Here is a 55,452-nt window from a genome sequence, read left to right on the forward strand (position 1 = left end):
ATGATCGAGCGTCGCCGCCAATTCGAACACGCCGTAGCGGCTGACCCGGCCCCAACTCGGCTTCAGCCCCGTCAACCCTTGGGCAGCCGAGGGGAAGCGGATGGAGCCGCCGGTGTCCGATCCCAGCGAGCCGTAGCAAAGCCCCGCCGCCGTCGCGACGCCTGACCCGCTGGAGGAAGCGCCCGGCCAATAGGCCGCATTCCAGGGGTTCTTGGGCGGGGTGATGCTGGGGTGATGATCGGCATAGGCGCTTTCCGTCAGCTGCAGCTTGCCGAGAATAACGGCACCGGCTGCCTGCAAGCGGTCCACAACCGTTGCATCTTCATCCGGCTTGAAATCAGCATAGATGGTCATGCCGGCGGCGGTCGGCACGCCCTTCATCCAGCAGAGGTCCTTCACCGCGATCGGCGCACCATGCAGCGGCCCGCGGATCTTCCCCGCCGCAATCTCGGCGTCGGCCTGCGCGGCCTGGGCCAAGGCAATCTCAGGCAGCACAAGGGCATAGGCGCCAAGCTTGCCGTCCAGTGCCACGATCCGCTCCAGCATCGCTTCCGTCACCGCGACGGAGGTAATGTCCTGCGACTGGATACGTTTCGCGACTTCGGTCAAATCGAGATAGGCAAGATCGCCCTGCGCCATTGTCGGCCTCATTCCTGATTGTGCTGGTCTGGCCTTGCAGGAGCCGGGCCAATCATCGGCTTCTGTTAGAACCGATCCGGGCGATAGGCCGTGGGATCGGTCACAGGTTCGTGACCGGTCATCATGGCCGCCAGCATCCGGCCCGTGGTGGGGCCAAGGGTCAGTCCCTGGTGACCGTGGCCGAAACCGAACCAAAGCCCTGGCTGGCGCGGCGCTGGCCCGATGATAGGCAGCATGTCCGGCGTGCAGGGGCGCGCGCCCATCCAGATTTCAGAGTCGATCCGCTGACCCAGAGCCGGCATCAATTTATGCGCGAGCGGCTCGACCTTCGCCAATTGCACGGGCGTCGGCGGGCCGTCGCGGTCGGCGAATTCCGCCCCGGTCGTCAGGCGAATGCCCTGGTTCATCGGCACCAGCATATAGCCGTTCGCGGCATCCAAAACCGGGTGATTAAGGACGGCATTGCCATCGGGGCGATAATGCATGTGATAGCCGCGCTTGACGAAAACCGGCGGGTCATAGCCGAGCGGCTTGGTGACGATCGGCGACCAGGCACCCAGCGCGACCACGGCCTCCCTGGCACTGATTTTTGTCTCGTCACCCGTCACCGCCCAGCCCGCGCCAGCACGCGTCAATGTGCGCGCATCGCCATAGGCAAAGCGTCCGCCGAGCTTTTCGAACAATGCGAGATAGGCGCGTGTCAGCGCGACAGGCTCCAAGACCGCGACCGGGTCCGTCCATTGCACGCCACCGGCCAGACCCGAGCGCAGATGGGGCTCGGCCGCGCTCAAAGCCGCGCCATCCAGCGCGCGGAAGCCCACGCCGAATTCCCGGCGTGAATCCTCGGCGGTCTTCAAAAATCCTGCGAGCGACTGCGGGGTTTCGCAGGCAATGGTCCAGCCGCCGTCACGCAGCAGGCTCTCGGCCCCGGCTTCCGCCGCCAATTCCCGGTGATCATCGACGCAATGGGCGATCAACCGCGCGTAGTCGCGGGCAATGGCGCGGTAACGGCTGGGCTCGGAATGATGCCAATATTGCGCGAAGGGCCGCAGCAGGCGCGGCAGCATGCTCAGGTGATATCGCGCCTCAGTCTTGCTGTTGAAGGCGTAGCTGAGGAGTTCGCGAAAATCCCGCGGGAAGTGATGCGGGAAGACCGCTTCCCGCTGGATGATGCCGGCATTGCCGAAGGACGTGCCCTCACCCGCCGGCCGGCGATCGAACAGGATCGTCTGGCGACCCAGGCGTTGCAAATGCACCGCGATGGAAACGCCGACGATGCCGGCGCCCAGCACCACGACATCCGCTTGCATATCCGCTGCCATCACCACACCCGCCCTGCCTGATCCGTTTCAAGCGTTGCATGGGTGTAATCGCGGGATCAACCCTGGTTATTCTCCACGAACCAAGGGGCGAGCCGGGAATAGAGGGCGCGAAACTGCTTATAGCCATGAGCATAGACATCCGCATGACCCGGGTTGGGCGTGATGACCTCGCCATAGCGCACCAGCCGGCTGGCGCCGGACCAGTCATCCGTGGCACCCGCGCCGATGGCCGCGACCCAGGCGGCACCAAGGCAAGAGCCGGGATGGCCTTCCAGCCGCTGCACCGGCATCTGGATGATGTCGGCCACGATCTGCATCCAGACCGTGCTGCGGGATCCGCCATCGGAAACCAGCAGCCTGCGCACGGGATAGCCTAATTCGCGGAAAACTTCGAGGTGATGCAGGAAGGCATAGCCCACACCTTCCAGCGCCGCGCGCCACAGATGGCCGACGGTATGGTTGAGGCTGAGGCCTGAGATGGTGCCGCGTGCCAGCGGGTCCTGCACCGGGCTTTTCTCCCCCAGGAAATAGGGAAGAACAAAGACGCCTTCGCTACCCGGCGCGATCTCGGCCGCCAGACTGTCCAGAAAACCATGGGGGTTGCAATGGCCAGCGGCCGCGCCTGACGCGAAACCGTTGACGATCCAATTGAGCATGGAGCCGGTGGCCGCCATGCAGCCATTGGGCATGAAACGGCCGGGAATGACGTGGCGATCGAGAAAAATCCGACGATCGGGCACAGCGTCATCAACAGCGATCAGCACGTCACCCGCGCCACCGAATTTCAACAACACGTCGCCCTCAGCGATGACACCGGCGGCATAGGCGGAGGCGACGTGATCGGCTGTGCCGGCGACAACGGGCAGGCCTTCGGGCAATCCCGTCTCAGCCGCCGCTTCCGCCGATACATGACCGATGACAGCCTGGCTTTCGGCAATCGCCGGCAGCACCTCGGCCGCAATACCACCGAGGGCGACGAGATCAACTGCGATCTGGCCGTCCGCCAGATCGACGAAGCCGGCTTCCAGCGCCCAGTTATGTTCCAGGCGGCGCGCGCCCGTCAGCTTCCAATTGATGAAGTCATAGGAGCCGAACAGCGTCGCGATCCGCGCGAAAGCATCGGGCTCATGCTTTTCCAGCCAGCGCAGCTTCGTCGCGACGATCTGCTGCGTGACGCCATTGCCGGTACGGCGCAGGAAGGATGCGTTGTCGACCTCCGCTATCAGCGCGTCGACTTCCGCCGTCGCACGCCCGTCGCTTTGCTGAATGCTGCGGCGGATGATCTCGCCTTCCGCATCCAGCATGACCATGGCCGGCACCATGCCCGCGACGCCGATACCAACCAGCGACCCGGCGAGTGCGGGCTCCACCGCCAGCAACTCGCGGATGACCGCGCAGGTATTGCGCCACCACTGATCGGGATCCTCCTCCGCCCAGCCCGGGTGGAGCGACAGCAGCTCCACCGGACGCGAGACGACAGACACAATCCGTCCGGGCAGATCGATCAGAATGCCGATCGTGGACGTCGTGCCGATATCGATGCCGATGACAGCAGGCATGGGACGATAGCCTTCAAGCGCTATCCCATCAGGCAGGTTCGCCTGACGGGACGATTTGCGGTCGTTCTAAAAAGCTTCAGCCCAGCTTCAGCGGAGCGTTTCGACCTTGGCCATGAAGGCCTTCACGCGCGCGGGATCGACGGCATTCCAGGTATGGCCGTCAATCTTGAAATGCGTGCCGACGACGCATCCATCCGCCACACTGAAAATATCGGTGACATTGCCGCTATTGACGCCGGTATTGGCGAAGACCGGAACATCGGTGATGGCTTCCGTCACCGCGCTGAGTTCGGACTGATCGGTCGCCTGGCCGGTAATGGGGCCGGAGACGAGAATGGCATCAGCGAGCGCGGAGAAGACCGCGCTTTTCGCGCGCAGCGCCAGCGGGCGCGTGTCGAGCGAGGCCGCGAATTCGGCATTGATATTGAACAGCAGTTTCAGATCGCGGACATCCAGATTGCGCCGCGCCTTCAGCGCCTCATCACAGGCAGGAACCCAGAGGCCCATGTCGGAGGCATAGACGCCGGTGAAGATCTCACGCACGAATTTGGCACCCGTCGCGGCGGCCAGACCGACGCTCGCGACCGGATCCCACAGATAATTCACGCCGAAGGGGACTTCGATTTTGTGCTTGAGGGTCGAGATGACGGCGCTCATGGCAGCGACCGAACTGTTCGGCGCCTTCAGCGAATAGGGCCGGTCATTCTCATTGCCGAACATGACGGCATCGACGCCGCCCGCCTGCAGATGTTCCAGATCGGCGGCCGCGCCCTCGATCAGCTTGCGCATGCCGCCCTTCTCGTCATAGAGCGGCGTACCGGGCAGAGCCCCGATATGAACCATGCCGATGACGACTTTCTTTTTGCCGTCAAAGAAATCGAACATGGGTTTTTCTCCTTGGATTGTACGATGATGGCTGCGCGTGTGATCGCAGCCTTTGATTGTTTTAGGCGGCCTCGGCATCGGCCTGGGCCAGGATGATCTCAACCCCGGCCGCACGTGCCGCCGCGTCAATCTCCGGCGGCAGCGGCGCGTCGGTCACGATGCTATGGAGCGCATCGAAACCGCAGATGCGCACGAAGGAACGCTTGCCGAATTTGCTGCTGTCACACAGCGCCGTCACAATTTTGGACTGCTGCATGAAGATGGTCTTCGTCTCGGTATCCTCGGGCGAATAATCGTAGACGCCGTTTTCATCAATGCCGCAGATGCCAAGAAAAAACCGGTCCAACCAATGGCCCGATAACTGTTGCCGGGTGATACTGCCGCACATCGACCCTTCGCGCGGACGCAGGCGCCCGCCGAGGAGATAGACTTCAGGGATGATGGGTTGCGGCATGGCCAGGATTGTCTGCAAGCTATTGGTGACAATCTCCAAAGCCTGACGGTCTGCGAGTTCCGCGGCGAGATAGGCGGCCGTTGACCCCGCATCCAGGCCGATCGCCTGATAGGGCAGGATCAGACCCGCGGCGGCAGAGGCAATGCGCCGTTTCGCGTCGGGGTTGATCTGCGCCCGCGCGGCATAGGATGGCTCGGTCTGAATGACGGCGGCGGCCGACGCCAGCACCGGCACCGCGCCGCCGTGGGAGCGCTGCACAAGCCCGTCCCGCTCCAAGGCTTCCAGATCGCGCCGCACCGTCATGTCGGAAATGCCGATTTCCTTCGCGACCTCGGCGACCGAGACGAAGCCACGCTCGGCGATCAAGCGATGCAGCGCCAAGCGCCGGGCACCCGCGGGTGCGGCCGGCACCACAAGGTCCGATCCCTCGGGCAAGGGCTGTTCCAGGCTGGCTTTCTTCATCATGCTCAAACTCTAACCACGAGATTGCACGCACACAAGGCAAACGAACAAAAATCCACAAAATTGTGTTTGAAAATGTTTGACTGCCTCCAGGGTGCTGTTATGGTTTCGTCACATACCAGGCTTGAGGATGGCATCGGCTATGACCACAATCGTGAGTGACCTCGCGGGGAAAACCGCCCTCATCACCGGCGGCGCCACCGGCATCGGCCGCGCCATCGCCACGAGCCTTGCTGCCCACGGCATGCGGATTGCGATCGCCGATATCGACTTGGCTGCCGCAAAGGCGGCCGCTGAAACGATTGCGGCGGATGCGATTGCCCTTCAGATGGATGTGACGAAGCGGGAGAGTGTCGATGCAGCATTCGCAACCGCGGTGGAGGCGCTCGGCCAAATCGACCGGGTCGTCGCCAATGCCGGCGTCTCCAATATGAAAGCCGCGCTGGAACTGACGGACGCCGATTGGAACTTCAATTTCGACGTCAATGCGCGCGGCGTGTTTCTGACCAATCAGGCCGCCTGCAAGCATTTTCTGGATGCCGGCATCAAGGGCGCGATCTGCAATACGGCCTCCCTGGCCGCGAAAGTCGGCGCGCCGCTGCTGGCGCATTATTCCGCTAGCAAATTCGCCGTCGTCGGCTGGACGCAGTCCCTCGCGCGCGAAATGGCCAAGCATGGCATTCGCGTCAACGCGGTCTGCCCCGGCTTCGTGCGCACCGGCATGCAGTCCCGCGAAATCGTCTGGGAAGCCGAGCTGCGCGACATGACGCCGCAGGCCGTGTTTGACGAATATGTCTCGCTGACACCGCTCGGCCGTATCGAAGAGCCGGAAGACGTCGCCAAGGTCGTCACCTTTCTGCTGTCGGATGGCGCCGGCTTCATGACCGGCCAGGCCGTGAACGTGACCGGCGGCGTCTATATGACCTGACACCCGTTAGCCCCGCGGGCTGAGTTTCCACCCGCTCGGACTTTGTCTGCAACCTGTTGATCTCTGGAGAACATCATGGCGACGCGGCATTGGCTTATGGCCCTAGCGGCCGGTATTGGGATGGGTGGCGCACTCGGCGCCTCCCCCCGCGCATTGGCGGCGGATGACGGCGGCACGCTGACCATTTCCGACGCGCAGTTCCTGTGGACCTGCGGTTTCAGCCCCTATAATTCATCCTCGAACTTCCTGGCAGTCGGGCCGGTTTACGAAACCCTGATGTTCGTGAACACGCTGCAGAGTGCCAAGACGACGCCCTGGCTTGCGACCGATTATAGCTGGAGCGCGGATAAGAAGGTTCTAACCTTCACCATGCGCCATGGCGTGAAATTCACCGACGGCACGGATCTGACTCCGTCGGACGTCGTCTTCACCTTCAACATGCTCAAGAAATATCCGGCGCTCGACCTCAATACCATCTGGTCGCAGCTGACCAGCGTGGCGCAGAGCGGTGACGACAAGGTTGTCTTTACCTTCAAGATCCCGGCCGTGCCCTATTTCTACTATGTCGCCGATCAGGTCGGCATTGTGCCCGAACATATCTGGAGCAAGGTCAAGGACCCGACCACCTTCGTCGACGCGACGCCGATCGGCACCGGCCCCTACACGATCAGCCGCTGCACGCCGCAGGATGTCAGCTACACGCGCAATCCGAATTACTGGCAGCCCGGCCTGCCCAAGATCGCGCATATCGAATACCCGGCCTTCACCACCAACCCGCCCGCGAACCAGGTTCTGGCGACCGGACAGGCGCAGTGGGGCGGCCAGTTCATTCCGAATATCAAGACCGAATACATGTCCAAGGACAAAGACAATCACTACTGGTATCCGCCGGTCGTGAATGTCGCGATGTTCATCAACCAGACCAATCCGATCCTGAAGGATGTCGCGGTCCGTAAAGCGCTGGTCTATGCTTTGGACAAGAAACGCATCGCCATGATCGGCGAATATGGTTATGAGCCCCCGGCCAATCAGGCCGGCATCGTGACGCCGACTTTCGAAAGCTGGTTGGACAAGAAGCAGCTGGCAGAGGCCGGCTATACATACGACCCCAAGAAGGCGATCGCGATCCTGGAACAGGCCGGCTACAAGCGCGGCGATGACGGGATGTTCTCGACCGCCGACGGCAAGCCGCTGGCCTTCACCATCATCAACCAGAGCGCCTATACCGATTGGGTCGCGGCCCTGCAGGTGGCAGCGCAACAATTGAAGGCGGTCGGTATCAAGCTGACCATCTCCAACCTCGCCGGCACCGACTATAATGCGAAGCTGTTCAACGGGCAGTATGACCTCGCCTATGCCTATGAGGCCGGTGGCCCGACGCCCTATTACGAATTCCGCCAATGGCTGTACAGCCCGGGCTCCGCGCCCATCGGCCAGGCCGCAACGACGAACTGGGAACGCTATTCCAACAAGGATACCGATGCCCTGATCGACAATTATGCGGAATCGACCGACCCCGCCACGCAGCAGGCGATCGTCACCAAACTGCAGAAAGTGCTGCTGGATGACGTGCCGCTGATCCCCATTACCGAACAGGTCGATTGGGACCAGTATTCCACTAAGCAATTCGTGGGCTGGCCGACGCCGCAGGACCCCTATGCCCAGCCTTTGGCCGGTTATACCTTCCCGGACTGGGGCGTGATCGTGCTGCATCTGCACGAGAAGTAAGCGCTCGCCTCGCCCCGGTCGCAGAGCGTGCGGCCGGGGCGCCATGGCCGTTGACCAAACATCACGCGGCCTTCCGCTTATGAGATGTGACCGAGATGCGTTATATTCTGCGACGACTGGGCTTTTTCATCGTCACCCTATGGGCGGCGATGACGGTCAATTTCTTTCTGCCCCGGCTCATGCCCGGTAATCCGGCCATGGCGATGATGGCGCGTTTCCACGGCAGGCTTAGCGGACAAGCGCTGAACGCCATGGAAGCCGCCTTCGGCATCAATACCCATCAAAGCCTGATCGCGCAGTATTTCGCCTATCTGGGCAATAGCGTCACTGGCCAGTTTGGCCGGTCGCTCACCTTCTTCCCGCAGAGCGTCAGTCATGTCGTGCTCGAAGCCTTGCCCTGGACGCTGGGTCTGGTCGGCGTGACGACCATCATCGCTTTCATCCTGGGCACGCTGATCGGCATGATCGGCGCCTGGACGCGCGGCGGTTGGTTCGACAGCCTTCTGCCGCCGCTATTCATCATCCTGTCCGCCTTCCCCTATTTCTGGATCGGCCTTGTCGCCATCCTAATCTTTTCAATCTCCCTCGGCTGGCTGCCGACCGGCTTCGGCTATACCAATGGTCAGCCCATCACGCTCACCTGGCACTTCATCTGGGATGTGATCCAGCACGCCATCCTGCCCGCGACGACCATCGTCATCACCTCCATCGGCGGTTGGATTCTGACCATGCGCAACAATATGATCATGGTGCTGAACGAGGATTACGTGCGCATGGCCCGCGCCAAGGGCCTGTCGCCCAGCCGCATCATGTTCGACTATGCCGGCCGCAACGCCATCCTGCCCAATTTCAGCGGTTTCGGCATGTCGCTCGGCTTCGTCGTCAGCGGTGCCATTCTGGTCGAATATGTCTTCTCCTATCCCGGCGTCGGCTACATGATGTTGCAGGCGGTGCTGAACGAAGATTTTCCGCTGATGCAGACTTTGTTCCTGTTCATCACCCTGGCCGTTCTGATCGCCATTCTGATCGTGGATGCGGTGACGGTGCTGCTTGATCCGCGCACGCGGAGGACAGCATGAGCGCCGTGTTGCAGGAAGGGCCGGTCAAGCGCCGCCCGGCCGCTTTGCGGGCGCTCTCCGCCCTCGGCCGCGCCATCCTCTCCAACCGCAAGGCCATGCTCGGCGCGTTCCTGCTGCTGATTTGCATCATCATGGCCGCGATCCCGAACGTCATCGCGCCGGGCGATCCGAATGCGGAAAACTTCATGCCGGGCCAAGGCCCCACGGGCGATAACTGGTTGGGCACGACCTCCTACGGGCAGGACATTTTCGCCCAATTCGTCTGGGGCGCGCGCAATTCGATGATCATCGCGGTGGTCGCCGGTCTGCTATCGACCGTGCTGTCCGCCATCATCGGTGTCGCTGCCGGCTATCTGGGCGGCATGGCGGACGGGCTGCTGTCGATGATGACGGATGTTTTCCTCGTCATCCCGGCCTTCCCGCTGGTCATCGTGCTCGCCGCCTATTCCAAATCCGGCGGCAATGGCATGATCATCGCCGTGCTGGTGCTGACCGGCTGGTCCTACGGCGCGCGACAGTTGCGGGCGCAGGTGCTGTCGCTGCGACATCGGGAATTCCTCACCGCCGCGCGCCTGCGGGGCGAGCGCAGCTGGCGCATCATCACGCATGAAATACTGCCCAATATGATTTCGCTGCTCGTCGCGAACTTCCTCGGCGCCTCGGTCTACGCCATCCTGACCGCCGCCGGCCTGCAATTCATCGGCCTCGGCGATATCAATGCCAATAGCTGGGGCACCATGCTGTACTGGGCGCAAAATAACGAAGCGCTACAAGCGGGCATTCCGCTTTGGGCGATCATGCCAGGCCTTGGCATCGCCGTTCTTGGCGGCTCTTTCGCGCTGCTCAACTACGCCTTCGATGAAATCAGCAATCCGGTCCTGCGCGCGCCACGCCGGAAGAAGCGGGGCAAGCGGTCATGAGCGACGCGATCCTCGATGTCCGCGACGTAGTTGTTGAATACACAACATCCGGCGAACCCGCCCGTGCGGTCGATCATGTCAGCTTCACGCTCGACCGGGGCGAGTTCCTGGGCATCGTCGGCGAATCCGGCTGCGGCAAATCCACCCTGCTATTCGCGATCGCGCAGCTTCTCAGCCCGCCGGCGCAACTGGTCTCGGGCGAGGTCATCTTCAAAGGCCGCAATATGGTGGGCCTGCGTGAAGGGGAGCTGCGCAGCATCCGTTGGCGCGACTACTCCGTCGTCATGCAGAGTGCGATGAACGCGCTCAACCCTGTCAAAACAGTCAGCGCGCAGTTTGATGATACGATGCGCGCCCATGGCCAGACCAATGCCGCTGGCATTCGCACCCGATCCCGCGAGGTTATGGCGTTGGTCGGCATCGACGCCATCCATCTCAAAAGCTATCCGCATCAGCTGTCGGGCGGCATGCGCCAGCGCGTGATGATCGCCATGGCGCTGCTGCTTTCGCCCGATCTGGTGGTGATGGATGAGCCGACATCGGCACTGGATGTCGTCGCCCAGCGGTCGCTGATGGTACAAATCAAGGAATTGCAGCGGAAACTTGGCTTCGCGGTCATTTTCGTGACCCACGACATGTCGCTGGTCGGGCATTTCTCGGACCGCCTTGCCGTCATGTATGCCGGCAAGATCGTCGAGATTGGGCCGACGCGGCCGTTATTCGCGGCCCCGCAGCACCCTTATACGCGCGGGCTGCTGGACAGTTTCCCCTCGGTCTACGGGCCGAAAGTGGCGCTGAAGGGCATTCCGGGCTCACCGCCCGATCTGACCGATCTGCCCAGCGGCTGCCGTTTTCGTCCGCGCTGCGGCTCGGTCATGGCGCGCTGCGCCGAGGTCGAGCCCGCGCTTTATCCCAGCGGCGACACACGCGCGCGCTGCCTATTGTTCGAAGAGACGGTCTGAGGATCATGGCCATGACCGATCTGACAGCATCCGCCATCGCCGATCACGCGCCCTTGCTGCAGACAGTGGGGTTGACGCGGCATTTTCGCATCGGCGGGTTGTTCAGCAATGCCAAGCTGCATGCGGTCGATGATCTGAGCCTCACCATCCGGCCGCGCGAGATCGTGGCTGTGGTGGGGGAAAGCGGCAGCGGGAAAAGCACCATCGCCCGTCTGCTGGCAAAGGTTTATGAACCGACCGACGGCGATATCCTGTTTCGTGGACGGTCGCTGCATGACGTCAAGTCGCGGCGTGACGTGCTCGCCTATCGCGGGCAGGTGCCGATGGTCCTGCAGGACCCTTTCGCCTCCCTCAACCCGGTCCATACGATCGGCTATGCGCTTGACCGTGGCCTTGCCTTGCATCAGCCGACGCTGACAGCGACCGAACGTGAGGCCGAGGCCATTCGCGCGCTGGAAGCCGTGGGCCTGTCCCCGGCGCGGCAGGTATTGGCGAAATATCCGCATGAGATGAGCGGCGGTCAGCGCCAGCGTGTCGGCTTCGCCCAGGCGCTGTCCTACAAGCCGAAGCTGGTGCTGGCGGATGAGCCCGTCTCCATGCTCGACGTCTCCATCCGCATTGGCGTGCTGAACCTGATGGCGCGGCTCTGTGAGGAGGAAGGGATTTCCTTCCTGTATATCACGCATGATATCGCAAGCGCCCGTTACGTCGCACACCGCATCGTCGTCATGTATGCCGGCCGCGTGGCTGAGACCGGACCGACGGAGGAGGTGTTGCGCCGCCCTGTCCACCCCTATACGCGGCTGCTGCTATCGGCCGTGCCGGACCCGAAGGCGCCCATTACCATTACGGCCGCCGATACGGGGGAGCCGCCGCGCGTGGTCAATCCCGGTCCCGGCTGCCGCTTCCGTCAGCGCTGCCCGCTGGCGATTGCGATATGCGCCACCGTGACGCCGGATTTGACGGAGGCCGTGGTGCCCGGCCATATGGCGGCCTGCCACGTCACGGCGCCGGAGGCGGGCATGGTGGCCTGACGTCGGCCACCCACCCGGCCTTCGTTGCAACGTGGCACGGACCAGACGGACCCGCCCTGGCCTATCTGTTTGAATTCACGTCATGAAACTGCAATAGAACCATAAATTGTCTTCGATCCGGCCCTCGTGGCTGGCGCGGCCTTGCCTTATCCGGTGCTTGAACGCAAGCTGGATGGGGATCGGGAGGAAGTGGGCCAGTGGGGCTGAATTCGAAGCGTATTCTCGTGACGGGAGGAGCCGGGTTTTTGGGCTCGCATCTCTGCGAGCGTCTGGTCTCGGAAGGGCATGATGTTCTTTGCGTTGACAACTATTTTACCGGACGCCGCGGCAACATAGCCCATCTTATCGACAATCCGCATTTCGAATTGCTGCGTCACGATGTGACCTTCCCGCTTTATGTCGAGGTTGATGAAATCTACAATCTCGCCTGCCCTGCCTCCCCCGTTCATTACCAGTTCGATCCCGTGCAGACGACCAAGACATCGGTGATCGGCGCGGTCAATATGCTGGGGCTGGCAAAGCGCGTAAGGGCCAAGGTCCTGCAAGCCAGCACAAGCGAAGTCTACGGCGACCCGGAAGTACACCCGCAGCCGGAATCCTATCGTGGCAATGTCAATCCGCTTGGCCCCCGCGCGTGTTACGACGAAGGCAAGCGTGCGGCGGAAACGCTCTTTTTCGACTATCACCGGCAGCACAAAGTCCGCGTGAAGGTCGTACGTATCTTCAATACATACGGCCCGCGCATGCATCCCAACGATGGCCGCGTCGTGTCCAATTTCATCGTGCAGGCTTTGCGGGGCGAACCGATTACGCTCTACGGCGACGGGATGCAGACCCGGGCCTTCTGCTTCGTGACCGATATGATCGAAGGCTTCGTTCGCCTGATGGCGACGGACGAGTCCGTCACCGGTCCGATCAATATCGGGAACCCGCATGAGATGACCGTCAAGGAATTGGCGGAGCGCGTCATCCGGCTGACCGGCGCGCGGTCGGACCTCCGCTACCTGCCGCTGCCGCAGGATGATCCGACGCAGCGCTGCCCGGACATCACCCTGGCCAGGAAGGTGCTGAACTGGGAACCGACGGTGGCGATCGACGACGGGCTGGCGCAAACGATCGCCTATTTCCGCGGTATCATCGAGGAGTGAGCGGGCCCAGGAACCCGGACGGGTTTTCGACCCGGGTCAGGGGCTTGCCAGCGAACCGCCGGGTGACTGATATCCTGGCCAAGCCAATATCGTGAGAAAGTAGGACGATGCCCACCCTAGCGGAGACCTCCATCGCAACGGTCGCGGCGCGTATCGGCATCATCGAACAATCCGTGCCGTGGAACGCTTCCGTAAGCTCGATCCTCGGGCGGGGGTTCGAACGGCCGGACTATGCGAGCCTTTTCCACCAGCGCAAGGTCACCGCGACCGTCCGGCGTTATCGGTTGGAGGGAGTACATCTCGATACAGCCGCCATGACGCTCATCAAAGACGGAAAGAAAATCCAGGAAAGCAATTATCTGGTGCCCGCCGAATATTACGAGAATGCCTGCGTGATTGAGGACGGCATTGTCCGACTGGACACCGGCATCCACTATACGTTGGCACGGGCTTTCGATAATTACTATCACTGGCTCATTCAGACGATCCCCGGCTTGGACTGGACGCTGCGGAATTTGCCGGGGGCTGAGGTCACCCTCCTATCGGGAGATTTGAACAGATGGCAGCTCGAAATACTCACCCTGCTCGGCTATGATCGGCTGCCGCGCATCACCCTGAATCCAAGCCAGCACTATGCGATCCCGATTTTGGAGTTCAACGAATTCCAAAACGGCAGCACGGCTTTTTCGGTATCGCGATCAGCCCAGGATACGTTCAGACGGCTGGCTTTGGCCGCCCTCGACAGCGCGCCGGCCCAAGCCGATATCATCTATGTCGCGCGGACTGATTCCAAAAACCGGGCCGCAGAAAATGAGGCCGAAGTCATGAAGCTTCTGGAAGCGGAGGGCGTCCAGATCGTGATTCCGGGGCAGATGTCGGTCGCACAGCAAATCAATTTGTTTCATAAGGCAGATGCTGTCATCGGACCTCATGGCGCCGGCATGACGAATATCGTCTTCTGCAGACCTGGCACGATCTTTTATGAATTCATGCCGGCCCATTATCTCAACCCTTGCTTCACCCGCCTCGCGGAAGCCGCGCAACTGCACTATCTGGTCGATCTATTCGACAGTAGCGCCGATGCAAGCGGCGATGTCCATGCGCGAGGTTTTGTGCTCGATCCTGCTCTGATTCTCGCCCGTCTGCGCGACATCAGACGCCATCTCGCCTCGCGTCCTGCCCGCGCTGTTGCCGCGGGACAGCCGTCATCGCATTGACCCCGGAACCGGTCGCGCCCCCTGTCGAGGCCGGTTGGTGGCGGGCTGGCACTGAAACATTTTGATTCTTTACCGATTTGCCTCTTCCGTCTGACGGCAGCAGGCGTAAGACCTAACTTCGTCATCAGAAACGAGGACCGACATGTCGCTTCGCCAGTCCCTTCTTGCCGCATCCGGCGCGCTTATGCTCGGGTTCGGTGGCATGATCCTGCCTTCCGCGCATGCCGCGACCCCACAGCCGATCGTGGTCGGCAAAAGCATCACGGTCGTCGGCGTAGTGGAATCGGTCGATCCCATCACGCGGCAGATCCTTCTCAGCGGTCCGGATGGCCAGTTGAAGACCGTGACCGCCACGCAGGATATGCGCAACTTCGCCCAGATCCGTGCGGGTGATCGGCTTTATCTCACCTTTCGCAAAATCATCGCCGTGGCGCTGGTGCCCTCCGGCCAGCCGCTATCCCAGCCCGCCGGTCTGGTCGGCGGACACCGGGCGGCCCTCGGGCATATGCCTGGCAGTTCCGGCTTCGCGGCCATTCGCGAAGAGGTGCGGGTCGATGAGATCGACCGCCGCCAGCATCTCGTCACCGTCACCGATGCCGCAGGCATGACGCAGACTGTGGACATCCATAACACAGCGATGATCCATTTCGCCGATAAGCTGAAGAAGGGCGACACCGTGCAGATCGACGTCATACAAAGCGTCAGCATCAAGCTGCGGCCCGATCCGGCCGCTTAACTCATTCTAAAGCGGGTGAGGCTGCGGCAGCCTCGCTCGTCAGCAGCACGCGGTCGCTGTCATCCTTCAAGCCGACGCCGCTGATGCCCCGCGTCATGGCCTGATCGGTCAACCATAGGATGCGTCTTGCCGCTTCCGTCAGCAGCATGCCTTCAGGCCGGATGTTGGAAATGCAGTTGCGATCGGCATCCGTCTGTCCCAGTCGGGGTGCCAAGGTGATATAGGCGCCGAGACTGTCCGGCGAGGACAGACCCGGCCGCTCCCCGATCAACACCAGCATCAACCGCGCACCCAGCAGCGCGCCGACCTCGTCACCCAGCGCCACGCGTCCGCGCGGCGCGATGCAGATGGGACCAAGCGTCCGCCCCGCCCGCTGCAAGGCAGGGGCGAGTAAGGCCAGCAACTCGGCCGCATGGCTTGCGGTGGCAAAGGCAGACAGGCCACCCGCGACCAGCACGGCGATCTCCAGTCCTGGCGCCTTGTCTCGCAGCAGGGTCGCGGAAGCGTCGCTCAGCCGCCGTCCGAAATCCGGCCGCGTCAGATAGGTCTGCTGGTCGGGCGCACGACTTTCGACACGCAGAACGGGCAGACCGAGCAGCACGAGAGACCTCTCCAAAGCGGCCAGATCAAGCTCGGTATGCACCGCGTCGCGCGCCAGCGCATGCGCCGCGCGGAAAGCCAGATGATCGGGCGTCGCGATACCCGGCCCGCTGCGCCCCAGACCGATGCGCGCGGCGGTAAATTGGCGGAGAGCCTCGAAGCGATCGATGGACATGATCAGGCCGCCGTCAGCAGGCGCTGAAACCGCTCGGGCATATCCAGCGGCCGCACGCGCCCGACATCATCCGTCAGCCCCACGCGCGCCAGCCAGGTCTCGAATTCCGGCGCCGGCTTCAGGCCCAGCATCTGCCGCAGGGCCAGCACGTCATGGAAGGATGTGCTCTGATAGCCCAGCATCACGTCATCCGCGCCGGGAATGCCCATGATGAAGGTCAGGCCAGCGGCGGAGAGCGAGGTCATCAGCAGGTCCATATCGTCCTGATCGGCCTCGGCATGGTTGGTGTAGCAGACATCGCAGCCCATCGGCACGCCGAGCAGCTTGGCGCAGAAATGATCCTCCAGCCCCGCACGGATGATTTCCTTGCCGTTGTAGAGATATTCCGGCCCGATGAAGCCGACGACGGTATTGACCAGCAGCGGCGAAAAGCGGCGGGCGACGGCATAGGCCCGCGCCTCGATCGTCTGCTGATCGCAACCGTGATGCGCATCGGCCGAGAGCGCACTGCCCTGCCCGGTCTCGAAATACATGACATTGTCGCCGACCGTGCCGCGTTTCAGCGAGAGCGCTGCCTCATGCGCTTCCTGCAGCGTCGCAAGGCTGAAGCCGAAGCTGGTATTCGTCGCCTCCGTCCCGGCGATGGACTGGAAAACGAGATCGACCGGCGTGCCGCCGGCCATCAGGTCGATCGCCGTCGTCACATGCGTTAGCACGCAGCTTTGCGTCGGCACATCCAGGCGCTGGCGCAGATCGTCCAGCATGGACAGAAGCTCATGCACCCGCTGCGGACTGTCGGAGGCCGGGTTGATACCGATCACGGCATCACCGCAACCGAGCAGAAGCCCATCGACGATACTGGCCAGAATGCCTTTGGGATCATCGGTCGGGTGATTGGGCTGCAGGCGGGACGCGAGGCGCCCGGGCAGGCCGATGGTGTCGCGGAAGGCTGTCGTCACCCGGCATTTGGCGGCAATGAGAATGAGGTCCTGCGCCCGGCAGATTTTGGAAACCGCTGCCGCCATTTCGGGCGTGAGACCGGGCGCGAGCGCCGCAAGTGCGGCCGCATCAGCCTCGTCCGACAGCAGCCAATCGCGCAGGCCGCCGACGGTCAAATGCGCGATAGGGTTGAACGCCAGGGAATCATGGCTGTCGATGATCAGCCGCGTCACCTCGTCGCTTTCATAGGGAACGATGACGTCCGACAGAAAGGTTTTGAGGGGCAGATCGGCCAGCGCCAACTGGGCCGCGACACGCTCGGCCATGGTCGCCGCCGCGACGCCGGCCAGGACATCGCCCGAGCGATGCGGGGTCGCCCGCGCCAGCAAGGTTTTCAGGTCGGGGAAGCTATAGCGGGTACCGCCTATGGAATGGGCATACATGCGAACGCTTCCTCACCTTGGGCCGGCCCCGCAGGGCCGTTCTCGCTACAGTCTAATCGTCTCACGCGACAGCTGAAGCATAAATCGCGCCGCCTTGGCCGCCCAGCGCGGCAAAACTCCGTCCCGGCAGGCGTTACCGCGCGCCACGGACCGTGCTATGCGACTTTCATAGTCCCTTGAAGGCCTGCGTCGGACAGAATGGTCAGCCTGCGGCGTACGCCGAAACTCTCTTCCGCCGGGGAACCGCCGGGCTCAGGCCGGCCGCGTCCGGGCCGGACACCGATGGTACCGCGCCGCAGGCGCGAAAGGCCGCGCAACCTGCTGGCATGGTCCGCCGGCATCTCATTCGCCGTGCATGCGACGGCGATCGCGCTGATGATCATCACCTTCCCGAACAAGACGCCGCCGGAACCGCCGCCGACCAACGCGGTCGACGTCGTCTTCCAGCCGGGGAACAAGACGCCCGTGGCGCCGGCCCATCAGGCCCCCCCGAAACCCGCGCAGCAGTCCGCCCCCAAGGGACGGCCGAGCCCGCGGCCCGAACGCGCGGCCCAGGCATCCCCGCCCCCGGCGCCTTTGCCGCAACCGGCCATCAAGCCGCCCACACCTGTGCCACCGGTGCCGCAGCCACCCGCACCACAGCCGCCGCCGAAGCCGATGCCGACCCCCAAACCGGCGCCGCCGACACCGGTGCCGAAACCGGCCACGCCCAAACCACCGACGCCACAGCCTGCGGCCCCCAAGCCGCCGCCGGCTATGCCCAAGATCAACCTGCCGCCACCGCCGCCCCCCGCGCCGGCTGAGCCGAAGACGCCCACGCCGATACCGGCGCCCGTGCCGCTGCCATCGGTGCTGACCGACAATCAGCCGGCCGAGGTCAATCTCAGCCTGCCGCCGATGCCCGAACTGGCGCCGATGAACCTGCCGCCGCCACCGCCCATGCCACCGCCGCCGCCCGCACAACCGGCACCGCAACGGGCGACCGTCGCCCGCCGGTCAGGCCAAGGCCGCAGTTCGACCTTCAGTCAGGGCGTGATGATGAACGGCTTGTCCTTCAGCGGCGGCGGCGGCAATGGCGGCCAGACGCGCGGCATGAATCTGAACCTGCCGTCATCCATGCAGGCGAAGTCCGGCAGCGATCTCGCCATCAAGGGCGATCCCGGCACCAATTGGCTGGCAGAGCTTGAGCAATGGGTGAACGCGCGATCGAGTTACCCTGAAATGGCCGGCGAGATGGGCCAACAGGGTGCTGTCACCATCCGCTTCACGGTCGACCGCGCCGGCCATGTCTCGAAGTTGGAAATGGTGACGCCCACCGGCTATGCCTTGCTCGATCAAGACTGGCTCGGGATGTTCCGCAATGCGGATCTGCCGCCGCTGACCCCTGACGCCAAATCGAATACTGTGACCGTGACAGCGACCATGCATTATCAGATCGACCACTGATCGCGGTTGACGTGATCCTTGCCTGGCGGCCGGAATAGTCGGCAGATTAGCCCATCTTTCAACCAGGGATGTCTTTAATGCAGGTTCGCACTTGGCTTGCCGGGGCCGCCATCGGCTGTATGGCCCTGTCCGCCGGGCCGGTACAGGCGGCATCCCCCTTGCCCACCGCCCCTCCGGCGACCCCAGTCAAGGTCATGATCGTTTCCATGTTCGGGCCGGAAGGCGGCATATGGCAGAAATATCTGCCGCTGACGGAGGCTATTCTGGTGCCAGGTCTGTCGCCGGATTATCCTGCGATCCATTGCGCGACAGACGGCGTCTGCCTGCTGACGACGGGCATGGGTGAGGCCAACGCGGCGGCCTCGATCTCCGCGCTCGTCTATTCACACCAGTTCGATTTGCGGAAGACCTATTGGCTTGTCGCCGGTATCGCCGGCATCAACCCCCATGACGGCACCATCGGCTCGGCCGCCTGGGCGCGTTATCTCGTCTCCTGGGGATTGCAGTGGGAATTGGATGAGCGCGAGGCGCCGAAAACTTGGCCCAGCGGCTATACCGGCATCAATACGACAGGCCCGGACCAGAAGCCGCCGCTGGACTACAAGACAGAAGTTTTCCAGCTCAACGAAGCGCTGCTCGACCGTGCCTATGCGCTATCAAAGGGCGTTGCGCTGGCTGATGCCCCTGCGGCGCAGAAGGCCCGCGCGGCCTATCCGGCGCCGGGCGGCCAGCCGCCCACCGTCATTCAATGCGATACGCTGGCGGGCGATACATGGTGGAGCGGCACGCTGCTGGGCGAACGTGCAGAGGCCTGGACCAAGCTGCTGACGGATGGAAAAGGCAATTACTGCACGACCCAGCAGGAGGATAACGCAACCTATGAGGCGCTGACGCGCGCGACCGCCGCCGGTCTTACCGATGACAGCCGGGTCGCAGTGCTGCGCTCAGGTTCCGATTTCGATCGCCCCGCCCCCGGCGGGAATGACGCCGCCAACCTGCTCAAATACCAGGACCAGGGCGGCTTCATGATCGCCTTGGAAAACCTCTACCGCGCCGGCAATCCGCTGGTGCAGGAGATCGCCGGTCATTGGTCGGCCTGGGAAAACAGCGTGCCGAATGATTGACGCACTCCCAATAGCACCTCCAAAGCCTAAAAATTGATCGTCTTGTTTAATTTTTAGACAATTCTGATTTTGTCTATAGCATTTAACAGGGCCAAAGAGGCTTTTGCACAAATATTACGCGACGCGGTTGCCTTTGACCTAAGCTTTGTATAGACATAGCTCGCGCTTTAAAGGAAGCTGCGATGGCTCGCTCGGACAAGCTTGCGCTCGGCACATTCATCTTTTCATACGGCTCTCATCCGGCAGGCTGGTTGCATCCCGGCTCTCAGGTCGATGCCAATAACAGTTTCGCGCATATGCTGAACGTCGCGAAATTGTCCGAGCAAGGCCGCTTCGATTTCATGTTTCTGGCAGATTCCCCCGCGGCTTCGGTTGGGAACCCGGCAGCGCTCAAGCGCATGCCACACAAGATGAACCGCTTCGAGCCATTGACGCTGCTATCGGCACTTGCCGTCGCAACGGATCGGATCGGCCTGGCCGCGACGCTTTCGACCAGTTATTATGAGCCTTATAACGTCGCACGGCTATTCGGGTCGCTCGATCATCTCAGCGGTGGCCGCGCATGCTGGAACGTCGTCACCTCGGATCACGACGAGACGGGCTATAACTATAATCGCGAAGGCCTGCCCCCGCACGCCGAACGCTACGAGCGTGCTCGCGAATTCCTCGATGTCTGCTGCGGACTATGGGACGGCTGGGAAAAAGACGCTCTTCTCATGGACCGGGAAGCCGGCGTCTATTACGACGAGGACCTTGTCCACACGCTCAACCATAAGGGCAAGCATTTTCAGGTTCGCGGTCCATTGAACATCGCCCGCTCGCCGCAGGGGCGCCCCGTCATCGCCCAGGCCGGGGGATCACCCGCCGGTATCGAACTCGCAGCCCAATCGGCCGAAATCATTTTCGCCCGGGCGGCCGGTTTTGATGGCACGAAGCAGTTCTACGACAAGGTAAAGGGGCGGATGGCGGCCTATGGCCGGCCCCGAGACCAGCTCAAGATCATGCCCGGCTTCACCGCGACCGTGGGCGAAACCGAAGCCGAGGCCCAGGCGAAAGTCCAGTTCCTGGCTGAGAAAATGCATCCGATTGTGGGCCTGCATCTGCTCGGCGAATTCATGGAGGCGGATCTGACAGATCTCGCCTTGGACAAGCCATTTCCGCTGGAAAGACTGCCGGATGCGCCGAAAGGATCGAAGGCGCTTTTCGACGACGTTCGGGAATTCGTGTCCAGCAACCGTCCTGTCGGCGAGCTTATCAAGATTTATGCGGCACGCGTGGCATCCAGCGGCATCGTCGGAACCCCCACGCAGATCGCCGATGTGATGGAAGAATGGTTCGTCGGTGAAGCCTGCGACGGCTTCATTCTGCAAATGCCGGCCCTGCCTGCGGATCTTGAAGATTTCGTGAAGCTCGTGGTGCCCGAATTGCAGCGGCGCGGCCTGCTGCGCCGGGATTACGAAGGCAAGACCTTGCGCGATCATCTTGGCCTGGCCGACCCGGTCAACCGGTACGAAAGCCTGAGACGGGCCTAGCCACCACCACCATCATCATTCTGGAGTGCGGAGACCCATGAAGCGTCGTGCCCTGCTGCTGACAACCTCTGCCGCCTGTCTTGCGGCTTTCGGCTCCATCCAGGCGCGGGCCGATGTGCTCGCGGATGTCAAGAAAGCCTCCGTGCTGAAAGTCGGGACGGAGGCTGAATTTCCGCCGTTCGACTATATGGATGAAGGCGACCATGTCGGCTTCAACGTCGATTTCTTCAACGAGGTCGGCAAGGCGCTTGGCGTTCGCGTCGAATGGGTCGACCTGCCCTGGGATGGCGTCCTGCCGGGCCTGGCGGCTGACAAGTTCGATATCGTCGCCGGCCCCGCGACCATCACCAAGGCGCGCCTGCCGCATTATGACTTCACCTCGCCCATCGCCGAAGGCACGGTGACGCTCGTCAAACGCGCGAACGAGCACTCGATTGCGAAAGCGTCGGATATCGCGGGCAAGCAGGTCGGTTGCGGCAAGGGTTCCGCCCAGCTCGACCAGCTTAAAGTCTATGCCGATAGCCTGACCCCGAAGGCCATCGTCCGCGAATATGGCGACGATAACGCGCTGGTGGCGGACCTGGTCGCAGGTCGCATCGTTGCCTACGCAACGTCTCTGCCGAACGCACTGACCGCCGAAAAATCTCACCCCAATCTTTTTGCCGCGCTGTTTCCGACAATCGGCCCGAAGACATACCTTGCCTTTCTCGCGCGCAAGGACGATGCCTCGGCCAGCCTGGTAACCGCGGTCGATGGCGTGATCAGCACCATGAAATCCGACGGCCGCTTCGCCGCCCTGCAGACAAAATGGTTCGGCGCGGCGACCACGCTGCCGGTTTCCGTGACAGATCCGGCGACCTAGGCGGGTTCGATCCCGCGTGGACGGCAAGCTGTTTCTGCTGATGGTGAAAGCTGCCGGGGTCACGGCAGTTTGCAGCGTGCTGGCAATCGCCATCGGCATTGCGATCGGCATCGTCGTCTGCGGCGCCACGCTCGCGCGGCCGAAACCACTGCAGATCGCGGCCAGACTCTATGTCAGCTTTTTTCGCGGTGTCCCGCTGCTTGTTCAGCTTCTGCTGTTCTACAATCTTCTGCCCGCGGTCGGTCTCAATATTTCGAGCTTCTTTGCCGCCGAACTCGCTCTGTCGCTCTGCACCTCCGCCTATCAGGCGGAGACTCTGCGCGGCGGCTTTCTGTCGGTGTCAACCGGCCTCAAGGAAGCCGCCGATATGGTCGGTATGACCCTGTGGCAGCGGTTCCGCCGCGTGGAGGCGCCCATCGCCCTCCGCTTGACCATTCCGGCCATCGTCAACGAAGCGATTTCGATCCTCCACGCTTCGGCACTCGTCTCGGTCATCGGCGTGGTCGAACTGACGAAGACGGCAGGGGAGATCGCGGCCAGCAATTACGATCCGCTGCCCGTCTATGCCTGTGCCGGTCTCCTGTATCTGATCATGACATATGTCATCCAGCTTCTCGGCCTGGCCGCCGAGCGGCGGTTTCCGGTGCGTAGCGCATGACCGGAGACCTGGCGATCCTTGGCCACTATCTTCCGCAGCTCATCGGCGGTGTCGTCACTACGATCGGCCTCTGGGTGGCGGCCGCGATCCTGTCCATCGTCATCGGCATGGCCATCGCGCTGGCGCGATCATTCGGTGGTCCTGTCGTCAATCTGCCGCTGGCCTTATGCGTGCAGTTGATCCGCGGCACGCCGTTCCTGGTGCAGGTCTTCCTTCTCTATTTCGGCGGCCCAGCCCTCGGCCTGAGCCTGGATCCGATCCCCGCAGGGTTGATCGCCCTCGCCCTATTTGGCGGCTGCTATCTGAGCGAGGTTTTTCGCGCCGGAATAAGGGCCGTGCCGCCCGGACATGTCGAAGCAGCCGCATGCGTCGGCATGACCCGTTTGCAGACGTTTCGGCGCATCGTGCTGCCGGAGATGTTCGTCATGGTCCTTCCCCCCTCCGTCAACATCATCATCGGCCTGCTCAAGGATACCGCGATCCTGTCCGTGATCAGCGTTCCGGAGCTGACGGGGGCAGTGCAGCAGATCGGGTCGGAAACCTTCGCCTTTGTCTTGTCGCTCGGCTTGCTCTCGCTCTCCTACTGGGCGCTGGTCGAGCTCTGCGCGCATGCCGGCAGGGCAGCCGAGCGACGGCTTTCCACTTTCAGGTTCGTGTCATGACGCCCGCAATCGAAGTCTCAGGCCTGGTCAAAATCTTTGGCGATGTGCCGGTGCTCGACGGTGTCAATCTCAGCGCCCCCGCGCATCAGGTCACTTGTCTGATCGGTCCGTCAGGCTCAGGCAAAAGCACGCTGCTGCGCTGCATGGCGATGCTGGAGAGGCAGGATGCGGGCTCAATCCAGATCGACGGTCAGCCTTTGAGCATTGCGGGACAGCATGCGCGCAAGGGCGATTTACGCAGCCGCATCGGCATGGTCTTCCAGCAGTTCAACCTTTGGCCCCACATGACCGCCCTGGGCAATGTCGCCGAAGCCCTGCGCACGGTCCGGCGCCAGCCCCGCCGCAAGGCGGAAGATCGCGCAATGGCGGAGCTTGAGAAGGTAGGGCTGGCCGAGCGGGCGCATCTCTATCCACGGCAGCTGTCAGGTGGCCAGCAACAGCGCGTCGCGATTGCCCGTGCCTTGGCGCTGGACCCTCAACTCATGCTTTTCGACGAACCGACATCCGCGCTGGACCCCGAACTGACCGGAGAGGTCCTGAACGTCATGCGACGCCTGGCCACAAGCGGCATGTCGATGGTTGTGGTGTCCCATGAGATCGGCTTCGTGGCATCGGTCGCCGGCCATGTCGCTTTTCTTGATCGCGGAAAAATCGTGGTCAGCGGCTCTCCCGAAGAGGTTTTTGCGAAGCCGCGCCACCCAAGGCTGACGCAATTTCTTGAGACCTATATCGACCGCGAAGCGAGCCAGCTGATCGCCTAGAGACTGCCAGATTTTAATAGATAATTCGTCATCCGCGCACTTGTCGCGCGGACCTACCCGCCGCGGCGCCCAGACCGCCGCTTGCCTGCAAGCGAGGGTAGACCCGCGGAACAAGTCCGCGGGCGACGGATTTTGGGGCGTTTCCAACTAAACTTCCCGGACTCGAAAACGGTGTCTATGAAGGCAGGCGAACGGGAAGCGTTCCAGATATCGTCATGCGCGGAGAACTTGATCGTTACCGGCGCCGCGCGGGCTTTGTTGGCCTGCCTACCCCACGCTCGAAATCCGTAAGCCCGCGACACCGGCGATGATCAGCCCCATGCAGCCGATGCGCGCGATGCTGACCGGCTCGCCAAACAGCAGAATGCCGAGCAAGGCCATGCCCACCGACGCTTCGCCTGCACCCCACCCCCCGAGTGTCTTCGACGCCACCTGCCCAGCCCGTAATGCGTTGGAGCTGATTGCCTCCAAATGGGCGATCCTGGTGCTGACGGCGCTTGAAGACGGCCCCGTGCGCAACGGTGCGCTGCTGCGCAAGATCGGTGGGCTATCGCAAAAGATGCTGACGCAGACGCTGAAGGATCTTGAATGCAATGGCCTCGTCACCCGCTGCGACCATGCGGCCAATCTGCCCCATGTCGATTATGCGCTCAGCGATCTGGGCCTCTCCCTCGCCCGCATGCTGATGCAGCTCGATCACTGGGCGGAGGAGAACTTTCCGGCGCTTGACGCCGCACGGGCCCGTTACGCGGCACAGCGGGCGGGAAAAGACTGACGGACGCGACGCCCCCGCCGATCAGCCCTTGGCGACGGCCGGCTGCACGCTGATGGTGGCCGACGGCGCGCCATAGACGTCGCGCGCGCGCTTCAGGAAGGCATAGACCATGCGACGCACGGCTTCCGCGAAGACCGTGCCGATCGCCATCTGCAACACTTTGCTGCGGAATTCGAAATCCACGAAAAAGTCGATCACGCAGCCCTGCGGATCGGGTTTGAAGATCCAGCGGTTGTTGAGATACTTGAACGGACCGTTTTCGTAATGGACCATGATCGTATGGGAGGGGTCCAGCTTCACGCGGCTGGTGAAGCTCTCCCGGAAGGGACCGAACCCGATGGTGAGGTCGGCCAAAATCTCCTGTTCCGTATGCGCACGAATGCGCGCGCCGACGCACCAGGGCAGGAATTGCGGATATTTGCCCACATCCGCCACCAGATCGAACATCTGCTGCGGCGAATAGGGAACGCGCTTTTGCTCGGCGTAGCGCGGCATCAGTCTGCGGCGACCTTCTTGGCAAGCTGTGCTTCCCGCGCGGCCTTCAACTGCGCGAAATCCGCATCGGCGTGGTAGGAACTGCGGGTCAGCGGCGTGGCCGAGACCATAAGGAAGCCCTTGGCCCGCGCCAGCGTCGCATAGTCGGCGAATTCATCCGGCGTCACGAAACTGGCGACGGAAGCGTGTTTCGGCGTCGGCTGCAGATACTGACCGAGGGTGATGAAATCGACATCGGCGATGCGCAGATCGTCCATCACCTGGCCGACTTCGGGCCGCGCTTCCCCTAGCCCCACCATCATCCCGGATTTGGTGAAGATGGTCGGATTGAGCATCTTCACATGGTCCAGCAAACGCAGCGACTGGTAGTAGCGCGCGCCCGGCCGGATGGTCGGGTAAAGGCGCGGCACGGTTTCCAGATTGTGATTGAAGACGTCGGGTGCGGCTTCCGCGACAGTCTCGACCGCGCCGGGCTTGCGCAGAAAGTCCGGCGTCAGCACCTCGATCGTGGTGTCCGGGGCAGCCCGGCGGATGGCGCCGATCACGGCAGCGAAATGCCGCGCCCCGCCATCAGCCAGGTCATCCCGATCGACAGAAGTGATGACGACATGGCGCAGGCCGAGCTTGGCGACGGCGTCCGCGACGCGATTAGGCTCATCCGTGTCCAAGGCGTCCGGCATGCCGGTGCGGACATTGCAGAAGGCGCAGGCGCGCGTGCAGGTATCGCCCATGATCATCATGGTCGCGTGGCGCTGGGACCAGCATTCCCCGATATTCGGGCAGGCCGCTTCCTCGCAGACCGTGACCAGCTTGTGATCGCGCATCAGCGCCCGCGTCTCATGATAGATCGGGTGTTGCGGCGCACGCACACGGATCCAGTCGGGCTTGCTGCGCGCGACCGGATTATCGGGCCGGTGGGCCTTCTCAGGGTGACGGTGGTCGATAACCAGACGGGTGGCCATGGTCCCTATCCTCGCCGGGAGCGGCCTGCGGGCGCAACGCCCACAGGAACAGCTCAGACAGCCTAGAAGTGTATGGCCCGACCGAAGGCGTCAAGCACTGCCTCATGCATGGTCTCGCTGACGGTCGGATGCGGGAAGACGGTTTCCATCAGCTCGGCCTCGGTCGTCTCCATCGTGCGGCCGATGACATAGCCCTGGATCATCTCCGTCACTTCGGCGCCGACCATATGCGCGCCCAGCAATTCGCCGGTCTTGGCGTCGAACACGGTCTTCACCAGGCCTTCCGGCTCGCCCATGGCGATGGCCTTGCCGTTGCCGATGAAGGGGAAGCGGCCGACCTTCACCTCATGCCCCGCCGCCTTCGCCTTCGCTTCGGTCAGCCCGACCGAAGCGACCTGCGGACGGCAATAGGTGCAGCCCGGGATATTGCCGGGATTGAGCGGATGCGGATGCTTGCCGGCAATCAGCTCGACGCAGATGACGCCCTCATGGCTCGCCTTATGGGCCAGCCAGGGCGGCCCGGCGACATCGCCGATGGCATAGATCCCGTCGACGCCCGTGCGACCGAAACCATCGACCACGACATGCGTGCGCTCGACCTTCACGCCCGCTTCTTCCAGGCCCAGATTTTCGACATTGCCGACGATGCCGACCGCCGTGATCAGGCGATCGACCGTGATTTCCTGCGCCTTGCCGGCGATCTCGATGGTGACGGTAACGCTATCCGCGCCCTTCTTCACGCCCTTCACGGCGATGCCGGTATGGATGACCATACCCTGCTTTTCCAAAGACTTGCGGGCGAAGGCGCTGATTTCCTCATCCTCCACCGGCAGGATGCGGTCCATGACTTCGACGACCGTCACTTTCGCACCCATGTTGAGGTAGAAGCTGGCGAATTCGATGCCGATGGCGCCCGAGCCGATGACGAGCAAGGACTTCGGCATCATGGTCGGCACCATGGCGTGCTTGTAGTTCCAGATCAGCTTGCCATCGGCCTCGATACCCGGCAGTTCGCGGGCGCGGGCGCCGGTCGCGAAGATGATATGCGGCGCCTTCAGCGTGGCGACGGTCTTGCCGTCCTTCTCGACCGTCAGCGTGTTCTTCGCCGTCAGCTTTCCCTGGCCGTCGACGACGGAAACCTTGTTCTTCTTGAGCAGGAAGCCGACGCCGGTCGCGAGTTGCTTGGCCACACCGCGCGAGCGCTTCACCACCTTGTCGAGGTCGAATTTGATGTTATCGGCCGAGAAGCCGAATTCATCGAGATGGGCAAGCATATGGGAAACCTCAGCGCTGCGCAGCAGGGCCTTGGTCGGGATGCAGCCCCAGTTGAGGCAGATGCCGCCCAGATGCTCACGCTCCACCACGGCCGTCTTCAGGCCAAGCTGGGCCGCGCGAATGGCAGCGACATAGCCGCCGGGACCACCGCCGACGACCACGACATCAAAGCTTTGCTCGGCCATGAAGTTATTCCTTCGTTTGCAGGCGTCGGAGCGCCGTCAGGATTGCGCCAGTGCGTGAAGCGCCGGTCCGGTCAGGCGCTGGCGGGTCCAGCCATCAAGCGGAAAAGCACCGAGCGAGCGGTAGAAGCCGATCGCCGAGGCGTTCCAGTTCAGGACATCCCAATCCATGCGGGCGCAGCCTTGCGAGATGGCGCGCTGGGCTAGAAAGTGAAAGATCTTGCGACCGATGCCAGCCCCGCGATGCGCGGGATCGACATAGATATCCTCCACGAACAGGCCGTGGCGGCCGCGAAAGGTGCTGAAATTGTAGAACCAGACGGAGAAGCCGGCCGGCTTGCCGCCCAACTCCGCGATCAGCGCTTCGGCCCGCGTGGGCGCGCCGAACAGGGAGGCGTGGAAATCCGCCTCCGTCGCATGAACTTCGTCTTCCAGATGCTCGAAGGCAGCCAGCGCCTTCACGAAGCCGAGGATGGTTGGCACATCCTCGGGCGTCGCGAGGCGAAGAGTAACGCCCGCCATATCCTGTCCCCTATGCTCTCAGTCAGAGCATCAGGTTCAGGGGTTCCTGGATGATGGCCTTGAAGGCCTGCAGCCATTCCGCCCCCAGCGCGCCGTCGACCACGCGGTGATCGACGCTGAGCGTCGCTGACATGACGGTCGCGATGGCCAGCGCGCCGTCCTTCACCACCGGCCGCGGCTCACCCGCGCCGACCGCCAGAATGGCTGCCTGCGGCGGGTTGATGATGGCCTGGAAGTCCTTCACGCCGAACATGCCGAGGTTGGAGATGGAGAAGCCGCCGCCCTGGAATTCCTCGGGCTTCAGCTTGCCGGCCCGCGCCCGCAGGCCGAGGTCCTTCATCTCGTTGGAGATGGTGGCCAGACCCTTCTGGTCCGCTTTGCGGATAATCGGCGTGATCAGCCCATCGGGGATCGCGACGGCGATCGAGATATCGACGTCGTCATAGAAAACCACGCCCTCGTCGGTGAAGCTCGCATTGACCTTGGGCACGCGGCGCAGCGCAAGCGCCGACGCCTTGATGATCATGTCATTGACCGAAAGCTTGAAGGACGAACCGCCGTCCTTGGACGAGCGCGCATTCAGCTCGGCCCGCAGCTTCAGCAGCGCATCCAGTTCGACATCCATCGTCAGATAGAAATGCGGAACGCTCTGCTTGCTTTCCGTCAGGCGCTTGGCGATGACGCGGCGCATGGTCGTATGCGGCACCAGCGTATGCGGCGCGCTGATCGGCGCGGATTTGGACGCAGCCGGAGCGGGCGCTGCGGCTGGCGCGGGTGCGGCAGCGGCCGGGGCGGGAGCTGCGGCAGCCGGAGCAGCCTTGGCGCCTTCGACATCGGCGCGCACGATACGGCCGTTCGGCCCGCTGCCCTTGATGCCGGCGAGATCGACGCCCTTGTCCTTGGCGATGCGCTTGGCGAGAGGGGACACGAAAATCCGCGAACCTGCGTCATGGCCATTGGCGACCGGGGCCGCAGACGGGGTCGCGGCCGCTTTCGGCGCTTCCGGAGCCGGCGCGGCAGCAGCGGCCGGGGCTGCCGCAGGCGCCGCGCCATCCGGCACCGCCTCGCCAGCCTGGACCAGAATGGCGATCGGCGCGTTGACCTTCACCGCTTCCGTGCCGTCGGCCACCAGGATCTTGCCGAGGATGCCTTCATCCACGGCTTCCACTTCCATGGTCGCCTTATCGGTCTCGATCTCGGCGATGACGTCACCGGCCTTCACGGCCTCGCCTTCCTTCTTCAGCCAGCGGGCCAGCGTGCCCTCCGTCATGGTGGGGGAGAGCGCCGGCATGAGGATATTGATGGCCATGGACTTGCTCCCTCAGACGATCTTGCGAACGGCGTCCACAACCCAGGCGGGCTGCGGCAGTGCCAGCTTCTCCAGATTGGCCGCGTAAGGCAGCGGCACATCCAGGCCATGCACGCGCACCGGCGGGGCATCCAGGTAGTCGAAGCAGTTTTCCATGATCTGCATCGCGACTTCGGCGCCGATACCGGAGAAGGGCCAGCCCTCCTCCACCGTCACCAAACGGCTGGTCTTCTTGACGCTTTCCACGATGGTCGCGGTATCCAGCGGGCGCAGCGAGCGCAGATTGATGACCTCGGCGCTGATACCCTGCTCGGCCAGCGCTTCCGCTGCCTGCATGGCGACGCCGACCATGATGCTGAAGGCAACGATGGTGACGTGCTCGCCGCGCCGTTCGACCTTGGCCTTGCCGATGGGAAGAACAAAATCCTCATCCGTCGGGCAATCGAAGGTCTGGCCGTAGAGGATTTCGTTTTCCAGCACGATGACCGGGTTCGGGTCACGGATGGCCGCGCGCAGCAGGCCTTTGGCATCCGCCGCCGACCAAGGGGAGACGACCTTCAGGCCAGGGCAATGCGCATACCAGGACGCGTAGCACTGGCTGTGCTGGGCGCCGACGCGCGACGCCGCGCCATTCGGGCCACGGAAGGTGATCGGCGCGCCCATCTGGCCGCCGGACATATAGAGGGTCTTGGCGGCTGAGTTGATGATCTGGTCGATCGCCTGCATGGCGAAATTGAAGGTCATGAATTCGACAATCGGACGCAGCCCGCTCATCGCGGCACCCACGGCCATGCCGGTGAAGCCATGTTCGGTGATCGGGGTATCGATGACGCGGCGCGGGCCGAATTCATCCAGCAGGCCCTGGCTGATCTTATAGGCGCCCTGATACTGGGCGACTTCCTCGCCCATCAGGAAAACATCGCCGTCGGCGCGCATTTCAGCCGCCATGGCGTCGCGCAAGGCTTCGCGGACGGTGATGGGCTTGGTCGGGCCCCAGTCCTTTTCCGGTGCCGAGGTGGCAACCGTGGGGGCGACGGTCGGAGCGGACGAGGCCACCGCAGCCGGGGCTTCCGCCACCGGAGCAGGCGTCGGCGCGGGGGCGGCCGCTTCGCCAGCACCGCCACCGATTTCGGCGATCGGCGTGTTCACCGCCACGCCCTCGGTGCCTTCAGCGACCAGGATGGAGGAGAGCTTGCCCTCATCCACGGCTTCCACTTCCATGGTCGCCTTATCGGTCTCGATCTCGGCGATCACATCGCCGGCCTTGATCTCATCGCCGACATTCTTGAGCCAGCGCGCGAGCTTGCCCTCTGTCATGGTGGGCGACAAAGCAGGCATCAAAATCTGGGTCGCCATAAGGATCAGGCCTCCACCAGGATATCAGTCCAGAGTTCTTTGGCATCAGGCTCGGGGCTGGTCTGGGCGAAATCCGCCGCATCCTGCACCACGGCCTTCACGGCATCGTCGATCTTCTTGATCTCGGCCTCGTCCACGCCCTGCGCGGTCAGCAGGTGATGCACGGATTCGATGCAGTCGCGCTCGCTGCGCATCTTCTGCACTTCCTCACGCGTGCGGTATTTCGCCGGATCGGACATGGAATGGCCGCGATAGCGGTAGGTCTTCATTTCCAGCAGGAAGGGTCCCTTGCCGGCGCGGCAATGAGCGATGGCCTGCTCGGCCGCTTCCTTCACGGCGACGACATCCATGCCGTCGACCTGCAGGCCCGGAATGCCCCAGGGGGAACCGTTCTTGGAGAGGTCTTTGGAGGCCGAGGCGCGCTCGACGCTGGTGCCCATGCCGTAGCGGTTATTCTCGATCACAAAGACGACTGGCAGCTTCATCAGGGCGGCGAGGTTGAAGCTCTCGAAAACCTGACCCTGGTTGGACGCGCCCTCACCGAAATAGGTGACGGAGACGCTGTCATTGCCGCGATACCAGTTCGCGAAGCCAAGGCCCGCGCCGATGGAGACCTGGGCGCCGACGATACCATGGCCGCCGTAGAAGCCCTTCGCCTTGCTGAACATATGCATCGACCCGCCCTTGCCGCGGGAATAGCCTGTGGCCCGGCCGGTCAATTCCGCCATCACGCCGCGGGCCTCCATGCCGGTCGCCAGCATATGGCCGTGATCGCGATAGCTGGTGATGACCTGATCACCTTCCTTCAGCGCGGCCTGCAGGCCGACGACCACCGCTTCCTGGCCGATATAGAGATGGCAGAAACCGCCGATCAGCCCCATGCCGTAAAGCTGACCCGCCTTCTCCTCGAACCGCCGGATCAGCAGCATGTCGTGGTAGAAGCGGAGAAGGTCGTCCTTGCCCATTGATACCTCGGGGGTTTTGGTCCGTTTGCGGGGTGCCGCTGCCTGGGCCATGCCATTACTCCCTGTCGCCAGCTTGAGGCCGCGTCATCGAAAACTCTGCAGCGACACCTAGCCATTCCTGCCCGCCGCCACAAGCCGACGGCGAAAAAGCCTTATGTTGCAATGCAATATAGGTCGTTAACCGATTTATGGTTAAGTCGCTGATCGGCCTGTCCGACAAGGCATTTGCCCAGACACGGCGTTACCAATCCAGCCCTTATTTCGACCGGTTATTGCCGGGTGTGGCGGCTTGCCTTCTCAACTCTTGCGGAAAACGGCTTTTGCCACCGTCAAACAGCGACGATCAAGGCGTGTGGCGGATTTTCATTGCAATATTGCATTGAATTATGTTAGAAAATCTGACATTTTGTGGCCGAGATGTCATGACGGAAACCGGCTTGCCACCCTTCGCCTCGTCCTTCACGCATCTAAGGGTCCCGTTCTGTTTCGTGCCGCAAGGCGCGCCTTTCCCTGCGGACTGGACCGCTGGCCATCCCGGCTGGGTCAAATTCCCCGCGACCCTGCGGATGCGGCCGGGAGTTTCGATCCCACCGGAACTTCTGCCGCCCGCAGAGGATTGGCCGTCCTTGGCCGAGGTGATCGCGGAGGATCACCCGCGCCCGGGGCGACCCGATGAGGTCGAACCGCACCCGAGCGATGCGCGTCTGGTCGCGCCACGGATTACCGCACGGTCGAAGTCACCGACGCGCCTATCGGCACGTCATGCGCCGACACCCACGCCCTATGCCGGCCCACAGGCATCGACCGCAGGCTTCGCCGGCACGGCTGCGGCCGGCGCCACCGGCCGGGCGGCGCTGATCCGCTCGGCGCAGGCGACGCTCGACGTTTTCGCGCGACAGGCCGCCGCGCGGGCAGCGGCCCTCGCTGCGGAAGGTCTGACGGAACTCGCGCCCCCGGTCGTCGCCGGTGCTATCCTGTTGAGGCCGGACTCTGCCGGTGCGGGAGAGGAGCAGGCGCTGCGCCGCGCGCTCGCCGATCGTCACGCACAAAGCGGCCGGTCTTTTGACATGCCGCCGCCCAGTCCGCCGTTGCCCGGGTTTGTGCCGCCGAGCCTGCCCAAACGCAAAGCCGGCGAAGGCGGCTTCACGCCGTCACTGCCCGCAAAGCCGAACCCCGGCTTCACCCCTGCCCCGCCACCGGTCCTGGTCCGCCCCGGCCGCTCGGCGGTCGCGAACAAGCCGGTCATTCTCGACAGCCGGACGGACGAACCGAGCTATAGTGGCGAGACGGAGCTTTCTAGGATTTTAGTCCCAGGCGGAAAAAGGGTCGGATGGGTGGAAGGATCGAATAAAAATGTGAGAACCGTCACGCCTCAGCAATTCGAAGAATTGAAGGCAACATTGATCCAAAATGCAAAACCATCTTCATATAAAGGCTATAATGGTAGAGTTTATGTGCTTCCCAACGGCGACCTCTTTGGGCTGCGCAAAAGCAATCGCTATGGCGAAACAATCGACGTCCTCCGCAGTGTGACAACTTTGGTGAAAAACGCCTTGAAGGTGCATAAAAATGAGCCATGAACGACTGCACAAAAGCGATGGCACAACATTGATCGACTGGATCATCCAAACAACTGCGGAGCTTCCCGTAGACGCTGTTGGATTGTGGCAAATCATCCCCGAAGCGCGCACCGAATTTGGTCTTGAAGGCGACGAGCTTATCGACTGTGTTGAGCGAACGATATCTGCCCTCCTCGATTGCGGAGCGAAGCCTGTTCGAGGCGGCGTCGGCACGGATCATGACTGGATTGAGCAGTTTCAATACGGCACACACAAAGATGAGATTGTTGAAAAAATAATCAACGAATGGTTTGGTTGGGGTCTCGGTAATCCCACGGCGGGGGGCCTTTGGTTCGCGCTGCCGGAACTGTTTGGCTAAGCGTCAATCGACGCTGATGAAAGCGGCTTCACGCCGTCGCCGCCCGTAAAACCGAATCCAGGTTTCTCACCTGCCCCGCCGCCGGTCTTGATCCGCCCCGGCCGCTCGGCGGTCGCGAACAAGCCGGCCCGTGGCGTATCGCCACAAGCCGGCACAGCATCGTTAGAAAAACCTCAGAACCCGCGCACGACCTCAAACGTCGCCACGTCAATCATGAAGCTGCCATCGGCTTCGATGGCGAAATGCTGGCGCACCGGGTCAGCCACCGCAGCTTGCAGAGACCGGATGGCATTCGCCATCACCTCCGGCGTGCGCATACGCGCAATCCACGTGCCGAATTCCATGCGCAGGCGATGCCGGCGCGTCGCCTGCACCATGAACCCGCTTTCGGCCAAAGCCGCTTCCCATTCGCCGGCGCTATAGTCCCGCACATGGGAGGTATCGCGCAGCACTTCCACCGTCTGCAGATAAGTGTCGAGCGCCGGTGCGCCCGGTGACACGACATCGATGAACACGCCGCGCCCGCCAGGGCGCATCACGCGATGCGCTTCCCGCAGACCCGCACGCCAACCGGTCCAGTGATGGGCGCTGAACCGCGAGACCACCCAGTCGAAACTCGCATCCTCGAAAGGCAGCGCTTCCGCTTCCCCCTGTTCGGTCAGCAGATTGCCGAAGCCCCGGTCGCCGGCCGCGTGTGCCACCACCGACAGCATTTCCGGCGACAGATCATAGGCCACCACTTCCTGCACGAAGGGCGCGGCCGCGAAGGACATATGACCGCCGCCGCAACCCATATCGAGCACGCGAGACCCCGCCCCGTCCTCCGCCAGCATGGCGGCGAAATGCGCCAGATCCTCGCCCTGCGCGTGGACCGCGCTTTGCAGATAAAGTTCCGCGCGCGGCCCGAACTGGCTTTCGACCGTTTCCGCCTGGCTCAGTCCGTTCATTTCGCCACTCCCATATCGCCGGCGGCATTGTTCGCGGCACTCAGCACCGCATGCATGGACGCCTCACCGCTATCGACGTCGATGCCGACGCCGAAAACCGACTTTCCGTCCGGCAGCACGCATTCGACATAGGCCGCCGCCTGCGTACCGGACCCGGTGCCGATGGCGTGCTCGTCGTAATTGACGATGTCGAGATGGAGACCGAAATTCTTGTTCAGCGCATCCACGAAGCTCGACAGCGGACCATTGCCCTGGCCGGTGATGCTGCGCGTCTGCCCGTCCACCTCGACGCGACCAGTAAAGGTGCGCGGCGCGCCGGTTTTGTCGACACCCGAGACGCTATAATCGACGAGCGAGAACCGCCCCGAGCCATCGAGACCATAGGTCTGACGGAAGGCTTCCACGATAACGGCGGTCGTCGTCTCCCGCTTCGTGCGGTCGGCAATTTCCTGCACAATCCGGCTGAAGGCGATCTGGAACCGGCGCGGCAGACGCAGGCCCTGATCCTGCTCGAGTACCCAGGCGACGCCCCCCTTGCCGGACTGGCTGTTGACGCGAATGACGGCTTCGTAGGAACAGCCGATATCCGCCGGATCGATGGGCAGATAAGGCACTTCCCAGATAGCGTCATTCTGCTTCTGGCGCGCCGCGAAACCCTTCTTGATCGCATCCTGATGCGAGCCCGAGAAAGCCGTGAAGACCAACTCCCCCGCATAGGGGTGACGCGGATGCACCGCGATCTGGTTGCAATGCTCGACCGTGCCAACCACGCGGCGCATATCCGAAAAGTCGAGCCCAGGATCGACACCTTGCGTGTACATGTTCAGCGCCATGGTGACGATATCGACATTGCCGGTGCGCTCGCCATTGCCGAACAGGCAGCCTTCCACGCGATCGGCGCCCGCCAGCAGACCCAGTTCGGCGGCCGCGATGCCGGTGCCGCGATCATTATGCGGATGCAGCGAGATGATGGCGCAATTGCGCCGCGTCAGGTGGCGGCAGAACCATTCGATCTGATCGGCGTGAACATTCGGCGTCGACACTTCCACCGTCGCCGGCAGGTTCAGAATGATCGGCCGTTCCGGCGTCGGCTGCCAGACATCCATCACGGCTTCGCAGATTTCCACCGCGAATTCCGGCTCGGTGAAGGAGAAGGTCTCAGGCGAATACTGATAGGTCCAGATCGTCTCGGGGTGCTGATCGGTCAGCTCCTTGATCAGCTTCGTGCCCGAAACCGCGAGCGCGATGGTGCCGGCCTTGTCTTGATTGAAAACCAGACGGCGGAAGACTTCCGAGGTCGCATTATACAGATGGACGATGGCGCGATGCGCGCCGGCCAGGCTCTCGATAGTGCGGCGGATCAGCTCTTCGCGGCTCTGCGTCAGAACCTGGATCGCGACGTCTTCCGGGATCAGATTGCCCTCGATCAGGCTGCGCACGAAGTCGAAATCGGTCTGGGAGGCCGAGGGGAAAGCAACCTCGATTTCCTTGAAGCCGCTTTTGATCAGCAGATCGAAGAAACGGCGCTTGCGCTCGCCGTCCATGGGGTCGATCAGCGACTGGTTGCCGTCGCGCAGATCGACCGAACACCAGCGTGGCGGCTGGGTGATGGTGCGGCTGGGCCATTGCCGGTCGGGCAGATCGACATTGGCGAAGGGGCGGTATTTGGAAGCCGGTTTGCTCAGCATCATGGCGGTCTCTAGTCCTTATAGTCCAGCAGGCAGAGTGAGGCGGATCAGGACGGCGTCATACGGTCGCGGGCTGGCCGATCAGCGCAAGCGACCGCACCGAAGTCGCGGCAACAGGCGCCTGGCAACCCTGGCGGATGGCATTTGCGGATAGAGACGGGGCATGGGTCGGATACTTCCGGCAACGACGATCAGGGGGGAGCAGCGCGGGCAGTCCGCGCGCAGCAGGACAGACGGCCTCTCTCAGAGGGCCGCGGTGGTAAGTCGCCGAAGGAGCGCGTAGGCGCCCGAGGGGATGTCCTGCATCGTCATAACGGGGGGACCCTGCCCTTGCGGCGCGGCGCGAGCAACCAAGAGGTGCGCAAGGGTCCTATGCGCGCGCCTAGTCCGCAGCCTCGCGCCGGGGCGGCAGGCTGTCCGCGACCCGCGACAGCGCCTCCTCCTCCAGATCCAGCTCCTCGATCAGAATCTGCACCGCCTCGTCATTGATGGCATGGTGCTGACGCAGGTTTCGCATTTCGGCCCTTTCCGCGCGCACGGCCCAAAGGCGCAGGGCGGCTTCAGCACGCTGATCCTCCCGCGCTTGTTCCTGGTTGTCGCTGCCGTCGTCGCGGCCGTCCAGCCGCAGCCGGTAATCGGCCAGAACGCGGCTGGCTGCTTCCTCATAGGCATGACGTTGCGCACCCTCCCGGCGTTTGGTGCCCTCCTCCACCCGCTCCTCCAGATCGCGCATGGCCCTTTCCGCCATCGTGCGGCGGGCGGAAGACAATTCGTCCTCGAAGCGATCTTCCTCGGGCGTCCCCAGACGGCGGAGCAGCAACGGCACCGCCACGACCGCGATCAGCAGCGACAGCACGATGACGCCGGCGGCGACGCTGATCAGCAAGGGGCGGGCCGGAAAATCCGTCCCATCGGGCAGAAACAGCGGCAGGGAGAGAATACCGGCCAGCGTCACGGCGCCGCGCACACCGGCGACGGCGGCAAGGCACAGCGTCCAAAAATTCGCGACGCGCCGCGTGCTGCGGCCGCGGACCCGACCGACGCCCGACCGCAGCAGCATGGTCGCCAGCACCCAGACGAAGCGCAGCACCAGGAGTACCAGCGTGACCAGGATGATCAGCAACGCCAGCGCCCAGGGCGAATAGCCGGCATGGACGGTGCGCTGCAGCCCCTCGCCCAGGATGCTCGGCAATTGCAGGCCGAGCAGCAGGAAAATGAGGCCGTTGAACGCGAATTCGAGAACGGACCAGAGTGCGAAGGCGCGCCGGCGGATCGCGCCGTGGCTGCCGCCGAAAGGGTCGAGCATATTCAGCGTCAGGCCGGCAGCGACAGCCGCCAGAATGCCCGAAAGCCCGAGCTCGTCCGCCGCCAGATAGGCCGCGAAGGGCAGCAGTGAGACGAGCACGACATAGATCGACGCCTCCTCCGCCCGACGGGAGAGCACGCGACGATCCAGTTGGAAGAAGCACCAGCCGAGAGCGGCACCGACCGCGAGGCCGCCGATAGCGACCGCCGCGAATTCCAGGCTCGCCTCGCCCAGCGAGAAATGCACGCCGGCGACGGTCGCGACCGCGAAGTTGAAGGACACGAGGCCCGACGCGTCATTCAGCAAAGCTTCACCCTGCAATACATGCATGAAGCGGCGCGGCAGGGCGCGTCCGTTCAGAATGCCGGCAAGTGCGACCGCATCCGTCGGCGACAGTACCGCTGCCAGCGCCAAAGCGGCGGCCAGCGGCACGAAGGGCAGCAGCCAATGCACGAAGCCGCCGACGCCGAAGACGGTGAAGATCACCAGCCCGACGGAGAGCATGAAGACCGGCACCCCGGCCTCCGTCAGCTCCCGTTTGGGGATGCGATAGGCATCCGAAAACAGCAGCGGCGGAATGAACAGCAGCAGGAACAAAGCCGGATCGAAGGCAACATGGAAACCCAGCGCCTCGCAGAGCGCGCCGACCGCGATCTGCAGCAAAGGCAGCGGCACACGCACGACCGTCACGACCAGATTGGTCAGTGCCGTGATGAACAGCAAAAGAAGAATGACGGTCGTCAGATGCATGCGGGCGCCTTGGCTCGTGGCGAAGCTTCATTAACGTCGTCCGCGCACGTGTTGCGCGGATCTACGCGGTGCAGCGCCCCAACGGGTGGATGCGCGGCATGAAGCCGCGCATGACGCTCCTAAATGACCGGGATAAGATCAGGCGTTCAGAACGCGTCCGGCGACGACGCCGAGCTTCGCCACCACCTCCGGGTCACGGGCGGCGGGCGCCGTGATCAGGCTATATTCCAACGCGTGGTCGCAGCCGGAGGTGCAAAGGTCGCGGCCTTGGCCGACGACCGGCAGCACGGCCTTGACCAGAGCGCGAGCATTGTCGGCATTGCCGAACAGCACCTTGACCACCTGATCGACCGTCACGGCGTCATGGCCTTCGTGCCAGCAGTCGTAATCCGTCACCATGGCGACGGTCGCGTAGCAAAGCTCGGCCTCACGAGCGAGCTTGGCCTCCGGCATATTGGTCATGCCGATCACACTGCAGCCCCAGCTGCGATAGAGCACGCTTTCGGCATAGGTCGAGAATTGCGGGCCTTCCATGGTGAGGTATGTGCCGCCGCGGGTGACGGGCAGGCCGAGACCGCGCGCGGCCCCTTCCAAGGCGTCGCCCAGGCGTGAGCAGACCGGATGGGCCATCGAGACATGGGCGACGCAGCCGGTGCCGAAGAAGCTTTTCTCACGCGCGAAGGTGCGGTCGATGAACTGATCGATCACCACGAAATGGCCCGGCGGCAGTTCTTCCTTCAGGCTGCCGACGGCCGAGAGCGACAGCACGTCGGTGCAGCCGACGCGCTTCAGCGCATCGATATTCGCCCGGTAGTTCAGGCCGCTCGGCGAGATTTTATGACCACGGCCGTGGCGCGGCAGGAAGACGCAGCGTAACCCGTGCAGACGGCCGAACAGCAGATCGTCGGAGGGCGGACCCCAGGGGGTCTCGACCGTCCGCCATTCCTTCTCCTCCAACCCGTCGATGTCATAGAGGCCTGAGCCGCCGATAATACCGACGAGAGGCTCCACAGGTCCGGTCGCGTTGTCAGCCATGAGGCTCTCCTTCGATTGAGCGGGCGATTAAGCAGATCAGATCAAGATATGAGGGGGCTTCAACAACAGCCGGGCGGATCAGGCAAGGTGCCGCTTGATATAGAGCAATGCCCGAGGGGGAGATTCGCTGGCAAGACGTGTGTATGAACCTGCGGCAGCGGCTAGGTTCGCCTCATCCTGCCGTATCGCTGAAGGACCGGCCTCCCATGTCTGACACCGTCACACCCGCCGCAGACCCGGCAATCGCCCATGTCAATCTGCGCGCCGAGGCCACAGCCTGGTTCGAGAGCCTGCGCGACCGCATCTGCGCGGAGTTCGAGGCGATCGAGGATGAGCAGACCGGCCCGCTGGCAGCCCGGCCCGCCGGCCGCTTCGCGCGCGAGACCTGGAAGCGCGACGCAGCCGAAGGCGCGGAAGGTGGCGGCGGCGTCATGAGCGTGATGCACGGCCGGGTCTTCGAGAAGGTGGGCGTCAATGTCTCGACCGTCTCCGGCGAATTCAGCCCGGAATTCCGCAAGTCGATCCCCGGTGCGGCGGACGACCCCCGCTTCTGGGCATCCGGCATCAGCCTCGTCGCTCATATGCACAGCCCGCTGGTTCCGGCCGTGCATATGAATACGCGCATGATCATCACCAGCCACGGCTGGTTCGCGGGCGGGGCGGATCTGACACCGATGCGGCTGGACGCGCCAGAGGCAGAGGAGGATGCGGCGGATTTTCATGCCGCCTTCAAGGCAGCGTGTGACGCGCATGGCGACGGTTTCTATCCGCGCTTCAAGCAGTGGTGCGACGAGTATTTCTATCTGCCCCATCGGCAGGAGCCGCGCGGCGCCGGCGGTATTTTCTATGACCAGCATCGGACGGGCGACGTGGCGGAGGATTTCGCCTTCACCCGCGATGTCGGCCTCGCCTTCCTGGATGTCTATCCGCGCATCGTACGCCGCCGGATGTTTACGCCCTGGACCGCGGGGGAACGCGAGCACCAGCTCATCCGCCGCGGCCGCTATGTCGAGTTCAACCTGCTTTATGATCGCGGTACGCTCTTCGGCCTCAAGACGGGCGGCAAGACCGAAGCGATTCTAATGAGCATGCCGCCCGAGGTTCGCTGGCCTTAGCCTCCGGCGGTGCCGTCGTTCAAATGGCGACGCCACCCGCCACTTCGATCCGCTGCGCATTGACCCAGCCGAAATCGTCGGACAGCAGCCCAGCGATCACAGGGCCGACATCATCGGGCAGACCCGCGCGGCCGAGCGCCGTGTTGTCGGCAATCATCTTGTTCACCTGCGGATTGTCGCGCACGATGCCGCCGCTGAAATCGGTCGCGATCGGCCCAGGCGCCACGATATTCGCCGTGATCCGGCGCGGCCCCAGTTCCATCGCCATATAGCGGGTCAAGGATTCCACGGCCGCCTTCATCGGCCCATAGCCTATGCGGTTGCGCCCGGACATGCGGGCCAGGGCAGAGGAAATATTGATGATCCGGCCGCCATCCTTCATCAGCGGCAGCAGTTTCTGCGTCAGGAAGAAGACGCCCTTGAAATGAACGTTGTAGAGCCCGTCCAGCTCTGCCTCCGTCATGCCCATCAAATCCATGTTGGATGAGGTGCCGGCATTATTGACGAGATAGTCGAACCGCTCGGCGCCTAAATCTGTCAGCGCTCCGCGCAGGCTTTCGACGAAACCGACGAACGTTCTGGTATCGCCGGCATCGAGCTGCAGGGCGATCGTCCTTGCGCCGGCCTCGGTCGCGAGCGCCGTGACGGCCTCGGCCTCTGCCCGATTGGTGTTGTAGGTGAAGATCGAGCTTACCCCGCGCTTGGCGAGGCTGAGCACCGTATTGCGGCCGATGCCACGGCTGCCGCCGGTCACGATCGCGATCTTACTGTATGACATCACGAAGCTTTCCCTGAAGTTTGCCTAGGTCTGGTTCGATCATTTGCGCCCATGGAAGCGGTAGGATGAATGCCGAAACCCTCCTATTTCTTGCCTATTCCTGCTCCGGCGCCCATGATCGGGCGACGGACCAAAAGCGGAGGACAAATGATGTCGGATCAATTGACGGATGCGATCCTGCGCTACACCGAGCGGCAGAGCGGCGAGAGCCTTTTCATGACCCCGATCGACACGCTGGCCATCCTGCGCTCGGACCATCCGAAGCCGCCGATCCACAGACTGTCCGTGCCGGCCATCTGCATTGTGGCGCAGGGCGCGAAATGGGCGAAATTCGGCGACAAGCGCTTCGAATACCGGGCGGGCGAAGCGCTTGTTGTCGGGATCGAGGCGCCGTCCTTCGGCCGGGTTGTCGAGGCAAGTCCGGGTGAGCCTTGCCTGGTCCTGGCGATCGGACTTGACCTGGCCATCATGCGCAGCGTGGCGGAAGGTCTGGAGGCACCGCCCAAGCCAAGCAGCGATATCTGCCGCGGTGTCTTCGTGACGGATTTCCAAGGCCCGCTTGCCGACTGCGCCCTGCGTCTGGTTCAGCTGCTCGACAGGCCCAAAGCGATTGCGGCGCTTTATCCCATCATCATGCGCGAGATGTGCTACTGGCTCCTGACCGGGCCGCATGGCGACGACATCGCCCGGATGTCGCTGGCAAACAGCCCTTCCGACCGTGTGATGAGCGCCATGAGCCATCTGCGGCAGCGCTTCTCGGAACCGGTGCGGATCGAGGCACTTGCCGCCATCGCACAGATGAGCGCCTCGGCCTTTCATCGTCAGTTCAAGGCACTGACGTCGCTGACACCGTTACAATATCAAAAACAGCTTCGTCTTCTGGAAGCGCGGCGGCTGATGATGTCGGAGGCTGTCAATGTCGAGACAGCGGCTTTCGACGTCGGCTACGAAAGCCCTTCGCAATTCAGCCGCGAGTATTCCCGTATGTTCGGCATGGCGCCGAAACGTGACGCAAGGCACAGAAAGGCAGCGTTCGTTTTTGCCGAAAATTGACTGACCAATATAGGCGCCTGCACCTTCATCGCTTTGGATAGGCGGCGCGGCAGACCGTCACCACCGTCTCGCGCAGCCAGCGATGGGCAGGGTCGGCATCCATGCGCGGATGCCACATCGCGGATATCATGAAGTCGGGCGTTGAGACGGGAATAACGAAACTCTCAAGCCCTGACAGGGACGCATCGCCACCCGGCAGATGATTGCCGAGGCAGGATTGCGGCACCAGCGCGACAAGATCCGATTGGCGCGCAATCCGCATCGCATCCGGATAGCCCGGCACCACAACCATGATCCGCCGCGCAAGCCCCAAAGCCCGCAAGGCCGCATCGACGCTGTCACCCGCGCGGGACGCCATGATGTGGTGGCAAGCGGCATAGCGTCCAGGTGTCACCCCTATCCCATCCAGAAGCGGATGCCCGACCCGCACCGCACCGATGAACTGATCGCGGAACAGAAACTGCGTGCGTATCTCAGGCGCGGATGTTCCCAGAACGCCGATTTCCAGGTCGATCAACCCTTCCCGAAGCGGGCCCGCGTCTTTGTCAGGCTTGGCCAAGAAGCGGAGACGGATACCGGGCGCGGCCTGGGTGACGGCCGCTATCACGGGCGCGGATAAATGCTCCATAAACCCCTCGCTGACGCGCAGGGTGAAGGTCATGTCCAGCGCGGCAATATCGACATGCAAGCGGTTTGGCCGAAGCACCGCCTGCACGTCCTGCGTCAGCCTATGGACATGATCACGCAATGCGACGGCGCGCGGTGTCGGCACCAGCCCGCGCCCGGCGCGGACAAGCAGCGGATCGCCCGTCGTCGCCCGAAGCCGCGCCAGTGTCCGGCTCATCGCGGATGCGCTTAAGCCGAGGCGCCGGGCAGCACCCGTCACGCTGCCTTCCGCCAGCAGGACATCCAGCGTGACAAGAAGATTCAAGTCGAGATCGGCATCGGTCATGGACCAAGCCTATGTCATGGCGCCCAGCGGATATAGCGCCTGATGCAATTATACTTTGCATATGATGCGTCTGGCGCCTGATGAACCATGGCGCCTATCTGCCGCCGAGCATTCCAGCGAGGGACAAGACCCATGCCCAAAACCGATCCTGCCGGCACAATCCTTCTCATCGGCGCATCACGAGGACTTGGCCTTGCCATAGCCGCGGAATTTCTGACCAAGGGCTGGGCCGTCATCGGCACAGTCCGCGACAGCGGTACCCGAACCAAATTGCATGACCTGGCGGAGGCATTCGCGGGCCGCGTCTTGATCGAAACCCTGGATATCTGCGCGCCCGATCAGGTCGCGGCATTGCACCAGCGCCTATCGGGCAAAGTCTTCGACATGCTCTTTGTCAATGCCGGCGTGACGAATGACGTGACAGAAACGATCGGCGATGTGACGACGGAGGAATTCGTCCGCGTCATGGTCACGAATGCGCTGAGCCCCATGCGCGTTATCGAGACTTTGCAAGACCTTGTGACCAAGACAGGCCTGATCGGGATCATGTCATCCGGTCAGGGCAGCGTCGGCAATAACGAGACCGGCATGCGCGAAGTCTATCGTGGCAGCAAGGCCGCGCTGAACATGTTCATGCGGAGTTACGCTGCCCGCAACGCCGCGTCATCGCGCGCCATGGTGCTGATGGCGCCCGGCTGGGTCCGCACCGACATGGGCGGTCCGGATGCCCGTCTCAGCATCGAAGACAGCATACCGAATCTCGTGAACGTGCTGCTTTCGAAAAAGGGCCGGCCAGGACTGGAATATCTCGATTATCTCGGCCGAACGGTTCCTTGGTGAGCGCTTGGGAAGCTCGGGCCATTCACCGGCTGATTGACAAACCCCAAGAAAAAGAGCCCAAGCTAGAGCGCTGAAATGTCTGGATCAGGCTGCCTTTATCACTCCCGGAAGAAGGAGTTTTGGCGATGCTCGACTTAGGGATTGGCCGCACGAAGGATGGCGCTCTGCTCGCCGCCCGCATTCTCATGATGCTGCTTTTTGTGCTGTTCGGCTGGGACAAATTGACCAGCTTCGGCGATACGATCGGGTTCATGTCCCAGACCGGCGTGCCGGATGCGCCGCTCGCGGCGGTCTTCGCCGTGGTCATGGAGTTTTTCATCGGCCTCGCCCTTGTCGCGGGCGTCATGACCCGCCTGACCGCGCTGCTGATGGCCGCCTATACCTTGGCGACGGCCATCGTCGGCCATCCGTTCTGGACCATGAGCGGTCCTGCGGCGGCAGACGCCGAGCTGAACTTCTTCAAGAACATCTCGATCATCGGTGGGCTGCTCGCGATCTATGTGGGTGGCGGCGGTCGCTATTCGGTGGATGCCACGATCAAGCTGGAGCATCATCCTGCGCAGCGACACGCGGGGGCTGTGGAGACAGGCCAAGGCCATCTACCGCCAACACGGAGTTAGAGTCCGTCAGGTTTAGTTGGAAACGCCAAAAAATCTGTCGTGCGCGGGCCCCGACCCGCGCATCTACCCGACGCAGCAAGCAATCGGCCGGCTGGGCGCCGCGGCGGGTAGGTCCGCGCAACAAGTGCGCGGATGACAAATTATCTATTAAAACCTGACAGACTCTAGCCTGCCCTACAGGATTTTTCCGTCGAAGGGCGGCAGGAAGTCGGGCGCCTCAAATTCGATGACCCAAAGGTCGGGGTCGAATTTCACCTGCCGGTCGACATAGGCATCAGCCTTCGTCTGGTCGACCGGCTCGACCCCCGTGGCGCGCAGCCAGGCGAGTTCGCCGCCTTCCGTGCGTGTCTGCGACAGCACGACCAGCCTGTTGTCCCGGTCGCGCAGCACCACCAGGATGCCACCGGCATCAGCATCCCCCCGACGCAGCACCATGCCGGGACGGCCGTCCTTGTCGCCCAGACGCAGCGCGACCTGCACCCAGATCTGGGCTTTTACACGTGCTTCCATGAAACCGTCCCTTGCCCACTCGACTCATACCGCTCTGCCTGCCAGATGGAGCCAGAGATGAGGAGGGCTTCAATGGACCGAAAGATGACCGAATCCCAGCGCGCTTATGAAGCGAAGCGCGCTGCCAAGAATGGCGTGAGCCTGGACAAGTGGCTGCAGAGCAAGGAGCAGGAGAAAAAGGCCGCGACGGAGGCCAAGTTGCCGCCCGCGCCGGCGAAGCCGCCCGGCTTCTTCTCCCGCCTGATGGACCGCGCGCACAAGCCGATCAAGTCCAAGATCTGACGATCAAGGTGCCGGCCGCTGAAGGCCGGCACCTTGTCGCGGCTGTCCGGACGGACAGCCGCCATGTCGCCCTGCATCAGGCCAGGGGACCGTTTTTGACAATACGGTTAAAGTCCTGAAGGACCATCTTAGTCGGTCACCCACAAAGCATTGAGGCTCTCACGCCGCTGCCTGCGCTTGTACGACTAAGGAGATCGCATTGGACCTATCGCTGACCCTGCTTCAGCTCGCCGGATATGTTGCCCTGCTGCTTTGGGGCGTTCATATGGTCCAGACGGGCGTTCAGAGAGCTTTCGGCGCCAAACTGCGCAGCTTCCTCGGCCAAGCGCTTCGCAATCGCTTCAAAGCCTTTCTTGCCGGTATCGGCGTTACCGCCATCCTGCAAAGCAGTACGGCGACCGGGCTGATGGTCACAGGCTTTGCGGCTGGCGGCCTCGTCGATCTGGTCCCTGCCCTCGCCGTCATGCTGGGCGCCAATGTCGGCACCACGCTGATCGTGCAGTTGCTCTCCTTCAACGTCACCGATGTCGCGCCGGCGCTGATCCTGATCGGCGTGCTGATGTTCCGTCGCGCAACCGCGGCGACACGCGATTTCGGCCGCGTCTTCATCGGCCTCGGCCTCGTGCTGATGGCGCTCGGCCAGTTCGTTGGCCTCGTCACGCCTTACGAGGACGTGCCGAATATCAAGCTGTTCCTGGGTGCCGTCGCCAACCAGCCCTTGGTCGATGTCATCCTGGCGGCGGGTCTGACCTGGGCCGCGCATTCCTCGGTCGCCGTCGTGCTGCTGATCATGTCTTTCGCCGGCAATAACGTGGTGCCACCGGATGCCGCCTTCGCGCTGGTGCTCGGTGCCAATCTCGGCACCGCCATCAACCCGGTGCTGGAAGGCTCGACCGGCTCGGACCCTGCCGCGCGACGCCTGCCGATCGGGAACTTGATCAACCGCGCCATCGGCACGCTGATCGCGCTATCCATCCTGCCCTGGCTCGGCACGCTGCTGGTGCAGATCGAGCCCGACGCATCCCGCTCGGTCGCCGATTTCCATACTGCCTTCAATTTTATTCTCGCGGCCGCTTTCTTCCCCTTCCTCAAGACCTATGCGGCTCTGCTCCGGAAACTGCTGCCGGCGCGCGTCGATCCGGCCGATCCGGGCCGCCCGCAATATCTGACATCCATCGCGACGGAGGCCCCCGTCATCGCGATCGGCGCGGCTGCGCGCGAGGCGCTGCGTCTGGCGGATGTGCTGGAGACGATGCTGCTGGGCCTGCGCGACGCCTTCAGCCGCGCCGACCGTCGACAGATCACGGAGACCAAGCAGCTGGACGATGTGCTGGACAGTCTCAACACGGCCATCAAATCCTATCTCACCGGCCTGGACACCGACGCGCTGACGGTCGCCGACCATCAGCGCGTGACGGAAATCCTCGCCTTCGCGACGCATATGGAGCAGGCCGGCGATATCGTGGAGCGTGACCTGCTGGGCATCGTTCATAAGAAGCTGCGGCGTGGCCTGGCTTTCTCGAAAGACGGCGAAGCCGAGCTGATCGGCATCGTCGACCGGCTGATCGCCAATCTGCGTGCCGCCGGTTCCCTGTTCATGACAGGCGATGAGCGCGCCGCCCGATTGCTGGCTGAGGAGAAAGAAAACTTCCGCCAGCGCGAAGCCCAGGCGACGGCAGCACATTTCGCCCGGCTGCGGGCCGGACGCGTCGATACCGCCGAGACGAGTTCGCTGCATCTTGACGCGCTGCGCGACCTGAAGCGCGTCAATGCTCATCTGGTTGCGGCCGCCGCCTATCCGGTGCTGGAAACGGGGGGCAATCTGCTCGCCAGCCGGTTGCGTCCGATCGAGAGCGAGTAGGCTACTCGCTTTCGCTCATCGAAAGATCGAAGATCGCGACATTGAGCAGGCATTCCAGCACCTCGGGCTCCTGCGCGCCGGCAATGGCGTGGCGGCGACCGAGGATAAAGCAGGGCGCGCCGTTAATGCCCAGGCGATGGGCCCGCAGATTATCGGCATGAACGAGATCGGTCGCCATGTCGCTGGCCAAAAAGGCTTTTGTCTCGGCCAAGGGCAGGCCAGCGGCCCTACCGATGCCCAGCAGCACGTCATAGGCACCGATGTCCTGACCTTCGCAGAAATAGGCGACGAAGATGGCATTGGCGACCACTTCACCACGATCGAAGCCGGCCGCGAAATGGACCAGACGATGCGCGTCGACACTGCTTGGCGTGGTACGAATCAGATCAAAACGGAAAGCGATGCCTTCTCCGCGGCCAAATTCGGTGATGGTCGCGAACAGGCGTCGCGCACGATCCTCCGCCCCGAATTTGCGCTGAATATAGGCGCTACGGCTCATGCCGGATCGCGGCATGTCCGGGTTCAGCAGAAAGGGCCGCCATTCGACGGCCATATCGATATCGGGCCGGCGGCGCATCATGCGCAGCAGCCGGCGGGTACCGATAAAGCACCAGGGGCAGACGAGATCGTAGATGATCTCAACCACGACCGGCGCACGGGGAAAGGCGAGCATATTCATGAGCGGTCTGCCTGCGGGCGCCCTTCTCAGCCCTACCATACCGGGCGCGAAGAACCGTTATTAGCACGATCCTTCCAGCGCTGCAGCCCTTCTGGAGGTCTTGGCCCGGAGGACTTTTTCCGAGCGGGATGACTGTGAGCTGCGTAAACCGGGAGCCAGAATCCTGGCGTCAATCAATCGTCTAGCGACCGATAAGGGCTTTGGATCGGATCAACCAAAAGTCCTCGGGCTTTAGAGAGCGGTATAGTCGGACACCATCGGGTCGAGCCGGAATTCATTGACGAAGAAGTCGATGACTGCGCGGACACGCGGCGCCAGATGCCGGCGGGACGGATAAACCGCATGGATCGGCACACGCGGCGGCTGCCAATCCTTCAAAATAGCGACGACACGACCCTGAAGGATATCCTCGTCGAACATCCAGGTCGGCAGACGACTGATACCGAGACCGGCGCGGATGGCGTCACAGATGCCTTCGACGCTGTCGCAGCGGAAGCGGCCACTGACCTCGACGACTGTCGACCCATCGGGCCCGTCAAATTCCCATTGGTGAGCAGACGCACGCGCTAACCCGCCCGTATAGACGAGGCAGGAATGCTGGGCGAGTTCCTGCGGGGTCTGCGGCTCGCCGTGTTTTTCCAGATAGGCCGTGGACACGATCATGCCGCGGGCGGTGGAGCCGAGATGCCGCGCAACAAGCGACGAATCGGCGATCTGCCCGGCGCGGATGGCCACATCGATATTCTCGGCGACCAGATCCTGCACTTGTTCAGACATGCTGATTTCGACTTCGAGATCAGGGTAACGCTGCATCAGGCGCGGAAGACGCGGTATGATGTGCAGACGGGACATGGCCGTGGATGAGGCGATCCTGACCGTGCCGGAGGGCGAAGCCCGGCGCTTGCCAAGAATTTCCTCGGTCTCGTCGACGGTATCGAGTACCCGCCGGGCATGGGCGAGCAAATCCTGCCCATCCTGCGTGAAGGTCAGGCTACGCGTGGTACGCTGGATCAGACGCACATCGAAATGTGCCTCAAGGGCGGCGATCTGGCGAGAAATGGCAGGCTGGGTAGAGCCGACTTCACGGGCCACAGCAGAGAAAGATCCGGTCTCCGCTACACGCACGAAACATCTGAAAGCCGCTAATAAATCCATCACTCATACTCGATAGCATGAATGATATCAGAAGGTAAGGCATTTAACTCGAAATCGGCATAAACCATCTAGCGTCTAGGATCACAAATCTGTAGTCTTAGACGTAGACAATTCGACGCCAGCCTTGCGATAAACGCATTGGATAACGAGCTTTCGGGTGCCACCATGAAATCGTTGAACGCTCAGCTTGCCGCCTTCAAAATGTCCGTGTTCGAACGAGCGGATAAGGACACCGCGCGCGTTCTGCGGGAGTTGGAGGCTGAGTACCGGGCGGATGCCGCGAAAGCGAAGTCTTTGACCGTCGGCGATCGCGCCCCTGACTTCACCTTGGACGGTGCGGACGGGGAACGTCACCAACTTGCTAACTATGCCGCCCAGGGCCCTGTTTTTGTTCTGTTCTTTAAGGGGGGCTGGTGCCCGTACAGCACCTTGACATTGCGGGCGTGGGAAGACATCGCGCCGGCGATCAGGCGCGCCGGGGGTTCCATTCTTGCGGTTTCGCCGCAAAAAATCAGCCGCGCCGCTCTCGTTCAGGAGAATAATGGCGTCAGCTTTCCGATTTTGGGCGATTCCTGCAACAAGGTCGGGGATGCTTTCGGCATCGTCAGCAACGTCAAGCCGATGAGCCGCGATCTGCTCACCAAGCTCGGTTGCGATCTGACGGACGAGAATTGTTCCGGCGATCTGCGGCTGCCCCACGCCGCCGAATTTCTGGTCGACGGCGAGGGCATCATTCGCTTCGCTCATGTCGCACCGGTGCATTTTGAGCGGACCGAGCCCCGCGACGCGCTGGCCGCGCTGCTGAGCCTGAGGGCCAAGGCAATGGCGCACGCCTAACTATGAGCCGGCCTAGAGCGTTTCCTGCTCTAGACTATTGTTTTTGCGAGCATCTTCACACAGTCAGATGATTCCATCTGACTGTGATCTGCTTTAAGCGATCTGCCCAGGCCGGCCCGCCCTTCAGGCGAAGACGATACGTGGGAAGTAGAAGCTGACGATCCAGTTCGGCATATCGACAATGGCACTGATGCGCAGGTCGCCTGCTACCGAGCAGAGCATATAGGCGTCCATCGCCGACAGGCCGTGCTGGCGGCCCAGCAAATCGATCATGCGGGAGAGCGCGTCCTTGGCGCCCTGCATCAAATCCGGCCCGATTCCCGTCGTCACCTCATAACCAGCCGCGTCCAGATGCCGCGTCACCGGCCCGGGCGTTGTGAAGCGTGGCGTTTCCAATGGCGTCTGCTTGATCAAATCCAGCGTCAGGGTCAGGTTCATCGGGCTTTCGATCGCGGTGCCGCAGACCTCGCCGTCACCTTGGGCCGCGTGACCGTCACCGATCGAGAACAATGCGCCGGCAACCTCCACCGGCAGATAAAGCTCCGTCCCGGCGGTCAAATCACGGATATCCATATTGCCGCCGACCCGACGCGGCGGGACGATGGAATGCAGCCCAGGCTCCGCCAAAGCCACACCGATCGTGCCGGCGAAGGGTTTCAGCGGCACACTTGCCTGATCCGAGAACAGTGCCGGCACCATGCTGTCCGGGTCATAGGACCAGATCTTCAGCGCCGGATCCGGAAATTGGTCGGCGAGCAATCCGAATCCCGGAATATTGGCGGTCCAGCCGAAGCCTGACGGCGTGAAATCGTGGATGCTGACCTTCAGGATGTCGCCGGGCTCCGCCCCTTCGACAAAGACCGGTCCGGTCACCGGGTTGATGAGGCCGAAATCGAGCGTCGCGACATCACCCACCGTGCTCTGAGCCGTCAGCTGACCGGCGGAGGCATCCTTGCATTCGAAAGCGATGGTGCGGCCGGGCTCCGTCCGCAGCACGGGTGCGAAGCTGTTATCCCAGCCGAAATGGTGCTGGGCCGCATGGATGGTAAAGTCACAGTTCCTGCACATGCGGCGAGGCTCCTAGGGCGTTGATCATGGAACCCGCAGCCTAGCGGAAGATAGGAGCGTGTGGGCAGTGCTTGCCGCTCGCTTGGGCCTTCAGTATGAAGGGTTTGTGTGTTCGCGTAGCTCAGCAGGATAGAGCACAGGATTCCTTGTTGTAACTGGGCGTCGTGAGGGGAAACCACACGACGGATCCGCTCAAAGTCGGGGAAAGCTTGGGGTCGCCGATGACCTTGTGCCAATCCCGAGCCAAGCCCGGCCCGAAAGGTCCGGGAAGGTGTAGAGACTGGATGGGTGGCGCCTAAGGGCTTCGGTCTAAGGCGAAGGGACAGTCCAGACCACGAACGTCTCCCGGTCGGGCGGCGGCGGCGAAAGTCGAAGTGGTAAGAATCCTGGGGCCGTGGGTTCGAATCCCGCCGCGAACATTTCCTGCCCTATGGCTGTCGCATGAGATTGGATTTGGAATAACGCGATCGCCGCAATGGCTTGATCGTTTCAAAGCACAAGGGTGAGACAGAAGCCGCCTAAGGGTGAAACCCTAGCCAAGACGGCAATCACACTTTCTCTGCACAAACAAAACCTATCAGTACAACTGTAGCGTCCGAGCGCAGGGGCGTGTAGAAAGAACAGGTCTGTCTCTGGTTCACAGACGACGTTGCGGCTGGAGGAGATTTGCGGCTCTCCCAGCGAAGGATTGGTGCGGGGAGGTTTGCGGCACTCCCCGCACCTGGTTCAACGACGTAGCAGCCTATTGACCCGTCGGTGCAAAGCACCTTGCGTAGTTTAGCAGAACAAATCCTAAGAAAACTAGACCCATTTAAGGTTAGTAATTCAGGTTTGTCGGCTAAACTGAGATTGAGACCTCATTATTTTTGTTTATCTGAACGCAAGGTCTCATCTGCTGGGGAGCGATAAGCCCCCTGCCCGGAGCCTTCCGACAAGGAAGGCCCGTCACACCGTCCCGGTGCTAAGCCAACTTCCGGCGGCTGCTCTGACGGCGGATACCGGCGCGGCTATGCCCCCATAGCTGATAATATTCGACGGCAATGCCACCAGCAGGTGCGAGGTCAATCTCGGGCCGCTCGGAAAGCTCGCTCTCCCAGCCAGGGATTGTCATGACGGCGGGATCACAGCTCTCATCATCCTGACCCTGTAAGAAGGGCGCACAGATGCGAAGCTCGAAGATCCCATCCTTGTAGGTTGTAACTTTCATGAGCCCCTCCTCGCGGATTGTGCGGACTAACGGGATAGCGACGGATCGTCAGTTCAGTCTTGTCGTAGAGCGCGAGGCGGAAAGATTTGCGGCTCTTCCCGCCTCGGTTTGGGCCGGTGACTTACCTAACCAGTGGCACCGCTGGGATTAACCATACTCATTCAGTAGGAATAAGAGCAAGCAGAAAATTCATGCTCTCGTAAAGGTCATCAGCAGGATCAGGTCAGCTTGATGCCGAGGCAGAATCCGCGGAGCAGAATATGCACCCCGCCGCCTTTGGGAGCTTTGCGGATTGCAAAAAAAGGCAGTTTCCCGCCGTCCCGCCACTGATCAGCGTACGAAGGAAGACCTTTGACGATTGTCAGCCGGCGGGAAGAAAACAGCAGACGCATGGCAGGGGACTCGCGGTGCCGCATAAAACGGCCCTAACCATAGGCCCCGCAAAAATGCCGTCTGAGCCCTAAATAGGGCGCCTATCGCTAGGACAGCTCGTTTACTGCCGCGTAACGACTCGCAGCTTCCTTTTCCTCTGCTGCGAGTGCGGCCCGGTCGGCATTGGCTCCGCCGGCAGTCAGAAAGGATAGGCCTGACCGTCCGGGAAAACGATGAAGCGCCGTGCGCCGCTTTGGCCTATCCAGTCGCCATAGCTGTCTTCGTACATCTGCCGCGCCTGGGCATAGCCCTGCCTGCCCGCATCATAGGCCGCCTCGGGCTCGCTCATGCCGGGTTTCGCGAACCAGGTGCCGATCTGCTGTGGCGTCATCGGCGTGCCCAGCGGGGCCGGGGCCATGGGGTTAGCCTGCGCCAAGGCCTGCGCGCTGCCACCTAATACCAGACAGCCGAGAATGATCAGGGTGGTACGAACCATGACCTGCCTCCCCTCTTTTAAGGCCCGGTTTGTCCAGGGTCTTGGGGCAGCACTATACGCCGTTCGATTCGAGCCGCTTCTGAAGTTATTGCGATTATGCCGGCATTTTTTTGCGGATAGCTCTCACCCCACCCAGGCGAGGTAGCCGGAGACCGTGATGAGCGAAAGAATCGTCGAGATCAGAATGGCATTCGCCGTCACCCGCGCCTCTCGCCGATAGAATTCGGCCAGCATGAAGGGACCGGTGCCGGTCGGCAGAGCGGACAGCACAACGGTCAGGTGGGTCACGGCCGGCGTCAGGTGAAAGACCTGCGTCGCCAGCACCCAGGCCAGAACCGGCTGCACGATGAGCTTGAGGCCGACCAGCATCAGCCCGCCTGACAGATCGCCCGGCGCGGCCGGTGCGACGGTCTCCGTCCGGCGCGTCTCGCCCAGAAACAGACCAAGAGCGACCAGCGCACAGGGCGATGCCGCGTCACCTAATAGCTTGAAGAAGGTCTCCGCGCTTCCTGGCAGCGGCAAGCCGCTGGCAGCCCAAAGCGCGCCCAGAACGGGGGAGACCAGCAGCGGATTCTTGACCAGCGACAGGCCAACTTTTCGCGCCAGACGGGCCGGATGGGCCTCTGTCTGCAGCCCTACTTCGATCAGCACGATCGCGACCGCAAAAAGCACGCAGACGGTGATGATGGCCGCGATCGTCGTCAGCGTCAGGCTGCCGCGCCCGAAGACGATGATGCTGAGCGGAAAGCCGATGAAGCCGGTATTGGCATAGGCCGCGTTCAGCCCGTCGATACTGACATCGGCCAGGTGCCGCCCGCCGCGCAGGCGCAGCGCGATTGTCAGCGCAAAAATGATGAAACAGGCCAGCGTGAAGGCCGCGATGAAGCGCGGCTGATAGAGTGCGACCCAGGTGGTATGGGCCATGATGTCGAACAGCAGCGCCGGCAGGGCGAGATAGACCACGAAGCGGTTCAACTCACGGGTCGAATTCGGCCCCAATATATTCGCCCGGCGGCTGATGAAGCCGACGAGGATAAGCGCGAAGATGGGCAGGACGATAAAGAACGTCGTGAGCATGAGGGTCTTTGCCAGGTCCCATCCTGCTTACCGTCAGCACCGGCCCTCACCAACCCACACTTTTGCAGTGCAGCAAGAATTTTGCTCAGCCTAACGCGCTTGTGCATAGACCGGCCCGACATAGCGCGATTGCGGGCGGATCAACCGGCCGGTCGCCTGCTGTTCCAAGGCATGGGCGACCCAGCCGCTGACACGTCCCATGGCGAAGACGCATGTAAAGGCGTCGGGCGGAAACCCGACCGCTTCCAGCAACAAAGCCGTGTAGAATTCGACATTCGTCTCCAGCACGCGGCCGGGTTTCTCCGCCCGTAGAACGGCCAGCGCGGTCTGCTCGACCTGTTCCGCGAAAGCGAGACGCTCGGCCGATTTGGCCGAGCAACCCAACTGACGCACGGCCGCCTTCAAGGCATCCGCACGCGGATCGCGCGTGCGATAGATGCGATGGCCGAAGCCCATCAGCCGCCCGCCTTGCGCCACTTCGCGTTTCAACCAGGCGCGCGCATCGCCGTCAGCCGCAATCGCATCCAGCATGGCGATCACCGGGCCGGGCGCGCCGCCGTGCAGCGGCCCCTTCAACGCGCCGAGACCGGCCAGAATGGATGACGTCAAGCCGGCGCGGGTTGAAGCAACAACACGCGCGGCAAAGGTCGAGGCGTTGAGGCCGTGATCGCAAACGGCAACGAGATAGGTGTCGAGCGCGCGGGCCAGCGCGCCGCCCTCATCCTCCCGTCCCAGCATTGCCAGGCAATCGGCCGCATGACCAAGCGCCA

General features: G+C 62.6%; 55 protein-coding genes (2 of these 55 only partly in view). 26 read left to right on the plus strand and 29 right to left on the minus strand.

What is annotated here, in order from left to right:
• The 5 genes from ACELLULO517_RS00260 to ACELLULO517_RS00280 form a co-directional block, all read right to left on the minus strand.
• Positions 1-651: the start of an amidase gene (locus tag ACELLULO517_RS00260; RefSeq protein ID WP_227304474.1), read on the minus strand. Its footprint begins 765 nt before the window's first position; only the first 651 of its 1,416 coding nucleotides appear in the window; it begins with the start codon at positions 649-651; its stop codon lies beyond the left edge, outside the window.
• Between the two features lie 53 nt (positions 652-704).
• Positions 705-1,961: an NAD(P)/FAD-dependent oxidoreductase gene (locus ACELLULO517_RS00265; RefSeq protein ID WP_227304477.1), complete on the minus strand. Its 1,257-nt coding sequence runs from the start codon at positions 1,959-1,961 to the stop codon at positions 705-707.
• A 56-nt stretch (positions 1,962-2,017) separates the two neighbouring features.
• Positions 2,018-3,520, minus strand: coding sequence for an FGGY-family carbohydrate kinase (locus ACELLULO517_RS00270; protein ID WP_227304480.1), 1,503 nt, complete (start codon positions 3,518-3,520; stop codon positions 2,018-2,020).
• A gap of 87 nt (positions 3,521-3,607) precedes the next feature.
• A complete protein-coding gene (locus ACELLULO517_RS00275; RefSeq protein WP_227304483.1) occupies positions 3,608-4,405 on the minus strand; it encodes a BtpA/SgcQ family protein in 798 nt (265 codons plus the stop codon).
• 61 nt (positions 4,406-4,466) lie between these two features.
• Complete coding sequence (locus ACELLULO517_RS00280; protein ID WP_227304486.1) at positions 4,467-5,324, minus strand: DeoR/GlpR family DNA-binding transcription regulator; 858 nt, start codon at positions 5,322-5,324, stop codon at positions 4,467-4,469.
• A gap of 139 nt (positions 5,325-5,463) precedes the next feature.
• Here ACELLULO517_RS00280 and ACELLULO517_RS00285 point away from each other — a divergent pair, with 139 nt between their 5' ends.
• From ACELLULO517_RS00285 to ACELLULO517_RS00325, 9 genes are all read left to right on the plus strand, one after another.
• Positions 5,464-6,249: an SDR family NAD(P)-dependent oxidoreductase gene (locus ACELLULO517_RS00285; protein WP_227304489.1), complete on the plus strand. Its 786-nt coding sequence runs from the start codon at positions 5,464-5,466 to the stop codon at positions 6,247-6,249.
• A gap of 75 nt (positions 6,250-6,324) precedes the next feature.
• A complete protein-coding gene (locus tag ACELLULO517_RS00290) occupies positions 6,325-7,977 on the plus strand; it encodes an ABC transporter substrate-binding protein (RefSeq protein WP_227304492.1) in 1,653 nt (550 codons plus the stop codon).
• A gap of 95 nt (positions 7,978-8,072) precedes the next feature.
• Complete coding sequence (locus ACELLULO517_RS00295) at positions 8,073-9,056, plus strand: ABC transporter permease (RefSeq protein WP_227304495.1); 984 nt, start codon at positions 8,073-8,075, stop codon at positions 9,054-9,056.
• On the plus strand, positions 9,053-9,976 hold the full coding sequence (locus tag ACELLULO517_RS00300; RefSeq protein WP_227304498.1) for an ABC transporter permease: 924 nt from the start codon (positions 9,053-9,055) through the stop codon (positions 9,974-9,976). The genes ACELLULO517_RS00295 and ACELLULO517_RS00300 overlap by 4 nt, the downstream gene beginning before the upstream one ends.
• Complete coding sequence (locus ACELLULO517_RS00305) at positions 9,973-10,938, plus strand: ABC transporter ATP-binding protein (RefSeq protein WP_227304501.1); 966 nt, start codon at positions 9,973-9,975, stop codon at positions 10,936-10,938. Before ACELLULO517_RS00300 ends, ACELLULO517_RS00305 begins: the two co-directional genes overlap by 4 nt.
• Positions 10,939-10,949: 11 nt before the next feature.
• Positions 10,950-11,972, plus strand: a complete 1,023-nt coding sequence (locus ACELLULO517_RS00310; protein ID WP_227304504.1) for an ABC transporter ATP-binding protein — start codon at positions 10,950-10,952, stop codon at positions 11,970-11,972.
• Between the two features lie 224 nt (positions 11,973-12,196).
• Positions 12,197-13,120, plus strand: coding sequence for a UDP-glucuronic acid decarboxylase family protein (locus tag ACELLULO517_RS00315; RefSeq protein WP_456304385.1), 924 nt, complete (start codon positions 12,197-12,199; stop codon positions 13,118-13,120).
• 107 nt (positions 13,121-13,227) lie between these two features.
• Complete coding sequence (locus tag ACELLULO517_RS00320) at positions 13,228-14,337, plus strand: glycosyltransferase family 61 protein (RefSeq protein ID WP_227304508.1); 1,110 nt, start codon at positions 13,228-13,230, stop codon at positions 14,335-14,337.
• Between the two features lie 142 nt (positions 14,338-14,479).
• Positions 14,480-15,073 (plus strand): hypothetical protein, encoded by a 594-nt coding sequence (locus ACELLULO517_RS00325; RefSeq protein WP_227304511.1) that lies wholly within the window; start codon positions 14,480-14,482, stop codon positions 15,071-15,073.
• 1 nt (position 15,074) lies between these two features.
• On the opposite strand, the gene eutC is transcribed toward ACELLULO517_RS00325, so the two are convergent.
• Positions 15,075-15,848, minus strand: coding sequence for an ethanolamine ammonia-lyase subunit EutC (gene eutC / locus ACELLULO517_RS00330; protein ID WP_227304514.1), 774 nt, complete (start codon positions 15,846-15,848; stop codon positions 15,075-15,077).
• A gap of 2 nt (positions 15,849-15,850) precedes the next feature.
• The gene (locus ACELLULO517_RS00335) at positions 15,851-17,230 is read right to left on the minus strand and encodes an ethanolamine ammonia-lyase subunit EutB (RefSeq protein ID WP_227304517.1); all 1,380 of its coding nucleotides are present in this window, start codon (positions 17,228-17,230) and stop codon (positions 15,851-15,853) included.
• Positions 17,231-17,512: 282 nt separating this feature from the next.
• Here ACELLULO517_RS00335 and ACELLULO517_RS28535 point away from each other — a divergent pair, with 282 nt between their 5' ends.
• The 8 genes from ACELLULO517_RS28535 (at position 17,513) to ACELLULO517_RS00375 (ending at position 25,050) form a co-directional block, all read left to right on the plus strand.
• Positions 17,513-18,676: an energy transducer TonB gene (locus ACELLULO517_RS28535; protein ID WP_264481282.1), complete on the plus strand. Its 1,164-nt coding sequence runs from the start codon at positions 17,513-17,515 to the stop codon at positions 18,674-18,676.
• Between the two features lie 77 nt (positions 18,677-18,753).
• The gene (locus ACELLULO517_RS00345; protein ID WP_227304520.1) at positions 18,754-19,800 is read left to right on the plus strand and encodes a purine-nucleoside phosphorylase; all 1,047 of its coding nucleotides are present in this window, start codon (positions 18,754-18,756) and stop codon (positions 19,798-19,800) included.
• A 182-nt stretch (positions 19,801-19,982) separates the two neighbouring features.
• Complete coding sequence (locus ACELLULO517_RS00350) at positions 19,983-21,332, plus strand: LLM class flavin-dependent oxidoreductase (RefSeq protein WP_227304523.1); 1,350 nt, start codon at positions 19,983-19,985, stop codon at positions 21,330-21,332.
• A gap of 37 nt (positions 21,333-21,369) precedes the next feature.
• Entirely contained in the window at positions 21,370-22,194 is an 825-nt protein-coding gene (locus ACELLULO517_RS00355; RefSeq protein ID WP_227304526.1) for a transporter substrate-binding domain-containing protein, read from the plus strand.
• A 16-nt stretch (positions 22,195-22,210) separates the two neighbouring features.
• A complete protein-coding gene (locus tag ACELLULO517_RS00360) occupies positions 22,211-22,852 on the plus strand; it encodes an amino acid ABC transporter permease (RefSeq protein WP_227304529.1) in 642 nt (213 codons plus the stop codon).
• A complete protein-coding gene (locus ACELLULO517_RS00365) occupies positions 22,849-23,514 on the plus strand; it encodes an amino acid ABC transporter permease (RefSeq protein WP_227304531.1) in 666 nt (221 codons plus the stop codon). Before ACELLULO517_RS00360 ends, ACELLULO517_RS00365 begins: the two co-directional genes overlap by 4 nt.
• Positions 23,511-24,275 carry an amino acid ABC transporter ATP-binding protein gene (locus ACELLULO517_RS00370; protein WP_227304534.1) on the plus strand — a complete coding sequence of 255 codons (765 nt, stop codon included), beginning with the start codon at positions 23,511-23,513 and terminating at the stop codon, positions 24,273-24,275. The genes ACELLULO517_RS00365 and ACELLULO517_RS00370 overlap by 4 nt, the downstream gene beginning before the upstream one ends.
• A 379-nt stretch (positions 24,276-24,654) precedes the next feature.
• Positions 24,655-25,050 (plus strand): winged helix-turn-helix transcriptional regulator, encoded by a 396-nt coding sequence (locus ACELLULO517_RS00375; protein ID WP_227304537.1) that lies wholly within the window; start codon positions 24,655-24,657, stop codon positions 25,048-25,050.
• Between the two features lie 21 nt (positions 25,051-25,071).
• Here the strand turns inward: ACELLULO517_RS00375 and ACELLULO517_RS00380 are convergent, their stop codons facing one another.
• From ACELLULO517_RS00380 to pdhA, 7 genes are all read right to left on the minus strand, one after another.
• Entirely contained in the window at positions 25,072-25,545 is a 474-nt protein-coding gene (locus ACELLULO517_RS00380) for a type II toxin-antitoxin system RatA family toxin (RefSeq protein WP_227304539.1), read from the minus strand.
• Positions 25,545-26,507, minus strand: a complete 963-nt coding sequence (gene lipA, locus ACELLULO517_RS00385; RefSeq protein WP_227304541.1) for a lipoyl synthase — start codon at positions 26,505-26,507, stop codon at positions 25,545-25,547. Before lipA ends, ACELLULO517_RS00380 begins: the two co-directional genes overlap by 1 nt.
• 62 nt (positions 26,508-26,569) lie before the next feature.
• Positions 26,570-27,967: a dihydrolipoyl dehydrogenase gene (gene lpdA / locus ACELLULO517_RS00390; RefSeq protein ID WP_227304543.1), complete on the minus strand. Its 1,398-nt coding sequence runs from the start codon at positions 27,965-27,967 to the stop codon at positions 26,570-26,572.
• Between the two features lie 36 nt (positions 27,968-28,003).
• A complete protein-coding gene (locus tag ACELLULO517_RS00395; protein ID WP_227304545.1) occupies positions 28,004-28,486 on the minus strand; it encodes a GNAT family N-acetyltransferase in 483 nt (160 codons plus the stop codon).
• Between the two features lie 22 nt (positions 28,487-28,508).
• Positions 28,509-29,795 (minus strand): pyruvate dehydrogenase complex dihydrolipoamide acetyltransferase, encoded by a 1,287-nt coding sequence (locus tag ACELLULO517_RS00400; RefSeq protein WP_227304547.1) that lies wholly within the window; start codon positions 29,793-29,795, stop codon positions 28,509-28,511.
• Positions 29,796-29,807: 12 nt separating this feature from the next.
• Positions 29,808-31,151 carry a pyruvate dehydrogenase complex E1 component subunit beta gene (locus ACELLULO517_RS00405; RefSeq protein ID WP_227304549.1) on the minus strand — a complete coding sequence of 448 codons (1,344 nt, stop codon included), beginning with the start codon at positions 31,149-31,151 and terminating at the stop codon, positions 29,808-29,810.
• A 5-nt stretch (positions 31,152-31,156) separates the two neighbouring features.
• On the minus strand, positions 31,157-32,116 hold the full coding sequence (pdhA, locus tag ACELLULO517_RS00410; RefSeq protein WP_227306031.1) for a pyruvate dehydrogenase (acetyl-transferring) E1 component subunit alpha: 960 nt from the start codon (positions 32,114-32,116) through the stop codon (positions 31,157-31,159).
• A gap of 422 nt (positions 32,117-32,538) precedes the next feature.
• Between pdhA and ACELLULO517_RS00415 the strand changes: the two genes are divergently transcribed.
• Positions 32,539-33,696, plus strand: a complete 1,158-nt coding sequence (locus ACELLULO517_RS00415) for a hypothetical protein (protein ID WP_227304552.1) — start codon at positions 32,539-32,541, stop codon at positions 33,694-33,696.
• Positions 33,686-34,054, plus strand: coding sequence for a lysozyme family protein (locus tag ACELLULO517_RS00420; protein WP_227304555.1), 369 nt, complete (start codon positions 33,686-33,688; stop codon positions 34,052-34,054). The genes ACELLULO517_RS00415 and ACELLULO517_RS00420 overlap by 11 nt, the downstream gene beginning before the upstream one ends.
• Positions 34,055-34,227: 173 nt before the next feature.
• Here ACELLULO517_RS00420 and ACELLULO517_RS00425 read toward each other — a convergent pair whose 3' ends face one another.
• The 4 genes from ACELLULO517_RS00425 to ACELLULO517_RS00440 form a co-directional block, all read right to left on the minus strand.
• Entirely contained in the window at positions 34,228-35,001 is a 774-nt protein-coding gene (locus ACELLULO517_RS00425) for a class I SAM-dependent methyltransferase (RefSeq protein ID WP_227304557.1), read from the minus strand.
• Complete coding sequence (gene leuA, locus ACELLULO517_RS00430) at positions 34,998-36,692, minus strand: 2-isopropylmalate synthase (protein ID WP_456304379.1); 1,695 nt, start codon at positions 36,690-36,692, stop codon at positions 34,998-35,000. The genes ACELLULO517_RS00425 and leuA overlap by 4 nt, the downstream gene beginning before the upstream one ends.
• Before the next feature lie 379 nt (positions 36,693-37,071).
• The gene (locus tag ACELLULO517_RS00435) at positions 37,072-38,745 is read right to left on the minus strand and encodes a Na+/H+ antiporter (protein WP_227304560.1); all 1,674 of its coding nucleotides are present in this window, start codon (positions 38,743-38,745) and stop codon (positions 37,072-37,074) included.
• Between the two features lie 138 nt (positions 38,746-38,883).
• The gene (locus ACELLULO517_RS00440; protein ID WP_227304563.1) at positions 38,884-39,780 is read right to left on the minus strand and encodes an S-methyl-5'-thioadenosine phosphorylase; all 897 of its coding nucleotides are present in this window, start codon (positions 39,778-39,780) and stop codon (positions 38,884-38,886) included.
• A 206-nt stretch (positions 39,781-39,986) separates the two neighbouring features.
• Between ACELLULO517_RS00440 and hemF the strand changes: the two genes are divergently transcribed.
• On the plus strand, positions 39,987-40,895 hold the full coding sequence (gene hemF, locus ACELLULO517_RS00445; RefSeq protein WP_227304566.1) for an oxygen-dependent coproporphyrinogen oxidase: 909 nt from the start codon (positions 39,987-39,989) through the stop codon (positions 40,893-40,895).
• 19 nt (positions 40,896-40,914) lie between these two features.
• Here hemF and ACELLULO517_RS00450 read toward each other — a convergent pair whose 3' ends face one another.
• Positions 40,915-41,673 carry an SDR family NAD(P)-dependent oxidoreductase gene (locus ACELLULO517_RS00450; protein ID WP_227304569.1) on the minus strand — a complete coding sequence of 253 codons (759 nt, stop codon included), beginning with the start codon at positions 41,671-41,673 and terminating at the stop codon, positions 40,915-40,917.
• A gap of 150 nt (positions 41,674-41,823) precedes the next feature.
• Here ACELLULO517_RS00450 and ACELLULO517_RS00455 point away from each other — a divergent pair, with 150 nt between their 5' ends.
• Positions 41,824-42,726 carry an AraC family transcriptional regulator gene (locus tag ACELLULO517_RS00455; RefSeq protein WP_227304572.1) on the plus strand — a complete coding sequence of 301 codons (903 nt, stop codon included), beginning with the start codon at positions 41,824-41,826 and terminating at the stop codon, positions 42,724-42,726.
• Between the two features lie 25 nt (positions 42,727-42,751).
• Here ACELLULO517_RS00455 and ACELLULO517_RS00460 read toward each other — a convergent pair whose 3' ends face one another.
• Entirely contained in the window at positions 42,752-43,678 is a 927-nt protein-coding gene (locus ACELLULO517_RS00460; RefSeq protein WP_227304574.1) for a LysR family transcriptional regulator, read from the minus strand.
• Between the two features lie 132 nt (positions 43,679-43,810).
• Between ACELLULO517_RS00460 and ACELLULO517_RS00465 the strand changes: the two genes are divergently transcribed.
• Entirely contained in the window at positions 43,811-44,518 is a 708-nt protein-coding gene (locus ACELLULO517_RS00465; protein ID WP_227304577.1) for an SDR family NAD(P)-dependent oxidoreductase, read from the plus strand.
• 125 nt (positions 44,519-44,643) lie between these two features.
• Positions 44,644-45,138, plus strand: a complete 495-nt coding sequence (locus ACELLULO517_RS00470) for a DoxX family protein (RefSeq protein ID WP_227304580.1) — start codon at positions 44,644-44,646, stop codon at positions 45,136-45,138.
• A gap of 174 nt (positions 45,139-45,312) precedes the next feature.
• Here ACELLULO517_RS00470 and ACELLULO517_RS00475 read toward each other — a convergent pair whose 3' ends face one another.
• Entirely contained in the window at positions 45,313-45,648 is a 336-nt protein-coding gene (locus tag ACELLULO517_RS00475) for a DUF1491 family protein (protein WP_227304583.1), read from the minus strand.
• An 84-nt stretch (positions 45,649-45,732) separates the two neighbouring features.
• Between ACELLULO517_RS00475 and ACELLULO517_RS00480 the strand changes: the two genes are divergently transcribed.
• Both ACELLULO517_RS00480 and ACELLULO517_RS00485 read left to right on the plus strand, forming a co-directional pair.
• Positions 45,733-45,930: a hypothetical protein gene (locus ACELLULO517_RS00480; RefSeq protein WP_227304586.1), complete on the plus strand. Its 198-nt coding sequence runs from the start codon at positions 45,733-45,735 to the stop codon at positions 45,928-45,930.
• Between the two features lie 199 nt (positions 45,931-46,129).
• Positions 46,130-47,791: a Na/Pi cotransporter family protein gene (locus tag ACELLULO517_RS00485; RefSeq protein WP_227304589.1), complete on the plus strand. Its 1,662-nt coding sequence runs from the start codon at positions 46,130-46,132 to the stop codon at positions 47,789-47,791.
• Position 47,792: 1 nt separating this feature from the next.
• On the opposite strand, the gene ACELLULO517_RS00490 is transcribed toward ACELLULO517_RS00485, so the two are convergent.
• Entirely contained in the window at positions 47,793-48,470 is a 678-nt protein-coding gene (locus ACELLULO517_RS00490) for a DsbA family oxidoreductase (protein ID WP_227304592.1), read from the minus strand.
• 231 nt (positions 48,471-48,701) lie between these two features.
• Entirely contained in the window at positions 48,702-49,625 is a 924-nt protein-coding gene (locus ACELLULO517_RS00495) for a LysR family transcriptional regulator (RefSeq protein ID WP_227304594.1), read from the minus strand.
• A gap of 165 nt (positions 49,626-49,790) precedes the next feature.
• On the opposite strand from ACELLULO517_RS00495, the gene ACELLULO517_RS00500 reads away from it, so the two are divergent.
• Complete coding sequence (locus tag ACELLULO517_RS00500) at positions 49,791-50,462, plus strand: peroxiredoxin-like family protein (RefSeq protein WP_227304597.1); 672 nt, start codon at positions 49,791-49,793, stop codon at positions 50,460-50,462.
• Positions 50,463-50,585: 123 nt separating this feature from the next.
• Here the strand turns inward: ACELLULO517_RS00500 and ACELLULO517_RS00505 are convergent, their stop codons facing one another.
• From ACELLULO517_RS00505 to ACELLULO517_RS00530, 6 genes are all read right to left on the minus strand, one after another.
• Positions 50,586-51,530, minus strand: coding sequence for an acetamidase/formamidase family protein (locus ACELLULO517_RS00505; protein WP_227304600.1), 945 nt, complete (start codon positions 51,528-51,530; stop codon positions 50,586-50,588).
• Positions 51,531-52,491: 961 nt separating this feature from the next.
• Positions 52,492-52,737 (minus strand): hypothetical protein, encoded by a 246-nt coding sequence (locus ACELLULO517_RS00510; RefSeq protein WP_227304603.1) that lies wholly within the window; start codon positions 52,735-52,737, stop codon positions 52,492-52,494.
• A gap of 218 nt (positions 52,738-52,955) precedes the next feature.
• Positions 52,956-53,129 (minus strand): hypothetical protein, encoded by a 174-nt coding sequence (locus ACELLULO517_RS00515; protein ID WP_227304606.1) that lies wholly within the window; start codon positions 53,127-53,129, stop codon positions 52,956-52,958.
• A 179-nt stretch (positions 53,130-53,308) separates the two neighbouring features.
• Entirely contained in the window at positions 53,309-53,605 is a 297-nt protein-coding gene (locus ACELLULO517_RS00520; RefSeq protein WP_227304609.1) for a hypothetical protein, read from the minus strand.
• A 123-nt stretch (positions 53,606-53,728) separates the two neighbouring features.
• Positions 53,729-54,682, minus strand: a complete 954-nt coding sequence (locus tag ACELLULO517_RS00525) for an AEC family transporter (protein WP_227304612.1) — start codon at positions 54,680-54,682, stop codon at positions 53,729-53,731.
• Positions 54,683-54,772: 90 nt separating this feature from the next.
• Positions 54,773-55,452, minus strand: the 3' portion of a protein-coding gene (locus tag ACELLULO517_RS00530) for a citrate synthase/methylcitrate synthase (RefSeq protein WP_227304615.1). 397 nt of this gene lie beyond the right edge of the window; 680 of the gene's 1,077 nt are visible here — the last part of the coding sequence; its start codon lies beyond the right edge, outside the window — the gene reads right to left on this strand; its stop codon occupies positions 54,773-54,775.

It is taken from the genome of Acidisoma cellulosilyticum, assembly GCF_020621385.1.
Lineage (GTDB): Bacteria > Pseudomonadota > Alphaproteobacteria > Acetobacterales > Acetobacteraceae > Acidisoma > Acidisoma cellulosilyticum.

Excerpts from the sequence above, each read along its gene's own strand:
- ACELLULO517_RS00505 (WP_227304600.1), bottom strand. The coding sequence starts at position 51,530 with ATGTGCAGGAACTGTGACTTTACCATCCATGCGGCCCAGCACCATTTC.
- ACELLULO517_RS00270 (WP_227304480.1), bottom strand. The coding sequence starts at position 3,520 with ATGCCTGCTGTCATCGGCATCGATATCGGCACGACGTCCACGATCGGC.
- ACELLULO517_RS00490 (WP_227304592.1), bottom strand. The coding sequence starts at position 48,470 with ATGAATATGCTCGCCTTTCCCCGTGCGCCGGTCGTGGTTGAGATCATC.
- ACELLULO517_RS00350 (WP_227304523.1), top strand. The coding sequence starts at position 19,983 with ATGGCTCGCTCGGACAAGCTTGCGCTCGGCACATTCATCTTTTCATAC.
- ACELLULO517_RS00325 (WP_227304511.1), top strand. The coding sequence starts at position 14,480 with ATGTCGCTTCGCCAGTCCCTTCTTGCCGCATCCGGCGCGCTTATGCTC.
- ACELLULO517_RS00320 (WP_227304508.1), top strand. The coding sequence starts at position 13,228 with ATGCCCACCCTAGCGGAGACCTCCATCGCAACGGTCGCGGCGCGTATC.
- ACELLULO517_RS00460 (WP_227304574.1), bottom strand. The coding sequence starts at position 43,678 with ATGACCGATGCCGATCTCGACTTGAATCTTCTTGTCACGCTGGATGTC.
- ACELLULO517_RS00435 (WP_227304560.1), bottom strand. The coding sequence starts at position 38,745 with ATGCATCTGACGACCGTCATTCTTCTTTTGCTGTTCATCACGGCACTG.
- eutC (WP_227304514.1), bottom strand. The coding sequence starts at position 15,848 with ATGTCCATCGATCGCTTCGAGGCTCTCCGCCAATTTACCGCCGCGCGC.
- ACELLULO517_RS00425 (WP_227304557.1), bottom strand. The coding sequence starts at position 35,001 with ATGAACGGACTGAGCCAGGCGGAAACGGTCGAAAGCCAGTTCGGGCCG.
- ACELLULO517_RS00395 (WP_227304545.1), bottom strand. The coding sequence starts at position 28,486 with ATGGCGGGCGTTACTCTTCGCCTCGCGACGCCCGAGGATGTGCCAACC.
- ACELLULO517_RS00500 (WP_227304597.1), top strand. The coding sequence starts at position 49,791 with ATGAAATCGTTGAACGCTCAGCTTGCCGCCTTCAAAATGTCCGTGTTC.
- ACELLULO517_RS00475 (WP_227304583.1), bottom strand. The coding sequence starts at position 45,648 with ATGGAAGCACGTGTAAAAGCCCAGATCTGGGTGCAGGTCGCGCTGCGT.
- ACELLULO517_RS00310 (WP_227304504.1), top strand. The coding sequence starts at position 10,950 with ATGACCGATCTGACAGCATCCGCCATCGCCGATCACGCGCCCTTGCTG.
- ACELLULO517_RS00520 (WP_227304609.1), bottom strand. The coding sequence starts at position 53,605 with ATGGTTCGTACCACCCTGATCATTCTCGGCTGTCTGGTATTAGGTGGC.
- ACELLULO517_RS00300 (WP_227304498.1), top strand. The coding sequence starts at position 9,053 with ATGAGCGCCGTGTTGCAGGAAGGGCCGGTCAAGCGCCGCCCGGCCGCT.
- ACELLULO517_RS00405 (WP_227304549.1), bottom strand. The coding sequence starts at position 31,151 with ATGGCGACCCAGATTTTGATGCCTGCTTTGTCGCCCACCATGACAGAG.
- ACELLULO517_RS28535 (WP_264481282.1), top strand. The coding sequence starts at position 17,513 with ATGGTACCGCGCCGCAGGCGCGAAAGGCCGCGCAACCTGCTGGCATGG.
- ACELLULO517_RS00455 (WP_227304572.1), top strand. The coding sequence starts at position 41,824 with ATGTCGGATCAATTGACGGATGCGATCCTGCGCTACACCGAGCGGCAG.
- ACELLULO517_RS00305 (WP_227304501.1), top strand. The coding sequence starts at position 9,973 with ATGAGCGACGCGATCCTCGATGTCCGCGACGTAGTTGTTGAATACACA.
- ACELLULO517_RS00375 (WP_227304537.1), top strand. The coding sequence starts at position 24,655 with ATGCCCACCGACGCTTCGCCTGCACCCCACCCCCCGAGTGTCTTCGAC.
- ACELLULO517_RS00495 (WP_227304594.1), bottom strand. The coding sequence starts at position 49,625 with ATGGATTTATTAGCGGCTTTCAGATGTTTCGTGCGTGTAGCGGAGACC.
- ACELLULO517_RS00400 (WP_227304547.1), bottom strand. The coding sequence starts at position 29,795 with ATGGCCATCAATATCCTCATGCCGGCGCTCTCCCCCACCATGACGGAG.
- ACELLULO517_RS00265 (WP_227304477.1), bottom strand. The coding sequence starts at position 1,961 with ATGGCAGCGGATATGCAAGCGGATGTCGTGGTGCTGGGCGCCGGCATC.
- ACELLULO517_RS00335 (WP_227304517.1), bottom strand. The coding sequence starts at position 17,230 with ATGTATGCCCATTCCATAGGCGGTACCCGCTATAGCTTCCCCGACCTG.
- ACELLULO517_RS00295 (WP_227304495.1), top strand. The coding sequence starts at position 8,073 with ATGCGTTATATTCTGCGACGACTGGGCTTTTTCATCGTCACCCTATGG.
- ACELLULO517_RS00440 (WP_227304563.1), bottom strand. The coding sequence starts at position 39,780 with ATGGCTGACAACGCGACCGGACCTGTGGAGCCTCTCGTCGGTATTATC.
- hemF (WP_227304566.1), top strand. The coding sequence starts at position 39,987 with ATGTCTGACACCGTCACACCCGCCGCAGACCCGGCAATCGCCCATGTC.
- ACELLULO517_RS00465 (WP_227304577.1), top strand. The coding sequence starts at position 43,811 with ATGCCCAAAACCGATCCTGCCGGCACAATCCTTCTCATCGGCGCATCA.
- ACELLULO517_RS00415 (WP_227304552.1), top strand. The coding sequence starts at position 32,539 with ATGACGGAAACCGGCTTGCCACCCTTCGCCTCGTCCTTCACGCATCTA.
- ACELLULO517_RS00525 (WP_227304612.1), bottom strand. The coding sequence starts at position 54,682 with ATGCTCACGACGTTCTTTATCGTCCTGCCCATCTTCGCGCTTATCCTC.
- pdhA (WP_227306031.1), bottom strand. The coding sequence starts at position 32,116 with ATGGGCAAGGACGACCTTCTCCGCTTCTACCACGACATGCTGCTGATC.
- ACELLULO517_RS00480 (WP_227304586.1), top strand. The coding sequence starts at position 45,733 with ATGACCGAATCCCAGCGCGCTTATGAAGCGAAGCGCGCTGCCAAGAAT.
- ACELLULO517_RS00380 (WP_227304539.1), bottom strand. The coding sequence starts at position 25,545 with ATGCCGCGCTACGCCGAGCAAAAGCGCGTTCCCTATTCGCCGCAGCAG.
- ACELLULO517_RS00280 (WP_227304486.1), bottom strand. The coding sequence starts at position 5,324 with ATGATGAAGAAAGCCAGCCTGGAACAGCCCTTGCCCGAGGGATCGGAC.
- lipA (WP_227304541.1), bottom strand. The coding sequence starts at position 26,507 with ATGGCCACCCGTCTGGTTATCGACCACCGTCACCCTGAGAAGGCCCAC.
- ACELLULO517_RS00510 (WP_227304603.1), bottom strand. The coding sequence starts at position 52,737 with ATGAAAGTTACAACCTACAAGGATGGGATCTTCGAGCTTCGCATCTGT.
- lpdA (WP_227304543.1), bottom strand. The coding sequence starts at position 27,967 with ATGGCCGAGCAAAGCTTTGATGTCGTGGTCGTCGGCGGTGGTCCCGGC.
- ACELLULO517_RS00450 (WP_227304569.1), bottom strand. The coding sequence starts at position 41,673 with ATGTCATACAGTAAGATCGCGATCGTGACCGGCGGCAGCCGTGGCATC.
- ACELLULO517_RS00355 (WP_227304526.1), top strand. The coding sequence starts at position 21,370 with ATGAAGCGTCGTGCCCTGCTGCTGACAACCTCTGCCGCCTGTCTTGCG.
- ACELLULO517_RS00290 (WP_227304492.1), top strand. The coding sequence starts at position 6,325 with ATGGCGACGCGGCATTGGCTTATGGCCCTAGCGGCCGGTATTGGGATG.
- ACELLULO517_RS00470 (WP_227304580.1), top strand. The coding sequence starts at position 44,644 with ATGCTCGACTTAGGGATTGGCCGCACGAAGGATGGCGCTCTGCTCGCC.
- ACELLULO517_RS00285 (WP_227304489.1), top strand. The coding sequence starts at position 5,464 with ATGACCACAATCGTGAGTGACCTCGCGGGGAAAACCGCCCTCATCACC.
- ACELLULO517_RS00345 (WP_227304520.1), top strand. The coding sequence starts at position 18,754 with ATGCAGGTTCGCACTTGGCTTGCCGGGGCCGCCATCGGCTGTATGGCC.
- ACELLULO517_RS00420 (WP_227304555.1), top strand. The coding sequence starts at position 33,686 with ATGAGCCATGAACGACTGCACAAAAGCGATGGCACAACATTGATCGAC.
- ACELLULO517_RS00515 (WP_227304606.1), bottom strand. The coding sequence starts at position 53,129 with ATGCGTCTGCTGTTTTCTTCCCGCCGGCTGACAATCGTCAAAGGTCTT.
- ACELLULO517_RS00365 (WP_227304531.1), top strand. The coding sequence starts at position 22,849 with ATGACCGGAGACCTGGCGATCCTTGGCCACTATCTTCCGCAGCTCATC.
- ACELLULO517_RS00275 (WP_227304483.1), bottom strand. The coding sequence starts at position 4,405 with ATGTTCGATTTCTTTGACGGCAAAAAGAAAGTCGTCATCGGCATGGTT.
- leuA (WP_456304379.1), bottom strand. The coding sequence starts at position 36,692 with ATGATGCTGAGCAAACCGGCTTCCAAATACCGCCCCTTCGCCAATGTC.
- ACELLULO517_RS00370 (WP_227304534.1), top strand. The coding sequence starts at position 23,511 with ATGACGCCCGCAATCGAAGTCTCAGGCCTGGTCAAAATCTTTGGCGAT.